This window comes from Streptomyces sp. ADMS, assembly GCF_033441795.1.
Lineage (GTDB): Bacteria > Actinomycetota > Actinomycetes > Streptomycetales > Streptomycetaceae > Streptomyces.
This window is the reverse complement of the sequence record NZ_JAVFVX010000010.1, coordinates 1-56,820: the sequence shown is the minus strand read 5'-3', so window position 1 is coordinate 56,820 and position 56,820 is coordinate 1. Positions and strand designations below refer to the sequence as shown.

Sequence of the window (56,820 nt, the reverse complement as noted above, 5' to 3'; positions counted from 1 at the left end):
CGCCCGTCTCAGCGAGGATCGCGGCAACCTCGCTCTTGACGGCTGCGTCGTCCCACTCCGGGTGCAGGATCTTGACCTTCGTCGAGGCGCTCACGGCCTGGGCACGGTTGAGCAGGTCGAGCGTGGTTGCGGTGGCCTGCTCCGACTCGGCGACTCCGTCACCGAACGCCACCTTCGGGCGCTCGGGCGTGATGCGCTGCCCGAAGTGCACGGCGTCGAGCTGCAACTGAACGTGCAGGGTGTGCGCGAGGGGGTTGCGCCAATACCCGGTCTTCTTCTTCCGGGTCACCATGGATCGGGCGTCGCGGCTGTCGACCTCGGTCGCGGTGATCGGCTCGCCTCCGCCGTCGAGGCCGAACGACTGCGCGCTGTACCCGGCGGACTGGGCGGCCTGCCGCATGAGCGCTTCCGTGCTGCGCTGGTGCTCGTCGACCCTGATCTCGAACTGGTTCAACGTGATCCCGTTGCCCTCGGTGGGCGGCATCCGCAGCGAGTGCCAGACCTCGCGGTCGTCGTCGAAGCCTGAGCCCATGCCTGGCCCGTAGTCGCGGAGGTAGCCGTCAGGGACGATCAGCCGTGCGCGGGCGAGGCGGATATCGCGCATCCAAGACGTCCACACATCGTCAAGCGAGGCGAACAGGTCGCGGATGCCCTGGAAGTCGCTACGCCCGATGGGGCTCGACCGGTGCAGCCGGTTGGGCCCGATGTTGGGCACGTAGCCGATCGTCAGGTCGCGGATGCCCGTTGCGACGCTGACCCCGTCCTCGCCGAGACTGGCGACCAGGTCGGCCGTCTCGGGGTGCTCGGACAGGGGGACGGCCCGCCCCAGGTTGTCGGGGGTGCCCACGTACAGGCCGTGCAGGATGCGCCCGACCTCGTGCCGCTCGACGTGCCGAAGGATCGTCGACGCGGTCGAGCCGGGAAGATCACGCCACAGGGTGGCAGCGCGCAGCATGCCCCAACGGAACTCGGGGGCGACATTGTCGGGCTGCACGACGGACAGGATCGGCCGGTCGACTAGGTCGCGGTCCCACGTGGAACGCAGGTAGACCCCGGACAGGGCCGAACCCTGCTCGGCTCCGCCGTGCAAGATCTGCTGCAACTGGCCTTCGTCGACCAGGGTGTCGAGGCGTTCCTGTGTGGCCTTGTCCTCGACCTTGATCGCCGGCATGTCGCCGAACAACAGGTCGGCGGACGTCGAGGCGATATCGGACGGCAACGGCACGTGCAGCCGGTTGCGCGGCCGGCGCGGCTGCTCGCGGCGCCGGTTCCACGGGCCCCGGCGGTGCGGCGCGGTGGCCTGCTCCTCGCCGCACACGCGGGCGATCCGGCGACGGTCCCCGGAGTACCAGGCGTCATCCGTGCGCATCTCGGCGTAGTACGGGGCCCACTGCGGCGGCGGCCACGCTGCGCCGTTGTCGGGCAGTGCCATCGGGGCTCACCTCCTGGTGGTGGACGTGGTCAACAGGTGCCGCCACTCGTGGGCGGTCGAGTGGATCGCGTAGCGCAGTGCGTCGACTGAGTGGTCGTCGACCTTCAACGGGGCGTCCTCGCCGCGCTCGCTCGCCTTGGGGTCCCATGAGTAACCGGGCAACTCGCCGAGCAGGCCGTCGCACGACCGGTGCACGAACAACAGGCCAGCGGCGAACAGGGCGGCCACGGACCGGATGCCGTCGGCGACGGTGTTGTCGGCGCGCGCTACGCCCTGGTGGTCGTCGTGCCAAAGCTGGGTTGAGAACGACTTCGCGCTCGGGTCAACAAACGTCCACTCGGGCATCACGCCTTTGGTGGCCCCGGGGCCCGCGTCGGGTGGCCGGTAGTCGGCGAGCCACTTCCGGACGGCGGCGCTGTACTGGGCGTCGGTCATGGACCGGTGCGCGGCGCGGGAGTCGAATCGCCACTCGGCGACGGCGTACAGGCGGTCGTCGTCGCCCATGCCGAGCAGGACGGCCGAGAACGGGTTCGTCGTGCCGTAGTCGATACCGAGCCAGTGCCGGCGCATCGTGGGCAGGCTGTCGACGACGTGCCGGTCTTCGTCCCACTCGCTGTAGATGGCGCCCTCGGCGACGACCCACGCGCCCTCGATCATGCGCTTCCGCCACAGACCGGTGTACTCCGCGGCGAGCGACGCGACGTACTCGGCGGACAGGGACGGATTGTCGGCGAGCTTGAAATGCCACGCCCGCATGTCCAACTCGCTGATGCGGTCGAGGTATCCGACCTTCAACCAATGGCGCGGCGAGTCGGGGTTCGTCGTCGCGTACAGGCGGGCGCCGGGCACGGACAGGCGGGCGAGTAGCTGCGTCCAAAACGCCTCGGGCAACAGGGTTGCCTCGTCGACGTAGGCAAGCTGCGCGGTAAGGCCACGCAACCGGCCCTCGGCGCGGGCGTCCGCGGCGCCGATCAGGTGGACGGTGCGCCCCAGGATCGTTGCCGTGGTCGCCCCGCGGGTGTGCACGACGTGCCGGGCGAGGGGCCCGAACAACACGCGATCCTGTAGGGGCTCCAACACATTGCGCTCGATCGTCTGCAACGACCGACCAACCACGATGATCAGGCCCGAAGGGCCCGCGGTGGCGACGGCGATCACGAACGCCAGTAGCGAGGCGATCGTCTTCCCGGACCGTACGGAGCCGTGCCACAGGTTGATACGGGCGGTCGCCTGCCCGATGCTCCGGAGCTGCTTGCGCGACAGGGGCAACCGGTCGAGGTCGAGCACTGCGGCTCACCCCCCGGCGGCGCCCCCGTCGTCGTGGGCCTGGTCGTCGTTGGCGGCCTGCGTCAGTGCCTCGCCGAGCGCGCCCAACATGCTGCGCACCTGCCCGGCGTCCTCTCCGCCCTCGGCCGGGGCGAGGCGCAGCGAGGTACCGACGGCGGTCTGTACCGACGCGATGATCTGGCGTTGGTCGACGAACCGCGGCTGTTCGAGGTTGACGTGTTGCCAGTGCCCCTCTTTGCCGGCGAACTCGCCGTAGATGGTCGGCGACCAGAGCTGTCCGCGTAGGCGCTCGGCGTCGTCCTGTAGGGCGGACGCGAGGGCGGCGCGGCGCGCGGCGAGGTCGGCGGTACGGACACGGGTCGCGGCCTCGACCTGCGGGGCGCGGTCGAACGACAGGGGCGGGTCGAACTGTCCGGCGATCTTCGACACGGTCGAGGGTGAGCGGCCGAGCGCGCGGGCGATCTCGTTCCGGCTCTTGTCCTGCGCGTGCAGCTCGCGCACGCGCCGGCGGTCCTCGTCGGTGATGGGGCGGGCCATGGCTCACCCCCTGCGCGGTCTACGCGTTCAGCTCGACGCGATGCCGTACGGCCTCGGCGGCGAGCTTCCACGCGTTCTGTACGGAGCGCGACGGCTCGGCCCACGGGGGCAGGTTGTCGCCGCTCACGGACTTGTTCTCTACGGCCGTCGCGTACGCCTCGTACGCGTCCTGCGCGAGGCGGTCAGTGTCGGGGCGAACCTTGAAGATCACGGAGCCTCCCGGATGCGGGCACGAAAAAACGCCCCGCGGCGGTGGGCCTGCGGGGCGTCGTGGTCTGTCTCCGGGCACGCCGAAGACGCGGCCAACAATAGGTCACGGAAAGGTCACGGCGCAACTCGCGCGCGTGGGCGGGCCCGCGACCGGTCGGCGCGGCTGCCGACGGCGGCGCCCCACCTGCCGACGATCGGGCGGGCGGGGCGCGCTGCTGCTGCCGGTGCGTCGGCTACGGGCGGACGGGCGGTCGGCTGGCCTGCTGCCGGTGCGGCGGCTGGGTCGGCTGCTGCCGACGGGCGTCATCAGCGCTGGCCTGCCTGCTGCTGGGCGTCCACATGGGGCCGTCGTGCGTGACCCACGGGAGGGACGGCGGGCCGGGAACGGGCGGGGCCTCGACGAACTTGTATGCCTTCAATGTCGGCGCGGTGCCGACGGGTACCGACTGGTGGTGCCACGCGGTCCGGTACATGTCGGCAACGATGCCGACGGCCGTCCGCATGGCGGCGGTGAGGTCGTCGCCGGTCTGCATGATGACGGCGAGGTCTCGGGCGAACTGCTCGTCGAGGCGGACGGTCGGTCGGGTGCCGGCAATCGGCTGGGCTCGGCGCTGGGTACGCTGCGGGGTAGCCATCGGGGTTGGGTCGCTCCTTCTCTGTGTGGTGAGGGCCCGCCCATACGGTTTGTGAGGAACCGGGCGGGCCCGCTTCATGTGTGGGCCTACTGGGCGTCGTTGCTGCGGCGCTTCTTCTCCTCGCGGAGGAACTGAGCGATCCGGCTCGACGTGTATCCGGATTCGGCGGCGATCTCGTCGGGACGCATGCCCTCTTCGCGGGCCTTGTGGGCGATCCGTGGCATGGCGTCGGCGAGGGCGGCGGCCACGCCCCGGATGATCCGGACGTCGTCGAGGGTGAAGTCGTCGGCAACGACGTCGAGCAGCCGGTCGAGGTCGGTGGGGCCCTTTCCGCGGGTGGCCATGCGGTGGGTCCGGGCGACAGCACGCATGTTCAAGCGGCTGAACGGGTCGAGCTGCCTCTCGGCCCGCGAGGTGGCCGCGTGGTCGGCCGCGTAGTCGTCGGCCAGGCCGATACAGATCCGCAGAACGAAATCCCGAACGTGGGGCCCGACCACCCGCATGATGCGGCCTTCGGTGTCCTGGGCCGGGGTCGCCTGCTCTGCGAAGTCGACCAAGTATTCGCGGAACTCGGCAAGGGTCGGCCCCGTGCGGCGGGCGCCGGCCCGGACGCGGGGCGGCTGCTCGTTGCTCATCTGCGGTGCTCCTGTTGGTGCGGTGGGGGCCCGCCCTCGGTTGAGGGCGGGCCGGTTGGTGATCAGTCCGCCGGGCGGTGGGCAAAGACGCACTGCGAGGACTTGAGCATCTTCTCGACCGTCCAGCCGCGGCGGGTGAGGGTGTGGGCGAGGCAGTCGAGAGCGGCCCCATCGATGGGGGTGTCTCGGCGGATCATGCGCCCGCTCTCAAGCCAGTACACGGCGACGCGGGCGCCTCCGCGGGGGGTGACCAGATACCCCCGTACGTCATGCTCGGCCTCGGTGGGCTCGCTCACGTCGTGGTGGTCGGTCATGAGGGCCGCGGCGAGGCCGTCGAGGGCGGCGCGGGCAGCAATCACGTTCGGGTGTCCGGCGTCCGCGGGCGTGCTGCCCTCGGCGGTGCCGGCGTGCCCAACGATCACGCCCTCGATCACGCGGCGGGTTGGCAGGGTCTCGGCCTGCTCGGCGGCGCGGCGCGCGTCGATACGGGCCTGTACGGCGGCCGGCACGGGGGCGCCGTGCGCGATGTGCTCGGCGGCCTGCCGCTCGTCCATGTGGGCGCGGTATGCCTCGCGGTCGGCGGCGGCCTTGGCACGGATGCGGGCGAGGCTGTCGGGGGCGGGCGTCATGCGGACGACGACCGGCTCGCGGACGGGACGGCAGTTCTCGGCGATCCACTCGGCGCCCCCCTCGATGACGACGCGGGCCGGCTCGCCGGTGCGCTCGACCGTGCCCTCGACGGTGCGCTCGCGGCCGTCGGCGCACACGACGCGGGAACCGGAGGCGAACAACGCGCCCTGTTCGACGGCCGACTCGATGGCGAACAGGGCATCGTCGGCCGGCTGCTCGCCGATCCACGCGCCCCGCCACGTGCCCTCGCTCGCTTCGGCCTCGGTGACCAGGGCGGCGGCCTGCTGTGCCTCGACGTCGGCGACGGCCTCGACGATCTCGGGGAGGCCGACCGCAGCGGCGAGGGAACGGGCGTAAGCGCGCTTCTCGGCGGCGCGGTCACACGGGGCGCAGAGCTGGTGACCCTTGTCGAGCAGGGCGAGCAGGTCGGAGCCGTCGACGTACTCGGAGATCTCGCGGCCACAGAGGGTGTCGTCGTTGCTCGGCGAGTAGTGGACGCGGCGGCCGGTGCCGACGGTGGCGTAACGAACGCCCGCGCGCTCGGCGAGGGTCGGGCCGTCGACGGCGCGGTCGGCGGCGACCTGCTCGGCCTCGACGCGGTCGCGCTTCTCGGCCTTGGCGCAGGTCTGGCAGATCCGCGTGCAGATGCCCGTGTTGGGCTCGGGCAGCAGGTCACGCCCGCAGTAGCTCGTCTGGGTGCCGGGGCGGCGGTAGTGGCCGGTGTTGCCGTAGGCGTGAGAGTACGTGTCCATGGGGTCGCTCCCTGGTCGTTGTGGGTGCCGGGTGAGGGCCGGCGGTTCCTGTCGGGGTGAGGGCCCGCCAGGAACCCCAACGGTAACCGTTGTAGGAATCATTGCAGCAATAATTACAGTAGACGTTACGGAATCGTGATCGAGCATGGCTACGCCCTCGGGGCCGAGCGCTCCCCGGGGGGCGTATACGGCCGTGTTTCGGCCTCAAGTGGCCACGGTGCGACCGGAGTTGATCGCAACCCACAACGCGACCAGGTCGGCGCCCCGCCACGCCCTACGGCCCCGTTCGGTGTCCACGGGTGCCGGGCACACGGGGCCCGCCGAGCAGGTCGCCACGGCGGCCCGCGGGTCCCCTCCGCCGTTGTGCACGACGATCCGTCCGCCCTTGCAGAACGGGCACGGGTCGTCGAGCGTGAGCGTCCGCCCCTCGCGGCCGAGCGCGGCCTCGACGCTGCGGCGCGCGCTGCGGGCCATGGCGACGATCTGGTCGAGCAGGGGCGCGGGCGTGATCCGGAACAGTTCGCCGTCGGGCTCGGACAGGGCGCGGCCGGCGAGGTAGACGCATGCCCAATGCAGCCCGTGCGCGCGGGAACCGATGCGGTCGACGATCCGGTCGGCGTCGTGCCTCCACTCTGCGGCCCGCACGGTGGGCAGGGTCCACAGTCGGGCGTCGTCGCGGTCGACGGTGCGCTGTACGCGCTCGGCGACGGCGTCGCACGTGTCGAACACGTCGCGCTCGACGGCGAGGGCGGCGTCGAGGGCGCGCAAGTTCGCCGGCGCCGGGTGCTCGCGCACGACCAGGGGGAGACGGCCGACGGTCGGCTCGTCGCCGGCGCGGTCCTCCGCGGCGACCTGGTCGAGGAATCCGCGGCGCTCGTACGGCATCCATGCCGCCGGGCGCGGCGGCTCGGATATCGAGGCGAGCAGGTCGCCCCACTGCTCGCGGACGGCGGCGAGGTCGTCGGCGGCCTGCTGGCCCCGGTCGGTCTGGGTGTTCATCGGGGCTGCTCCGTGGTGGTGGTGAACAGGGCGTCGGCCAACTCGTCGGCGACGGTGGCGCGGGTGGTCGCCTCGCGGTGGAGTGCGGCGAGGATGCGGCGGCCGGCGTCGCGCTCGGTCGGGGTGCGGCCGGCGACGAACAGCTCGTCGGCGACGGCGAGGGCGCGCTGTCCGGCCTGTACGGCGGGGAGTTCGGCGGCCATGGCGGCGCGGTCGGCGCGGCGGTCGCGGCGGGCGGCGGTCCATGCGGTCCGGTACCGGTTGGCCTTGTGGTCGGCGGCGAGGGCGTGCCGCTGCCATCCGTCGCCGCGGCGGCGCTCGGTGGCGAGGGCTATGTCGTGCTCGCGCTGCTGCTCGGCGAGGCGGGCGTCGGTCGAGTCGGCGCGGTCGAGGATGCGGGCGTGTATGCGGGCGGTGGTCGGGGACAGGCCGTCGTGTTCGGCAACGGCGGCGAGGGCGTCGCCGAGAGACTGGGCGTTGCGGACGCGGGCGACGATGGCGAGCAACTGGTCGACGCGCTGGCACGCTCCGCGGTGCCGGCGTCGGGTCTCGGCGAGGGCGGCCCGGACGGGGGCGAGCTGCTGCTCGGTGACGGCGGCGCGCTCCTCGGCCTCGACGATCGCGGCGTCGGCGGCCTCGCGGTGGCGTTCGAGGGCCTGTGTTGTGCCGGCCATGGCGCGGCGGTTCTCGTCGGCGACGCGCTGTTCCTCGCGCACGTGCTCGGCGAGTAGGGCGCCCTCCGCCGCGGAGAGTACGCCTCGCCGCGCGCGGGCGAGCAGGACGTCGAGGACGGCCCGCCGGTCGTCGCGGTCGCGGCTGCGGCTCTTGGGGGCGCGCTGCTGGGGGCGGGGGCTCATGGGTGCTGCTGCTCCTGTGCGTCGTCGAGGGTGGGCTGTTCGATCGGGGTGCGGCGCGGTCGCCGTGGTCGGCGGGCCCGGACGGCGGGCGGCTGGTGCTTGCGCCGGCACTTCGGGCCGTAGCCGTCGGGCGAGGGCGCGGCGAGGGGGCGCCGGCACGCCCCGCACGTCCGGGCCGGGGTCATCGCGTGTGCCAAAGGCGGCGGTTCTTGCGGCTGCCGTGGTGCGTCGAGTGGCCGAACGGTCGGCCGCATCGGGCACAGCGTGCGGGCCGGCGCGGACTTGGCCGGAACCAGTGGCGAGGGTCCATCCATTCGCCGCCGGACTCGACGTGTTCGGCCTGCGGCCGGCCGCAACCGGAGTAGCGGCACGGCTCGTCGGCGTGGTCGGCGCGGAACCAGTGGCCCCGGATCATGCCGCGTCCTCGCCGAACGTGAACGCTTCCTGCGGGCCGTGCTGGTCGCCGTCGGGCTGAGCGTGGGCGAGGCGGTCAAGGGCGGCCTCGTAGTGCGTCGGGTTGAGTTCGCATCCGATGGCGCGGCGGTTCTCAAGGTGAGCAGCGAGCAGGGTCGTACCCGCGCCGACGAACGGGTCGAGCAGTAGGCCACCCTCGGGCACGATGCGCACGATGCTGCGCATGACGTCGAGGGGCTTCTGTGTGAGATGCCGCCGCTGGTGGGCTCCTGGATCGGTTGCGCGGGGTGAGCGGGCGAGGTAGTACCCGGGCAGGGTGTCGCCCTCGATGGGCCGGGGCCCGTTGCTGCCCCACACAAGGAATTCGGCGTTCTGCGCGAACCGGCCTTGCTGGTGTCGGGCGTCCGGTTTGATCCACGGCACTATGCCGCGCTCAACCCATCCCCCGGCCTGAAGCGTGTCTGAAGCGGCCGGCAATTGCCGCCAGTCGGTGAACATGGCGCAGACTCCGCCCGGCTTGACGACGCGTGCGGCCTCGCTGAGCCAAAGCGTCATCCAGTACGCCCATGAGCGTGCGTCGCGGTTGTCGCCTGCGAAGTCGGCGGCGGCGGAACGGCTGTCGCTCCGGGCGTACTTCGTGCGCGTTGTAGCGCTGCGGTCGGACCGGAGCATGCCGCCGCTGCTGTATGGCGGGTCGGTGATGACGGCGTCGGCGCTGCCTGTGTCCAAGGTGGTGAGCCACGCGAGGGCTTCGCCAAGGTGCAGTGTCGGCCGCTCGGCGACGGCGTCGGGAATGCGGGTCATGGCGTGGGCCCTCCGGGGTGTCAGTGGTGGGGTGTATTCGCGTGCGGGCGCGCGCGTGGGCGGCCCGCGTCCGGTCGCGGCGAGGACGTCAGAACGGGGGCTCTTTCACTGCGCTGCCCCACTGGCCTGCGGCTGACTGGCCGTTGGCCCACGGGTCGCCCTGCGGTGCTCCGTACGCCTGCTGTCCGGCCTGCTGGCCGTATCCCTGGCTCTGCGGCTGCTGGCGGTACTGCTGGCCGTTCTGGGCGCCGTTTTGGCTGTTCTTGGTCACGGCGGCGGTGGCGCTGCGCAGCGAGGGGGCGACCTCGTCGGCCTGAATCTCGTACGACGAACGGCGCTCGCCGTCCTTTTCGTACTGGCGTTGCGTGAGGCGGCCCACGATGATCACGCGGTCGCCGCGCTTGATGGACTCGGCGACGTTCTCGGCCTGTTGGCGCCACACGGACACGCTGAGGAATACGGGGTCGCCGTCCTTCCACTCGTTGGTGTCGCGCTGGAAGGTGCGGGGGGTGTTGGCGACGCGGAAGTTCGCGACGGGCGCCCCGGACGGGGTGAACCTGAGTTCGGGGTCGGCAACCACGTTGCCGGTGAAGGTGATGACGGTTTCGCCTGCCATTACGCGGCGGTCCTCTCGGGCTGGGTGACGGTGGGGAGTTGGGCGACGGGGGCGAGCTGCTGCTCGCGGGGGCGACGGGCGCGGTCGCGGGCACAGGCTCGGCACTTGCGCATGCCGTTGGGGTGCGACGGGGGGTAGCTCACGTGGACGACCGCGGGGTCGGTGAGGTCGTGGCCGTTCACGCACCGTTTGCGGCGGGCGTTGACGGCCGACGGGCCGGTCGAGCGCAGGACGTTGGTCCGGTGGTCGACGGGTTCGAGGTGGTCGTCGGCGACGCATCGGCGGACGGTGCACAGGTGGTCGAGTTCGAGGCCGGCGGGTATGGGCCCGCGGGCCTGCTCGTAGCCGTAGCGGTGGGCGGGGACGTACCGGCCGTCGATCCAGAAGCGGCCGTATCCGTCGCGGTCGAGGGACGTCTCGGGCCACAGGCGACATGGGGTGTTGGGTGTGTCGGGGCCGGCGGGGATGGGTCCGGGGGTCGTCTTGGCGGCGAACCGTTCAGCCGGTGTCGAGGTGGTGCGAGCCATGGGGACGTACCTCCGGACGGGATGTAGGTAGAGGTTCGCGCGTGAGTGAGTAGAGATCACTCGTGCGTGAAATATAACAGGGAGGGGGCGCCGTCGGTTTTCTCCGTGTGGCGCCCCCTGCCTGGGTTAGGCGGCCGGTTGCTCGACCTGGTTGAGCGGGGCGAGCGTCCACCCTTCGGCGCGTAGGTCGGCCACGATGCGGACGACGGCGGCCTCGGGGTCGTCGTGCTCGCGCTGGGCGTCCTCGACGGCGGCCCGGACGACGGCGAGGGCGGCGCCCGGGATCATCGCTGCGCTCCGGTGATGTGCCGGGCGCGCTGCCGGTTCTCGGGCCGGACGATCGTGGGCGGGCTCATCAGGGCGCGAGCGTCGCGGGCGGCCTCGGCGGCGAGGCGCCGGCGGCGGGCGCCCTGCTCGGCCTGCTCGCGCGCGGCCTGCTCGGCGGCGCGGCGGTCGGCCTCGGCGCGGGCGTCCATCCGTGCCAGCCACGTCCGGTGACGGTCCTCGGCGTCCGGCCGGTATGCGGGCGGGGTCGGCGGGTGGCCGGCGGCGGCGAGTTGCTGCTCGGCGGCGCGCTCGGCGAGCAGGGCGGCGCCGTCGACCTCGCGGACGGTGCGCCACCGGTCCCAACCCTCGTGTTCCTGGAAGATCACGTATGCGCCCTTGTCGGCAAGCTCGGTCACCTTGCGGCGGGCCCGCTTGCGGTCCGATGTGCGGATCACGACCGGGGCGTCGGGGCGGTGGTCCCAACTGGCCTCGACGCGCCACGACGTGACGTTCTTCGTCCGGTCCGTGGGCACGGCCCTGCGGCGGTGCTGGCGGGCCTGCTTGGGTGTCGGGCTCATGCGTGTGCCTCCTGGCAGTTGTGACGGGCGAGGTGCGCGGCGGTCGCGTCCTCGATGCGGCAGGGGTGCGGCTTGCTCCGCGGCCGGTAACGGGTCTGCTGGTTACGGGGGTTGACGGCGCGGCCACGGCACGGCTCGCCCTCGGGGGCGCTGCACCACGTGCACGGCACGGTGAGCGGGTCGGGGGCGTCGGCGCGGGCGAGGCGTTCGCGCTCGGCGCGCTGCGGCCGGTACCGGGCGAGGGCCTGGGCGACGGTGGGCGGCATGTACTCGCCGAGTGCGGCGAGGCGGCGCTCGACCTCGGCGGCGGCCGGGCCGGCGGTGAGGGCGCGGTGCGTGGTCGGTGCCTGCTGCCCGGACGCGATGGCGAGGCGTTCGGAGCGCAATGCGGCGACGTAGGCGTTCCCGAACTGGTCATCGGGGTCGACCTCGGGGTGTGCGGTCGGCTCGAACGTGCCCACGTGCCGGGACATGGTGTCGGCCTTGTGGGTGTGCCACGGCCGGGACACGTCGGACGGCTGAATGCGGTACGGGCTGCGTGCGATGTGGTCGCGGGCGACGCGGGCGGCGTCCCACCCGTGGGCGGTCGCCGGCACGTCGCTGAGCAGGTCGCACCACTGGGCGAGTCGGTCGGTCGCGGCCGTGGCGTCGTCGAGGGCGAGGCGCGGGTCGAGCTTTACGACGTAGGCGAGCAGGGCGGCGACTTCGCGGGGGGTCACTGCTGGGCCTCCATGGCGGCGAGGGCTTGGGCGAGGTAGTCGGCGGACTGGGCGACGCGGCCGACTCCGCCGGCGCCGGGGAACGGGACGACGTTCGAGCCGCGCGCGGGTCCGGTGGGGGCGGCGGCCGGGACGGTGCCGGGCGCGGGGGCCGGCGGTAGGGCCTGCCACGCCCGCAGGAAGTACCGGGCGTGCGCAACGCCGTTACGGGCCCGCTGGGCGGCCTGCACGGCGGCGGCGGCGAGCATGCCGGCACCGGATCGCTTGATCAGGCTGTCGACGATGAACCACTCGGCCGGGGCGAGGGTCCACGCGGGGTAGATCTCGGCGGCGGTGATCTGGTCGACCAGGGGGCGGGCGAACTCCGGGATCACTGCGACCTCGCGCCCGCGCTCCCTCACTCCTTCACTCACTCCCTCTATGGGTGAGTGAAGGGGGCCGAAATCCGGTCCCATAGGGGGCCGAATCTCGGTCCCAAAGAGGGTGTCGGGCATCTCCTCGGCGGGACCGGATTCCGGTCCGGTAGAGGGGCCGGAATCCGGCCCGGTAGCCGGTAGGGGGCCGGAATTCGGCCCGGTCGCCTGTGGGGCTATGGGGCCGGATTCCGGTCCCCTACCGCGGACGTACCCGACGGCTCCGGGAATGACGTACTTCGTCGCGCGGCTGCCCTTGGCCGGCTCCTCCTCGACTAGTTCCTTACTGGCGAGGGCGGCGTCGACGGCGGCCCGCGCGGTCGAGCGGGAGACGTTCAACCGGCGCATGAACTCGGCCGTTCCCATGCGCACGGTGGCGTCCGGGCCGGTCGTGGCGTCGGCGACGGCGAGCAGGACTAGGCGGGCGTTCCCGCGCGACTTCGCACGGGTCCACACCCAATCCATGGCGTCGAGGGTCACGGGGTGTCGCTCCTGTCGGGGGTGGGCGCCCGGGGCGAGGGCGCGGTCGGTCTCCGCGCCCCGGGGCCGATCACGGGGTCGTGCGGCGGCTGGTGCGGGCCGGCTGGTGCTCGTCGCACTTCCAGCCGCACGGGTAGAAACGGGCCGGGCGGGCGCCGCACTGCGGGTTGCCGTACTCGCAGCGCGGCGGGCCGTCCTCGCGGGGCGGGGTACTCACACGGCCACTCGGGCGCGGTAGTCCTCGACGATCAGGCGGCCGATGTGTTCGGCCGCGGCGGGGATGACGGCGTTACCGTGGGCGGCAAGCTGGTCCACCTGGTCGGGAACCCCATCAACCAAGCGGTCCACTCGGGGTTCGGCTTCAAGCCACTCACGCGCGGCCTGCCCGCGCGCAACCACCGAAAGGCCAAATAGTCCTCTAGTTGCCAACGGTGCTTCCCGGACTCCGCTCGGGCCCACGCCACCCCGTGGGGGCCCATTGAGGCCCTGGGAGTGGGCCACGAGGTAGACCCGTTCACGCGCTGCCTGGGGGGCGCCGAACTCGGGCGCTGATAGGACCGCCCATTCCGCATCGAACCCCTCTGAGGCCAGGTCACCGAGGACTCGCCCGAACGCGTCGGCATCTCGAACAAGGTTTCCGACGTTTTCCACGAGCACGTACTCGGGTCGAACGTGGCGCACAACGTCTGCCATCGCGGGCCACATCCATCGGTCGTCGGCGATGCCGAGTTGGTTGCCGGCGACGCTGAACGGCTGGCAGGGGAATCCGCCGGCGACGACGTGGACGCGAGGGCGAGGGCGGGACCGCCACCACTCGGGGACAGTGCGGACGTCGTCATGGCGGGGAACCTCCGGCCAGTGATGGGCCAGCACGCGCCGGCAGAACGGATTGAGTTCGACCTGTCCGACCACAGTCATCCCGGCACGTTCGAGACCAAGCTCGATGCCGCCGATACCGGCGAACAGGGACAGGACAGAAAGTCGATCGGTGCCGTCGACCGCGAGCTGTCCGGGCACGCTCTCGGCCGGCGGCTCGTCGAGGCGGCGGCGCATGGCGGCGAGGGTCGCCGCGGTCGCGCGGGTCACTGCTCGGCCTCTGCGGCTGGCGCGGCCTCGATGGCGAGGGGCGCGTCGAGGTCGAGGGCGCCGGCTTTGACGGCGTTGGCGACCAGGGCGCGGCCGTCGAGCGGTTGACGCTTCGACTCGCGGGTGAATGTCCATCGGTAGTAGCGGCTGCGGGTCGGCTTGATCATCACGCCCGGCACTTCGTACAGCTCGCCCGACTCGGGGTCGGCCCACTGGGGCACGCCGGCGGCGTCGACGGCGGCGAGGACGGTCGCGGCGAACGTCTCGTCGACGACGGTTTCGGTCCGGGCCGGGATGATCCGGAAATCCCAGTGTTCGGGGTACTGGTCGCGCACCCATGCGGCGAACGCCTCGCGGTCGGTCACCTGCGCCTCGGCCTCGCCCCCGACGCGGGTCACGCTGGCGAACTTCGTGTCGTCGTCGAGGGTCACGTCGGCTTTGACGCTGCGGGTCGCCTTGTACTGCTGGTCGAGCAACTTCGCGGCCTCGCGGTTCACGTCCTCGTACAGTTCTTCGGCCTGGTCGAGGCGGGCCCGCATCGCCTGACGGCGGCGCAGAACGGCGGCGAGGTACGCAGGGTCGGGCGCCTTGGTCTTCTTCTCGACGTCGGTCACTGGGTACCCCCGGCGGCCTCGATCTTGGCGCGGAACTGGTCGAGCTGGGCGGCGGTCGCCTGCTCGATGGGCAGGCCGTAGACGCGCTCGAAATCGGTGTCGAGGGTGGCGAGGTGGGCGCGGCTCGCGGCGAGCCTGAGCAGGTTCTCGGCCTCGGCGGCGGCCTGCTCGGCGGTGGCCACGCTGGCGGGTATGGCGCCCTCGGCGGCGACCGCGTCAGAAACGGAGTGCGGGGCGGGCCCGGTCGGCGCGGTGCTGCCCTGCTGCTGCGGGCCGGGCCGGTCGCGGCGCTCCTGACGCGGCGTCGTCTGTCGGCACTGGTCGCACACCTCGCGGGGCCCGCATCCGCACGGGGAACCGCTGGCCTTGTTCGCGGCGATCGCGTCGAGCTGGGCGAGGTAGTCGGCGGGGGCGCCGGCGGCGACGGCGGCGGCCCGGATCTTGGCGAACTGCTCGCGGCTGTCCGCCTTACGGGCGGCGGCGACGTAGTCGGGGCGCTGTTGGCGGGCCTGCTGCTGCGGCTGCTCCCACGGTCCGGGCTCGGCGCGGTTGCTGCGGCGCGGCTGCTGCCCGCGCTGCTGGCGCTGTTGGCGGCGCTGCTGGTTGCGCTGGTGCTCGGCGCGGTGCTCGGCCGGCGGCTCCGGGGCGTCGCGGTCGCTGTCGTCGATCGACCGGGCGTCCACGGGGATCATGAACACCTGAAACAACATGTACTTGAGCGCGGCGCTCATGGCCTTGTTGGTGCTCTTGTCGGCCGTGTCCATGGCCTCACCCGGGACGGTGACGAGTAGGCAGTCACCCGCGGGCCCGTAGATGCGGTAACGCATCTTCAGCACGGTGTGCGTGCCCTTGTCGCCGCGGGGGCGCTGGTGGTGCTCGGTGAGTTCGGGCGCGATGAAACAGCCGTGGTTGCGCATGGGTCCGGCCATGGCCGACATGGCGTCGTCGACGCCCCGGAACTTGTAGTTCTGCTGCGTGTTCTGCTGCCCCTTGGCAACGGGCATCACGTCGCTCATGACGCCGTGGATCACCTGGAAGACGCGCGGGAGATCGGCCGGGGCGCCCGCGGGGGCGGGCTCGTACGCCGTCTTGACGACCGGGGCGTCGTCCTCGGCCACGGTGGCGGACTGGGCCGGGTGCAGGGCGGTGACGGTCACGGGCGGGCGTTCCTGTTCTGTGCGGTGCGGTGGCGGATGTGGGCGGCGGCCCGGGTGATGCGTCCGGCGAGGCTGATCGCGTCGTCGGGGGCGAGCAGGGGGTCGAGGGTGACGGCGGCCGGGCAGTCGTCGAGCAGGGCCTCGCGGGTGGCGTCGGCCTCGGCGGCGCGCATGGCGCGGCCGTAGTCGGTGGCGTCGTCGCTGCACATCGCGTAGTCGAGGCGGACGACGCTCGCGGCGTGGGCGGCGAGCAGGCGACCGACGACGTCGGGGTCCTGGGCGTACGCGAGGGCGAGTTCGTCGAGCAGGGGGTCGACGTGCTCGGCGAGCGGGAGGCGGACGGCGAGGCCGTCAGCGCTGAGCTGGGGGCGGATCACTGGCGGGCCTCCGGCGCGGTGTCGAGGGCGGCTGGCGCGGTCGGCTCGTCGGCGACCAGGACGCCGGTCCGGGCGTCGTACGTGCGGGCCCGGGTCCAATCGGCCTCGGGAAACGCTCGGCTGAGCAGGCCGTAAGCGGCGCGGCGCTGCTCGGCCGTCGTGTCGAGGGCGCTGGCCTCGGCGTACAGGACGACGGCCCGGGTCTCGCGCCCGTGGTGCGTCGTCGGCACGGTGTGCACGCGGAGCGTGCCCGGGGCGATCTGGTTGAGCTGGCGGGCGACGACGCGGACGAACGTCGTGCGGGCGCGGGCGGCGCGGGCGCCCTTGATGGCGAGGACGGCGCGGGGCCGGCGGCGCTGGGTAGGCTGGGGAGTGTTCACGATTCGGACCTCTCGGGTTCGGTCGGGGAGGGCCGTCCGGGTCGCATCCGGGCGGCCTTTTCCGTTGTCAGGCGGCGGCGCGGTGACTGCGGGTACGGGCGGCGCGGTCGGCGCAGATGCGCCGTTCCAGCTCGGCGAGGGACGGGCCCCCCGGCTGGTAGCAGGCACGCGCGGCGGCGGCTGGGCTCATGCGGTCCATGGCGTCGAGGCCGTGTCGCCAGACGCGGGCGGCGGCCGTGAAGGCAGCGGCACGGGCGCGGGCGGCGTCGAGGGTCGGCGCGCTCATGCGTCGGCCGGAAAGAGGGCGGCTGCGGTCACGCCGTAGGTGCGCTCGATGCTGGCGAGAGCGGGGCCGGCCGGGACGCTGCGCCCGCTCGTCCAACGGATCACCGTCGCGTACGGGGTGTTCAGCTTCCGGGCGATCGCGGCGCTGCTGTTGTCGCCCACGGATGCGGCGGCGGAGCGCAGGGGCTTGGGGTCAAAACGCATCGGGGATGTACCTCGTTCGATCACTCGTGAGCGCTTTTCGCTCACGAGTGGAACGTAGCATGTTTCACTCACGCGTGAAACAAATGAGGGGGAGGAGTGCGCGTGAGGCGCCAGGGAGGCGTGGGAGACCAGGGGAAACGCGTGCTATGGGTGCTACCGTTTGTGAATGAGCAGTGGAGAACCGCTCACGCGTTCGATAGTGTGCGGAGTCGGGTGTTCGAACCGGCCGACGGGGGCGACTCATCACATGCCGAAAAGTTGTGCACGGCGCACCATGAATCTCGCGTGCGCGATACATTGCGCCTATGAATCACGGCTCGCAACCGGAACCACCACTCGACACGCCCTTCGGCGACTGGCTCAGGTGGGCCCTTGTCCGCAACGGCTACGACCCCGAAGAACGCGGCGTACAGCGACGCTTCGCTGACGCATCAGGTATCCCTGTCGCCACCGTCTCGCGGCTCCTACGCGACAAGGGGCAACCCGACGTCGGCACGTGCTACGCGCTCGGCGTCACCCTCGGCATCCCCGTGATGCCGCTCCTTGTCCGGGCCGGCCACCTCCCACCCGAGGCACTTGAGAAAGAGCCTCAACCCACTGAGCGGCCCCGCACCCCAACAACCGAAGAGGAAGCGCTTACCGCGCTCGGCGTGATCGACGAAACCGACCGCGCCGCAGTCAAAAGCGTGATTAACGCGCTCACTGCCAAACACAGGCAGGAGGGCACCAGCTAGGAAAGGGTTGCAAGTGACCAGCCGCACCGATGCCTACCTCACCGCCGCCGCCGCCGTGTTAGTTCTCGTGATCGGACTCACCATCCTGATCACGGAAGTGCTCACGACGGCCGAGGTAGGGCCGGCCATCATCACCGGAACTATCACCACCACAACGGGCGCACTGGCGACCCTGGTCACTGGCTACCGCGCCGTACGGCACTACATCACCGAACACACCAACCGCGCCGCCGCCGCCCTCGTACGCAACATCGTTGCCCACGATGCGCGACTCGCGACCGAACCGCCGGGCGCGAAAGTCGTTCCGCTCGATGAAGCACAAGCGCGGCGCCTTAATCGGGAGTCCACTACGTGACGCAGACGCTCGACCGCCCGAAGGGCTTACGCACCAGCACCAAGCGTGAGCCCTTCGTGGGTTACATCCGAGTATCCACCTACTACGAGGAGAAGATCAGCCCCGAGATTCAGCGCTCATCCATCAGCGCATGGGCCGAGCGCAACAACGCCGAAATCATCGACTGGGTTGAAGACCTCGACGTGTCCGGCCGGAAGATGAAGCGCAAGATCAGTACCGCGATCAAGGACGTCGAGGACCGAGTCGCCCGCGGCATCGCCGTCTGGCGGTACTCACGGTTCGGCCGCTCACGTCACGCCAATGCGGTGTATCTGGCCAAACTCGAAGCCGTCGGCGGCCGGCTCGTCTCGGCCACTGAGGCAGCCGACACCCGAACTGCGTTCGGCCGACTGCAAATGGGCATGGCCTTCAAGTTCGCCGAGTACGAATCGGATCGGATCGGCGAGCAGTGGGCAGAGACCCGCGAGCACCGTCGCGCCGCCGGCCTGCCTGCCACGGGCGGGAAGCGGTGGGGGTACGTCTGGCATCGGCGCCAACTCGACGAAGACGCCGGCGTGATTCACCGAGAGTGGTACGAGCCCGACGATATCGGCCTGATCGTCACCAAGCTGTACGAGCGTGTTGCCGAGGGCGAGTCGATGGGGTCGGTTACGCAATGGCTCGGCCGCAACGGCTACCAGGGCACCCGCGGTAAGCCGTGGCTGCAATCCGGCCTTACCCGCTACATGGACAGTGGCTTTGCGGCCGGATGGATTCGGTACCACCCTGACGGTTGCGACTGTCCGCCCAAAGACCCGGACAGTAACCGCTCACGCGGCATGAACTGTCCGAACCGCATTTGGGTGCCAGGGGCCCATGAGTTGATCGTCCCGGAAGACGTGTGGGAGGCGTACAAGGAGAAGCGCGAGAAAGCACGCAACGCCCCCAGCGGGAACCGGAAGCCGGCCTACGTCACGTCTGGCATTACGCGCTGCGGACGCTGCGGCGGCACTGCATCAGCCGCCGGCGGCGCCACCTACGGCGCCGGAAAGGTACTGATCAAGAAACCGGGTTACCTGTTCCGGTGCTCGGCCATGAAAGACAACGGCACATGCGACGGGGTGTACATCCTCCGCAGCGTCGTCGAAAAGGCCGTGCGGACCAATTTGCGCAAATGGGCCGACAAGATCGAGGCCGAGGCGGCAAAGATCCCGCAGCAACGCGGCGACCAGGTCGCCAGCCCCCGTGAGCGGCTGAGCACCGCCCGCCAACGGCTGAATGACCGACTCGGGGAGATTCAGCGAGAGATTGACCGACAGACCAGCTTGGTCAGCCGCAACATCATCCCGGAGGACTCATACATCCGCGAGCGAGATCGACTCGGGAAGGAGCAGGAGGGAGTAACAGCCGAACTCGCGGAGCTTGACCAGCGCACCGAGCAGGACGAGGCCAAGCCGGTCGACTACCTGCCAGTTGTGCGCGGCCTGGTCGACCGGTGGGACATCACTCCCGTTGAAACGCGCCGGTCCATGCTGCGGACCGTATTGCGCGGCGTGTGGGCATACCCGAAGTCGACCGCGCCGGACGGGACGGAAAACCCCGCATACGCGGTGCCGGTAACCGTCTGGGAAGACGAGCCGAACCTAATCGGACTGCGCGCCAACGCGTAACCGCACGTCAGAGGCATGCAAGCAACGAGCGTCCGTCCCTCTCCACGTTGAGCAGGTTGGCCAGGCTTTCGTTGCTCACGACATCTCCCTTTCCCAGGGTGTCCGTTGTGTCCCAGGCCACAGCTCATCAGACCGGGGGGCCCGATGACAAGGGCCGACGGAACATTGGTTTAGACCTTTAGCTTTCAGGTCCGTCCCGCTCGGCGCACCTCTTCTTGAGGGGGACAACCAGGGTCACGTACGCGATGGTCGCCCGGTTCACCCGTCACGCGCACGCCGCCGCGCGGTCCCGCACATCCGGGACCGCGCGGCGCCATCGAACCCCTGCCCCCGTCAGGCGGACACCCCGGCCGCCCGCACATGATCGAACACCTCGTCCCCGCCCACCGCCCCGGTGAGCAGGTACGCCTGCGCCTCACCCACATGGAAATACATCCCATGCAGCTCAAGCTCGCCCTCCCGCAGCGCCCGCGCCACCGACTCGTGCGTCCGCAGGTGCTCCAACTGCTGGACCACGTTGGTCAGGCAGAGCTGCTCGACCGCGTCGGCGGGCGCCCGCCCGGCGAGCCGTGCCCAGGGCCGGTCCGTCGCGGTCATCCGCTCCAGGCTCGGCAGTCCGTGCCGCAGCCACCGTCTGAGCGGCGTCCGGGCCCTGCCGGGCTCCATGTTCAGCAGCGCCTGCATGGCCCCGCACCCGGAGTGCCCGCACACCGTGATGGACCGCACCTTGAGCACGTCCACCGCGTACTCGATCGCGGCCGCCACCGAGTCGTCCCCGCTCTCCTCGCCGGGCAGCGGCACCAGGTTGCCGACGTTCCGCACGACGAACAGATCGCCGGGACCGCTGGAGGTGATCATCGACGTGACCAGGCGCGAGTCGGCACAGGTCAGGAACAGCTGTGCGGGCCGCTGTCCTTCGCGCGCGAGCCTGGCCAGCTCACCGCGCACCAGCGGTGCCGTGTTCCGCTGGAACGCACTGATACCGCGCGCCAGTTGGTGCCCGCTCGGTTCGGCGGCTCCGGACGGGCCGGCCGGGTCGGACGAGCCGGGGGTACCGGTTGCACCGCTCGCCGGCTCCCCGAGCTGCTGTCCGGACTCCGGGCCCTCGCACTGGTGGTTGCGCCAGGGCGTCCAGGGTCGGCACCGGCAGCCGGGGGCGCTCGCGGGCGCGCCGATACGTGTCCCCGTCCGGCCGGTCACCTCGACGGTGCCGCCCTGTGCGGTGTGCGTGTTCTGCCAGTGCTGCAGCGATTCGTACGCCGCGTGGTCCATGAACGAGCCGTCCAGCTCCACGACGGCGTCGGCCCCTCGGGGCACGAGGTGCAGCGTCCGGCTGAGCCGGGGCACCGCGAGGAACGTCAACTGGCCTCGTACGTGGACGTAATGAACCCCCTCTCTCTCGTCGTGTCTCTCTTCGTAGGTGATCCGGGTGCGGGCGAGGCGGTGCAGGGCGACGGCGACGGCGACCGCGACGCCCAGCGTCACTCCTTCGAGGACGCCGAGGACGACGACGCCCAGAGTCGTCACCGCGTAGACCAGGACCTCGCGGTGGCGGGTCACCGTGCGAATGTGGTGCAGGGACACCATCTGGATGCCGACGGCCATCACCAGGGCGGCGAGTGAGGCGAGCGGGATCAGCTCCAGGAGCGGAACCATCAGTAGTGCGGCGACCACTACGAAAACGCCGTGCAGCATCGTGGAGTTCCGGCTCACGGCACCGGCGTGCACATTCGCCGAACTCCGCACGGCGACGCCCGCGACCGGCAGTCCGCCGAGCACCCCGGACACGACGTTGGCGGCGCCCTGGCCGAGCAGTTCGCGGTCCATATCGGCGCGGCCGACACGGGCCGCGCCACCCGGCTGCCCGGCCTTTCCGGCCAGCAGTTCGGGCCGGGAGGCCACCAGCTTGTCCACGGCGACCGCGCCGAGCAGGGACTGCACACTGCACACCAGCGTGGTGGTGAGGACGGCGGCGACAACGCCGAGCACGGGCCCGTCGGGCAGTCCGGCCAGCGCGTGGCTGCGCCAGGACGGCAGGTCGACCTTGGGCAGGCTCAGCCCGGCGAGCACGGCGGTGAGCGTGGCGCCGCTGACGGCGACGAGGGCGGCCGGCACCCTGCGCAGAACGCACCCTGACCGGCCGGGAAGGCGCGGCCAGACCAGCAGCAGCGTCAGTGTCAGCACGCTCATCGACATGGCGGCGGGGTGCAGGCCGGCCAGTTGTGCGGGCAGTGCGCGGAGGTTGTCGAGGACCGAGCTCTCCGGCGTACCCCCGAGGACGATGTGCAGCTGGGCCACCGCGATGGTCACGCCGATTCCGGCGAGCATGCCGTGGACGACGGCGGGGCTGACGGCGAGTGCGGTGCGGGCCACCCGCAGGCAGCCGAGACCCAGTTGGACCAGTCCGGCGAGGACGGTGATGGCGCAGGTCGTGCGCCATCCGTACCGCTGGATGAGTTCGGCGGTGACGACGGTGAGCCCGGCGGCGGGGCCGCTCACCTGGAGCGGGGACCCGCCGAGCCGTCCGGCGACGAGCCCGCCGACGGCGGCGGCGACCAGGCCGGCCTGGAGGGGCGCGCCGGTGGCGAGGGCGATGCCCAGGGACAGGGGCAGGGCGATCAGGAAGACCGCGATCGAGGCCGACACATCGGCGCCCGCGACGCGGAAGCGGCGGGGCGGTCTCGGTGGCAGGGGCGGTGGGGTGGGGGGCTGGTGCATGCGCTTCGTCCGAGTCGGGTCGGGGGCGCGAGTGGGGACGCAGGCAGACATGTTTCCCGTCTCCTCCGGGGCAGCGCGGTCGCGGAACAGGTGGTCCCCCGTCGATGGCGGGGGGTCGGGTCGCGGCCGTGGGTCACGGCGTGCAAGCGGCGGGATATTTCAACGCTCGGTAAATGGATCGTAATGCACAGTAAAGGACGTGTATGTATTTTCAAGGCAAATGGGTTAATAGGTCACTCGGGGGAGTGGTGTGAACTTTTGATCGGCTTGTCGTACTAGTTCCTTCTTCGTTCCGTGCGACCTTGACGCCGCCGCGCCCGAAAGCGTCGGCCCGAACGAAGGAAGAAGAGGTGGGCGGACATGGCCGTCACCAAGAGGATCGCCGCGGGCCTCGTGGCCGTCGCGGCCTTTGCCGCGCCACTCGCCGGCTGCGGGACGGGAGCCACCGGCTCCTCCGGCGCGCAGGAGGGCGCGCCCGGAGCGAAGAAGGCGGCGCCGGCCCCGGCGCCCAGGAGCCCGGTCCGGCTGATCGGCGACGGGTCCACCGCGTACACGGGAGCCCAGCCCTACCAGCCCCGGCCCGAGCGTCTCAAGCCCGGCCAGAAGCCGCCGCAGTTCGTCGTCTTCTCCTGGGACGGCGCGGGCGAGGACAGCCAGCGCCTGTTCTCCCACTTCCGCAACGTGGCCAAGGCCAACAGGGCGACGATGACGTACTTCCTGAGCGGTGTGTACCTGCTCCCGGAGCACAAGCGCGACCTGTACCGGCCTCCGCAGCACTCGCCGGGCCGCTCCGACATCGGCTTCAACGACGAGCAGGGCATCGCCGACACCGTGAAGCAGCTGCGGCTCGCCTGGCTGGAGGGCAGCGAGATCGGCACCCACTTCAACGGTCACTTCTGCGGCAGCGGGGGCGGTGTCGGCGAGTGGTCGGTGGAGGACTGGAAGGACGAGATCGCCCAGGCGAAACAATTCGTGAAGTCCTGGAAGACCACCACGGGCATGAAGAAGGCGGCCCCGCTGCCCTTCGATTACGAGAAGGAGCTCGTCGGCGCCCGCACGCCCTGCTTGGAAGGGCAGAAGAACTTCATGAGCGCGGCCCGCGAACTGGGCTTCCGCTACGACACGAGCGGCGTCAACGACCAGCTCTGGCCCGCGAAGAAGCAGGGACTGTGGGACCTCTCCCTGCAACTCGTCCCGGTCCCCGGCCGCAGCTTCGAGACGCTGACCATGGACTACAACTTCTACATGAACCAGTCCGGGGCGCGTACGGGTGCCGCGAACCGGCACGAGTACTGGGGCGACCAGTTCCGCGACGGCCTCCTCAAGGGCTTCGAGCGGGCCCACGACGGCAACCGCGCGCCCCTGATCATCGGCAACCACTTCGAGTCCTGGAACGGCGGCGTCTACATGCGCGCCGTTGAGGAGGTCATCGAACGCGTCTGTACGAAGGCCGACGTGCGCTGTGTCTCCTTCCGGCAGCTCGCCGACTGGCTGGACGCGCAGGATCCGCAGACCCTGGACAAGTTGCGCACGCTCAAGGTTGGCGAAGCGCCGGAGCAAGGGTGGGCGACGTTCCTGGCGGGGCGGCCGGCCCCGGCCCCCAAGGGGGTGCCCGGGGCACCACCGGTCAAGCGGTAGCGGTCTGTCGGGGGCGGATTGCCGCGTGAGGACCGGTGGGGGCTTGTCGCGCCCACGCGGCGGAGCCGCAGATCGATACAGCCCCGCTCATCTGAAGGGGCGCGAGGCGCACCCGGATCAAACGGTGGTTGCCGTCAATTTCTCGGCCAGTACGAAGCCGGGGTCGACCTGTGCCGCCAGGTCCACCCCGGTGCGGGCGTTGGCCCAGGAGTGGGCGTTCTTCAGGTGGAAGTGGACCATCTGGTGCGTGTAGCGCTCCCAGTCGCGCAACTCGTACGTGGCGTCGACGGCTGTCCGCAACCGGTGCAGGGAACGCTGGTTGGCGTCCTCCAGAAGCTCGTACCGGGTCGGCCGACCCTTTTCCATGGAGCGCACCCAGTCCGAGTGGCCGACCGTTTCCAGAAGGTCGTCCCCGGCTTCGGCGCGGAGGAAGTCGAGATCGTCCTGACCCTGCACCTTGTTGCCGACGACCTTCAGGGCGACCCCGAAGTCCTGGGCGTACTCCTTGTACTGGCGATAGACGGAGACTCCCCTCCGGGTCGGTTCGGCGACGAGGAACGTGATGTCGAAGCGGGTGAACAGGCCGGATGCGAAGGAGTCCGAGCCTGCGGTCATGTCGACGACGACATACTCGCCCGCACCGTCGACGAGGTGGTTCAGGCACAGCTCCACCGCGCCCGTCTTGGAGTGGTAGCAGGCCACTCCGAGATCGGCTTCGGCGAACGGGCCGGTGACCATCAAACGGACGGCGCCGCCGTCGAGTTCCACCGGCCGAGCGCAGGCGTCGTACACCGGATTGGTCTCCTGGACCCGCAGCAGCCGTGAACCCTCACCGGGCGGGGTCGTCTTGATCATCGCGTCGGCGCAGGCGATGCGCGGATTCGTGCCGCGCAGGTACTCCTTGATCAGTTCCATCCGCTCGCCCATCGCGGGCATCGCGGCGGCCTCGGCGTCATGGAGACCGAGAGCGGTGCCCAGGTGCTGGTTGATGTCGGCATCGATGGCGAGGACCGGCGCCCCGGAGGCCACAAGGTGGCGGACGAACAGGGAGGACAGCGTGGTCTTGCCGCTGCCGCCCTTTCCGACGAAAGCAATTTTCATGTTCACTAACGGTAGTGGAGTGACCGCCAAGCGTGTCCAGGGGGCGTGAAGAAGTCCACTCCTTCGTGGGTTGGCTCCCCGGAGTGCGTAGGGTCGTACTCATGAGTACGACAGGCGCGACAGCAGATCCTCTCGCGGCCCTGGGATCGCTGCCCGGGGTGGCCGACTCCGTGGAGTCCGTGCGCAAGGCGGTGGACCGGGTCTACGGGCATCGCATCATGCGGCGGCGCGGCAACGAGATCACCGGCGAGGCGGCACTGCGCGGTGCGCGCGGTTCCGCGGCCCTCTCCGGCGCCGACTGGGCCCTCGAAGAGGTGCGCCGGCGCACCGACTTCAGCGGTGACGACGAGGCCCGGGTCGTCGGCGCGTCCCTCCGGCTGACCGCGGAGGCGGGGCAACTCCTGTCCATCTGGCGCCAGTCGCCGCTGCGGGTGCTGGCCCGGCTGCATCTGGTGGCCGCCGCGGGCACGGGCGACGAGGTGGGGCGCCCGCGCCAGGACGGTGAGCCGGTCGACGAGCCGTTTGTCGAACTTCCGCTGCCGGGCGCGGCCGAGGTGTCCGGACGGCTGGAGGGACTCGCGGAGCTGATCATCGTGGGAGGCTCGGCCCCCGCCCTGGTCACGGCTGCCGTCGTGCATGGAGAACTCCTCGCGCTGCGCCCCTTCGGCTCGCACAACGGCCTCGTCGCGCGCGCGGCCGAGCGAATCGTCCTGATCGGCAGCGGCCTCGACCCGAAGTCCGTGTGCCCGGCCGAGGTCGGCCATGCCGAGCCGGGCCGCGCGGTCTATCTGGCAGCGCTCGACGGCTATGCCTCAGGCACCCCGGAGGGCATGGCGGCGTGGATCGCCCACTGCGGCCGGGCGGTCGAACTCGGTGCGCGCGAATCGACGGCCGTGTGCGAGGCGCTGCAGCGCGGGGCGGCGTAGGAAATGACGGCACGAGGGAAGCGAAAAGGCCCTCCGCGGAGGGCCTTCAAAGGGTTGCGGCGGTACGAGGATTCGTACCGCCGCTGGCATGTTCACCCGGTTACCAAGCGTCCTCGATATATTGCCCATCAGGTCGGGAACTTGGCCCGTCACCTGGTGCGGCTGGCCCGTAATCGACGGGTCGACGTCGCGTGGGTGCCCAGTGTTCATGCTCGGTCCGTGGGCCAATTGCGTTGTTAAGGTGATCCTTTCGGATGTCCTTGGTCTCGCGGGCCGTTGAGTCCTTTCTACTCCTGGACCGGAGCAAGCGGAAGTCCTGGCTGCACTTCTTTACTTTTATCCTCAAACAGCAATGAATCGGGCGCCGGTGTGCCGAACGGCCCCGACGGGACGGGAGGGGCGGATCAGGCGACCGTCGGGCGGCGCCTGCTGGCGTACCAGACCAGACCTGCCGTGGCGGCCGCCGCACCTATCGCGGCAGCGGCGACCAGGGCCGGACGCGCCGGTACGGAGAGCGCGGGCAGACGCTGCTTCAGCCGGACCGGGCGGTGGAAGTCCAGAATCGTCCACCCGCGGGCGACCGCTTCCCGGCGCAGAGCGCGGTCCGGGTTCACGGCGTGCGGATGGCCGACGGACGCCAGCATGGGGACGTCGGTGGCGCTGTCGCTGTAGGCGTAGCAGCGCGCAAGGTCGTACCCCTCGGACTCGGCCAGCGCCTTGATCGCCTCGGCCTTGATGGGCCCGTACGCGTAGTACTCCACCTCGCCCGTGAAACAGCCGTCGTCGCCGACGACCATGCGCGTGGCCACCACGCGGTCCGCGCCGAGGAGTTCGCCGATCGGCTCGACGACCTCCGCACCCGACGTGGACACGATCACCACGTCACGGCCGGCGATGTGGTGCTCCTCGATGAGGGAGGCCGCCTCGTCGTAGATGATCGGGTCGATCAGGTCGTGCAGCGTCTCGGCGACGATCTCCTTGACCAGTTGGACGTTCCAGCCGCGGCACAGCGCGGACAGGTACTCGCGCATGCGCTCCATCTGGTCATGGTCAGCGCCGCCCGCCAGGAAGACGAACTGGGCATATGCGGTACGCAAGACGGCCCTGCGGTTGATCAGACCGCCTTGGTAGAACGACTTGCTGAACGTGAGCGTGCTCGACTTCGCAATGACCGTCTTGTCCAGGTCGAAGAAGGCGGCCGCGCGGGGCAGGGAGTGGTTTTCCACGAGCCTGAGCATAGGCGCCCACCATTCGGCGTAAGGTGTGGCGGGTGGGTTTGCCTGAGAAGGCTCTCGGGTACACCATGGAAGTCACGGATCGTTCGCGACCGTGCTAACCCGGTCCGGCTCCTCCCCCCCCCGAGTCGAACCGTGGGGACGACCCCCGCTCTCCCCCCCGGCGGGGGTCGTCGCATGTCCGGGTGGGTTTTCTTTCTCCCTGCGCGCACTCTTGGCGGCTGTCGTGCCGTACGAGGCGGCTCTGGCCGCCTCTTTCGCATGCCCACGATCCGTCACTGTACGTAGTCGATGCGCTGCTCTGGGGAAAGTTGTGCACCGGCCACCTGTTTGGGTGACGGCGATATCCACAACCACCGAGTTGTCCACAGATTTCGATCAAGATCCACACGATTTCCGGGTTCGCTGCACCGTGATTCCCACGCGTCCCGCTCGTGGCGAGTTCATGGCCGGTTCCGTTTGTCGGGCGCGTTCGGCCGGTTTCTGCCGGCCGTTCATAAGCAGCAGCGAAGGGGGCCGGAAACCATGGCAGGAGCCATCACTCACGACAACGATCAGCCCGCGGCCGAGGGACGGCAGAGCGGACCGCTGATCGTCACCGAGGACGCCGAGCTGTTGGACGATCTGCTGCGCCTGTGCGCGGCGGCCGGTGCCACACCCGAAGTGCATCACGGGGTGCCCGAGCGAGGCGGTGGCTGGGAGGCCGCGCCGCTCGTCCTGGTCGGCGACGACGCCGTACGAAGGGTGCGCGGGGCAGCGCGCCGACGGGGAGTGGTGCTCGTCGGGCGGGACCAGGACGACTCCGGGGTCTGGCGACGGGCCGTCGAGATCGGCGCCGATCACGTCCTGATGCTGCCCGACGGAGAACAGTGGCTCGTCGACCGGATCGCGGACGTCGCCGAGGGCGTCGGAAGGCCCGCGCTCACCGTCGGCGTCATCGGCGGGCGGGGCGGGGCCGGAGCGTCCACGCTGGCCTGCGCACTCGCCGTCACCTCCGCGCGCGAGGGACTGCGCACCCTGCTCGTGGACGCGGATCCGCTGGGCGGCGGACTCGACGTACTCCTCGGTGGCGAGACGGCCGACGGACTGCGCTGGCCCGCCTTCGCCGCCTCGCGAGGCCGGGTCGGCGGCGGCGCCCTGGAGGAGTCGCTGCCGAAACTGCACTCCCTGAGGGTGCTGAGCTGGGACCGCGGAGACTGCGTGGCCATCCCGCCCCAGGCCGTGCGGGCGGTGCTCGCCGCGGCCAGACGGCGCGGCGGCGCGGTCGTCGTCGACCTCCCACGGCGTGTCGACGAAGGCGTCGCCGAGGTTCTCGCCCAGCTGGACGTCGGCATCCTGGTGGTCCCTGGTGAACTGCGCGCCGTCGCGGCCGCCGGCCGGGTGGCGTCTGCCGTCGGCATGGTCCTGCGTGACCTGCGCGTGGCGGTTCGGGGGCCGTACACACCGGGACTGGACGACCACGAGGTGGCCCGGCTGCTCGACCTGCCCCTGGCGGGCGAGGTCCCCGTCGAATCGGCGCTGGCGCGCCCGCACGAGGGCAAGGCACCGCCGGGAGCCGCCGCACGCGGACCGCTGGCCCGGTTCTGCACGGTGTTCTGGGAGCGGGCGCTGGCCGAGGCGGGCGGGGTATGAGCGGCGGACGCTGGGACGCGGGGCCGGGGGCGCCCGCCGGGCTGCTGGACGGCGTACGGCAGTGGCTGGCCGAGAGCGGGGCGGAGGCGACACCCGCGCGCGTGGCGCAGGCCCTGCGGGAGCAGGGGCGGGTGCTCGGGGACGCCGAAGTGCTGGGCGCCGCGGAGCGATTGAGGTCCGAGCTGGTCGGCACCGGCCCGCTGGAGCCACTGCTCGCCGATCCGTCGGTCACCGACGTCCTGGTGGCGGCCCCGGACCGGGTGTGGGTGGACCGGGGCGGCGGCCTGGAACTGACCGCAGTCTCCTTTCCGGACGCCGGCGCCGTACGACGGCTCGCGCAGCGCCTCGCCGCGGTGGCCGGACGGCGCCTCGACGACGCCCGGCCGTGGGTCGACGCCAGGCTGCCCGACGGGACCCGTCTGCACGCGGTACTGCCCCCGGTGGCCGTCGGCTGCACCTGCCTGTCGCTTCGCGTGGTACGGCCACGCGCGTTCACCCTGGACGAGCTGATGGTCGCGGGGACGGTTCCGGCGGGCGGCGACCGGGTGCTGCGGGCGCTGCTGGACGCCCGGTTGTCCTTCCTGATCAGCGGTGGCACGGGGTGCGGCAAGACCACGCTTCTGAGCGCGTTGCTGGGGCTGGTCGGCCCGGGTGAGCGGATCGTGCTCGCCGAGGACTCGGCGGAGCTGCGGCCCGACCATCCGCATGTCGTACGCCTGGAGACCAGACCCGCCAACCAGGAGGGCGCCGGCCTGGTCACGCTCCAGGACCTGGTGCGGCAGGCGCTGCGGATGCGGCCGGACCGGTTGGCGGTCGGGGAGGTCCGAGGCGCCGAGGTCGTGCACCTGCTCGCCGCGCTGAACACGGGTCACAGCGGCTGCGGGACGGTCCACGCGAACGCGGCGGCGGACGTACCGGCGCGGCTGGAGGCGCTGGGTACGGCCGCGGGGCTCGACCGGGCCGCGCTGCACAGCCAGTTGGCGGCCGCGCTGTCGGTGGTCCTGCATCTCGTCCGCGACCGGGCCGGGCGGCGCCGGATCGCGGAGGTGCATGTGCTGGAACGGGACCCGTCGGGGCTGGTGGTGACGGTGCCGGCGCTGCGGTGGGGCGAGGAGGCGTTCGCGTACGAGCGGGGGTGGGAGCGGCTGCGGAAGCTGCTCCGCGCCGGCGGTGACAAGGACCAGGGGAGTGAGGGCCCATGACGGGGACGGGAGAACTGGCGATGGGTGCGGTCGGGGTGTGTGTCGGGGCGGTCTGCTGGCTGCTGGGCGGGCGGTACCCGGGGGCGCGGAGGGCGGAGTTGCTGCTTGCCGGGGGCGGGGCCGTGGGGACCGGGCCGTCTCCGTGGGAACGCGCTGCCGGTGAACTGCGTCGGCTGAGGGGGCGGTTGCGGGCCGAGTGGTGGTCGGCGGCCGTCGGGCTGGTGGTGGCGCTGCTGGGTGCCTCCGTGGTGCCGGCGCTGGTGGGCGCGGCCGGGGTGCCGCTGCTGCGCCGGGTGCGGCGGGCCGGTGAGGTGCGGCGGGCGCGGGAGCGGCGGGGCGACGAGGTGATCGCGCTGTGCGGGACGCTCGCCGGTGAGGTGCGCGCCGGGTGGCAGCCGGGGGAGGCGCTGCTGCGGGCGGCCCGCGACTCCGGCGGGCTCGGTGAGGCCCAGGCGTCGGTGCTGGCGGCCGCGCGGTTCGGCGGGGATGTCCCCGGGGCGCTCGCCGGGGCGGCGCGACAACCGGGCGCGGAGGGGCTGCTGGGCCTCGCGGCGTGCTGGCGGGTGGCTGTGGACCAGGGCGCGGGACTGGCGGCCGGACTGGACCGCCTTGAAGGGGCCCTGCGCGCCGAGCGGGACCAATGCGCCGACCTGCGCGCTCAGTTGTCGGGTGCCCGGTCCACGGCGGTGATGCTCGCGGGCCTGCCGGTGCTGGGCCTGTTCCTGGGCACGGCACTGGGCGCCGACCCCCTGCGCGTGCTGCTGCACACCGGCGCCGGACTGGGCTGCCTGCTGGTGGGCGGGTTGCTGGAGGGCGTGGGCCTGTGGTGGGCGCTGCGGATCGTGCGGGGAGCGGAGGCGGCATGAGGGACGGAGGAGAGAGCCACGAGAGCCGTCCAGGTGCGGCTGCCGACCGTGGCCGGAGAGGGGCGTCGGTATGAGCGCGGAGGTTTTCCACAGGCTGGGGGTGGTGCTGGGGGTCGCGCTGGCCCTGGGCTGGCTGCTGCGGTGGATCGAGACGGTGCGGAGTGAACGGAGGGTGCGCCGGAGGCTGGCCCGGCTGCTCGCGCTGCAACTGGAGCGGGAACACGCCTCGGTGGGACGGCGGTTCGGGGCGCGGGGTGCCGTTCGGCGGTGGCTGCCCGTGGTGGGTGTGGTGAGCGCCGGGTGGGTGCTGGTCGGCGGCGGGGCCGGAGCCGCGGTGGGGCTGGTCGCCGGTTTCGGTCTGTGGCGGTGGCGACTGCGGCGGGCGGCCGTCGACGCGGCGGCGGAGGAGGTCGACGTGGCCGAGGCGGCCCGGCAACTCCCGCTCGCCGCGGATCTGCTGGCTGCCTGTATCGCCGCCGGCGCCGGTCCGGTGATCGCGGCCCAGGCGGTGGGCGAGGCGCTGGCGGGACCGGTCGGGGAGCGGCTGGCGCGGGGAGCTGCGGAGGTCCGGCTCGGCGGCGAACCGGCCGAGGCCTGGCGGAGGCTGGCGTCGATACCGGGAGCCGGTCCCCTGGCGACGCTGCTGGAGCGGGCCGACGAGTCGGGAGTACCCGCGGCCGGGCCCGTCGCGCGCCTCGCCGCCGACACCCGCGCCGACTGGGGGCGTTCGGCGACGGAACGGGCCCGGCGGGCGGCCGTCATGGTCACCGCGCCGGTGGGGCTGTGCTTCCTCCCCGCATTCATTGCCGTCGGTGTACTGCCTGTGGTGATGGGGCTGGCGGACGGGCTGCTGGGCGGGGGTGGCGGATGACGCGAGCGGTGTGAGTGCACGAGGGGGACGTCAACGGAAGTTCAACCACAGCAAGCCATCAACAGAGTTGAAAATCAAAGGAGTTGAGATGTTCGTAGTGGTGCGGGAGCGGATGTGGGCCCTGGCGCGTAGGACGCGTGCGGTCCTGGTGGCGCGGCGGGATGCCGGAATGGTCACGTCAGAATATGCCGTTGGCATCATCGCCGCGGTGGCCTTCGCGGCGGTGCTCTACAAGGTGGTGACGAGCGGCCAGGTCAGCTCGGAATTGCAGGCCATCGTGAAGAAGGCCCTCGATGCCAAGATGTGAACGCCAGGGCCGGGAACGGGATGTGGGGCGGTGGCGGGACCGGGGGTTCGTGACCGCCGAGGCAGCCGTGGTGCTGCCCGCGCTGGTGCTGTTCTCGATGGCGCTGGTCTGGGCGCTGCTCGTCGCCGCCGCGCAGATCCAGTGCGTGGACGCGGCCCGGGCCGGTGCCCGGGCCGCCGCCCGGCAGGACCCGCCCGGCGCGGTCGCCGAGGTGGCCCGCGGCGCCGCCCCGCGCGGAGCGGAGGTCACCGTCACCAGAGAGGGCGACCTCGTGCGCGTGGAGGTGGTGGCGCAGCCGCCGGGCCTCGGTGGGTTCACCGTCGATGTCGCGCACGAGGCGGTGGCGTTGGCCGAGGAGACGGTGGGGGTGGGCACATGAGACGCCCGGGACGCGGGCGGCTCGCCAGGGCCGTCTCCGCGCGCCCGATCCACTCCGACCGTGGCTCCGCGACCGTCTGGAGCGTGGGTGCCATCGCCGTCCTGTGCGTGGTGTTCGGCGTGGTGCTCACTATGGGGCAGGCGGCTGTGGCCCGGCACCGGGCTGCCGCCGGTGCGGACATGGCCGCGCTCGCGGCGGCGGACCACTGGACGGAGGGCGCCTCGGCGGCCTGTGCACGGGCGGAGCGGGTGGCGGCGGCCCAGGGCACCCGGCTTGTCCGGTGCGCGCTGGTGGGCGGGACATCGGACCTGACGGTGATATCGGGACAGGGCCTGTTCGCGGCGGAGGTCAGGTCGAGGGCGGGGCCGCCGGGACACCCGGGCGTCCTTGGGCCAGCCTGAGGAAACCCGTACGGGCAAACCCTAACCCTGCTCGTCCGGGGCCTTCTCCTCCGGCGCTCCCTTCAGCAGAACCGTCAGCAACCGCACCGCCCCCCGTTTGTGCAAGGGCTCGTTGCCGTTGCCGCACTTGGGGGACTGGATGCAGGACGGGCAGCCGGCGTCGCACTCGCAGGAGGCGATGGCCTGGCGGGTGGCCGTCAGCCAGGAGCGGGCGGTGTGGAAGGCGCGCTCCGCGAATCCCGCGCCGCCCGGGTGGCCGTCGTACACGAAGACCGTGGGGAGGAGGGTGTCCGGGTGGAGCGGGACGGAGACGCCGCCGATGTCCCAGCGGTCGCAGGTCGCGAAGAGGGGCAGCATGCCGATCGACGCGTGTTCGGCGGCGTGCAGGGTGCCGCCGAGGATCTCGGGGTTGATGCGGGCAGCGTCGAGCTGGCCCTCGGTGACCGTCCACCACACGGCACGGGTGCGCAGTGTCCGCGGAGGGAGATCGAGTTTTGTCTCGCCCAGGACCTCACCGGTGATGACACGTCGGCGCAGGAAGGAGACCACCTGGTTGGTGACCTCGACGGAGCCGTAGCAGAGGCGTCCGTCGCCCCACGGGATCTCGACGTCGGTCTCCAGGACCGCGATGGACGTCGTGTCGCGGGCGACCGTCGAATACGGCGGGTTCGCCTCCTCGACCAGGGCGACCGAGTCCGCCAGGTCGAGGGAGCGGACGAGATACGTGCGGCCCTGGTGGAGGTGGACCGCGCCCTCGTGCACGCTCGTGTGCGCGGCGCCCGCGTCGACCGTGCCGAGCAGCCGTCCCGTGCCCTCCTCGACGATCTGGACCGGGGTGCCGCCACCTCCCCGGATGTCAGCCAGGTCGGCGGCCCGTTCACGGCGGGTCCAGTGCCAGGCCCGTGTGCGCCGGCGGAGCAGCTTCGCGGCCTCCAACTGCGGAAGCAGAGCCGCGGTCTCGGGGCCGAACAGCTCCAAGTCCTCCTCGACCAGTGGGGATTCGGCCGCGGCGGCGCACAAGTGGGGGGCCAGCACGTACGGGTTGTCCGGGTCGAGGACCGTCGACTCGACCGGCTGGTCGAACAGGGCCTCCGGATGGTGGACGAGGAACGTGTCCAGCGGGTCGTCGCGGGCGACCAGGATCGCCAGCGCACCCTGCCCGGCACGTCCGGCGCGGCCCGCCTGCTGCCACAGGGAGGCGCGGGTGCCCGGGTATCCGCAGATGATGACGGCGTCCAACCCCGAGACGTCGATACCGAGTTCGAGTGCGGTGGTGGCGGCGAGACCGAGCAGCTCACCGGAGTGGAGGGCCTGTTCGAGGGCGCGGCGCTCCTCGGGGAGATAACCGCCGCGGTATGCGGCCACGCGCCGGGCCAGCGAGCGGTCGACCTCGGCCAGCCGTTCCTGGGCGATCACCGAGATCAGCTCGGCGCCGCGCCGGGAGCGTACGAAGGCCACCGAGCGCACGCCCTGGACGGTGAGGTCGGTCAGCAGGTCGGCGGTCTCGGCGGTTGCCGTACGGCGGACGGGCGCGCCCTTCTCGCCGTGCAGCTCGGTGAGCGGGGGTTCCCAGAGGGCGAACACCAGTTCACCGCGCGGTGACGCGTCGTCGGCGACCTCGACCACCGGAAGGCCCGTCAGACGGCGGGCGGCGACGGACGGTTCGGCGGCCGTGGCGGAGGCGAGCAGGAAGACGGGGGAGGCACCGTAGCGGGCGCACAGGCGGCGCAGCCGGCGCAGGACCTGGGCGACGTGGGAGCCGAAGACACCGCGGTAGGTGTGGCACTCGTCGATGACGACGTACTTCAGCGCCTTCAGGAAGGAGGACCAGCGGGGGTGGGACGGGAGTATCCCCTGGTGCAGCATGTCCGGGTTGGTGAGGACGTAGTTCGCGTACTGGCGGACCCACTCACGTTCCTCGACGGGGGTGTCGCCGTCGTACACGGCTGGTCGTACCGCGTTTCCCAAAGGTTGTGAAAGTTCCTTCACGGAACGCCGCTGGTCGGCCGCGAGGGCTTTGGTGGGCGCGAGGTACAGGGCGGTGGCCCCGCGGCCGTTGGGGGCCTCGGAGCCGTCCAGGAGGCGGGAGAGCACCGGGACGAGGTACGCGAGGGACTTGCCCGAGGCGGTGCCTGTGGCGACGATCACGCTGTCGCCGTCCAGGGCGTGCTCGGCGGCCTGTGCCTGGTGGGCCCAGGGATGTTCGATTCCGGCGGCCTGGACGGCCGCGATGACCTCGGGCCGAATCCGGTCGGGCCAGACGGCATGGCGGCCCGCACGCGGGGGCAAGTGCTCCGTATGAGTGATGCGCGAAGCCCGGCTCGGCCCCGAGGCGAGCCGGTCCAGGATCGTGCCCGGATCGGGCCGTGGGGCGGCGAAAGCCGAGGGTCGTTCGGATCGGTGATTCTTGGCCATCGGCATCGAGTGTGTCACCGGCGTGACGGACAATGGGCCCAAGGCGTCGTGCACGCCCTGCGGTAAGTGATTGAATGCCATCGCGGCTGGCGAACCGTCCTGGGGACTCTGCCGAGGTGTCCCTCGGGATGACCGCTCGATTAGCAAGGTGCTGGAGGATCCGTGGACCTGTCCCTGTCGACCCGTACCGTCGGCGATCGTACGGTCGTCGAGGTCGGTGGCGAAATCGACGTTTATACCGCGCCCAAGCTGCGTGAGCAGCTGGTCGAGCTGGTCAACGACGGGAGTTTCCACCTCGTCGTCGACATGGAGGGTGTCGACTTCCTCGACTCCACCGGGCTCGGCGTGCTGGTCGGCGGCCTGAAGCGCGTGCGTGCCCACGAGGGCTCGCTGCGCCTGGTCTGCAACCAGGAGCGCATTCTGAAGATCTTCCGCATCACCGGTCTCACCAAGGTGTTCCCGATCCACACCTCGGTCGACGAAGCGGTGGCGGCCACCGACTGACGGCCGTTTACCGGATGCACACGTGGTCACTCGTATGTGTGCTCGTGACGGAAGAAGTTAACGAGGAGGGTCCGGGTCTCGGCGACCCGGCCCTCTGACCGCCCGCCCGTATTCCGAGGGGGATGCATGGCCACCGTTGAACTCCGCTTCAGCGCGCTGCCCGAGCACGTCAGGACCGCCCGACTGGTGGCGGCAGCGGTGGCGCGCAGGGCCGGAGTGGACGAGGCCGTACTCGACGAGGTGCGACTCGCCGTCGGCGAGGCCTGTTCCCGTGCCGTCGGACTGCACCAGAGCGGCGGCATCTCGGAACCGGTGTGGGTGACGCTGACCGAGGAGGAGAAGCTCTTCTCCATCGAGGTCGGCGACGAAGCGCCCCGATCGGCTCCCGGCGGCAACGCTCCGGGTGCCGGCGGCGACGCGGACGTCGATGCCGAGGAGGACGAGATGGGCCTCGCGGTCATCAGTGGCCTCGTCGACGACGTCGAGGTCACCGCGGGGGAGAACGGCGGATCGATCCGCATGAGCTGGCCAACCACGCCGCCGGTCACGCTCCTCCCCTGAGGTCCCCTGTCACTCTTTGCCCGAAGGGCCCTACTCGGTAGGGCCCTTCGGCATGTCCGGGCGCAGGCGGCCGGCCTTACGGTGATCGTGCACGGCGTTTCGTGAATTGCTTCACGATCAATGGAGCGGTAATTTGATCAAGCATCAATGCCTTTGAAACGTTACCGTTTTTGGAGTTCCGCACCTCCGTCGATGATTTTCGATCATTCACGGAAGGGCATGTGAAGGCCAATTCCGTTTGCCGCGTACTGTTTTGATCAGCTTCCGGTACCTACAATCCCGTCCACATCTTGAGCTCAGCCCAAGCGTCAAGGAGGACGAATGGCGGGGCCTTCTACCCCTCATCGGTTCGACCAACCCACAACCATCGCAGCCGCGGTACTGACCGACGACAACCGGATGATCGTGATGGTCATCGGCGTCGTCGCCCTGGCGGCGCTCGTGGTCGCCGGGGTGCTGGTGCGCCAGGTGCTCGCGGCGGGCGAGGGCACCGACAGCATGAAGGAGATCGCGACGGCGATCCAGGAAGGCGCGAACGCCTATCTGGCACGCCAGTTGCGCACGCTCGGCGTATTCGCCGTGATCGTCTTCTTCCTGCTGATGCTGCTGCCCGCGGACGACTGGAATCAGCGCGCCGGACGGTCGGTGTTCTTCTTGATCGGCGCCGCGTTCTCGGCGGCCACCGGCTATATCGGCATGTGGCTCGCCGTGCGCAGCAATGTGCGCGTCGCGGCCGCGGCGCGGGAAGCGACACCGGCAGAAGGCCAGCCGGAAAAGGATCTCACCGACGTCTCCCACAAAGCGATGAAGATCGCTTTCCGTACAGGTGGCGTCGTCGGCATGTTCACGGTGGGCCTCGGTCTGCTCGGCGCCTCCTGCGTGGTGCTGGTGTACGCGGCCGACGCGCCGAAGGTGCTCGAAGGCTTCGGCCTCGGCGCCGCCCTCATCGCCATGTTCATGCGTGTCGGCGGCGGCATCTTCACCAAGGCCGCCGATGTCGGCGCCGACCTGGTCGGCAAGGTCGAGCAGGGCATCCCGGAGGACGATCCGCGCAACGCCGCGACCATCGCCGACAACGTGGGCGACAACGTCGGCGACTGCGCGGGCATGGCGGCCGACCTGTTCGAGTCGTACGCCGTGACGCTCGTCGCCGCGCTGATCCTGGGCAAGGCCGCCTTCGGCGACGCCGGGCTCGCCTTCCCGCTCCTGGTGCCCGCGATCGGCGTGCTCACGGCGATGATCGGCATCTTCGCGGTGGCGCCGAGGCGTTCCGACCGCAGCGGCATGAGCGCGATCAACCGCGGCTTCTTCATCTCCGCGGGGATCTCGCTCGTACTCGTCGCGATCGCCGTCTTCGTCTACCTGCCGTCGTCGTACGCCGATCTCGACGGCGTCACCGACGCCGCGATCTCCGAGAAGGGCGGCGATCCGCGGATCCTCGCGCTTCTCGCGGTGGCCATCGGCATCGCTCTGGCGGCCCTGATTCAGCAACTGACCGGCTACTTCACCGAGACCACCCGCCGACCCGTACAGGACATCGGCAAGAGCTCGCTCACCGGCGCGGCCACCGTAGTCCTCGCCGGTATCTCCATCGGGCTCGAATCGGCCGTCTACACCGCCCTGCTGATCGGCCTCGGCGTGTACGGGGCGTTCCTGCTGGGCGGTACGTCCATCATGCTGGCGCTGTTCGCGGTGGCACTGGCCGGCACCGGCCTGCTCACCACGGTCGGAGTGATCGTGGCGATGGACACCTTCGGGCCGGTCTCCGACAACGCGCAGGGCATCGCCGAGATGTCCGGCGACGTCGAGGGCGCGGGCGCACAGGTGCTCACCGACCTGGACGCCGTCGGCAACACCACCAAGGCCATCACCAAGGGCATCGCCATCGCCACCGCGGTCCTGGCCGCGGCGGCGCTCTTCGGGTCGTACCGCGACGCGATCACGACCGCTGCGCGCGAGGTGGGCGAGAAGGTCGGCGAGGGCGGACCGATGAACCTGGTGATGGACATCTCGCAGCCCAACAACCTGGTCGGTCTGATCGCCGGCGCGGCGGTCGTCTTCCTGTTCTCCGGGCTGGCGATCAACGCGGTCTCGCGGTCGGCGGGTGCCGTCGTCTACGAGGTGCGGCGGCAGTTCCGCGAGCACCCCGGGATCATGAACTACACCGAGAAACCCGAGTACGGGCGCGTCGTCGACATCTGCACGAAGGACGCGCTCAGGGAACTCGCCACGCCCGGGCTGCTGGCCGTCCTGGCGCCCATCGCCATCGGGTTCACGCTCGGCGTCGGCGCGCTCGGCGCGTTTCTCGCGGGCGCGATCGGAACCGGCACTCTCATGGCGGTGTTCCTCGCCAACTCCGGTGGCGCGTGGGACAACGCGAAGAAACTGGTGGAGGACGGCCACTACGGCGGCAAGGGCAGCGAGGCGCACGCGGCGACGGTCATCGGAGACACGGTGGGCGACCCGTTCAAGGACACCGCGGGCCCGGCCATCAACCCGCTGCTGAAGGTGATGAACCTGGTCGCCCTTCTCATCGCGCCCGCGATCGTCAAGTTCAGCTACGGCGACGACGAGAACCTCGCACTGCGCATCGTCATCGCGGTCCTGTCGATCGCGGTGATCGTAGGCGCGGTGTACGTGTCCAAGCGGCGCGGGGTCGCGGGGGACGACGAGAGGGAGGATGCGGAGCGGATGGCCAAGTCGGCTGATCCCGCGGTGGTTTCGTAGCCGGAGCGCGGTCCGCGGACCACGGGTTGGTGCCGGGGATGTCCTCCTGCTGGTCAGGAGCCGGCCAACGAGCGGGCGGGCGGCGCGTTCTGACGCGTCGTCCGCCCGCTCGGCGTGGGTCGCCCGCCCGTTTCCGTGAGCCTTCTCTCTCTTGGTGCAAATGGCTGCAATAACACATCAAGCGGATGTCCGTCACGCCGATGTCGCCCAGTTGGCGTGTATGTTCCGGGGCCGAGAGCCATGGAAGGGACCAATCCGGTGAACAAGAAGCTCGCGGTCGCACTGTCCGGCGGTGCGGTACTGGTACTGGCGCTGTCGGGATGCAGCAGCGACGACGGCAACGAGAAGCTGGATGCCTGGGCGAAGCAGGTGTGCGACGCGGTGAAACCGCAGGCGCGGAAGATCGAGGCAGCCAATGCCGCGATCCAGAAGGAGACCTCCGACAACAGCACGCCGGAGGCCGTCCAAAAGACCGACGCACAGGCATTCCAGGACATGGCGGACGCCTACAAGGCGATCGGTACGGCCGTGAACACCGCGGGCGCGCCGAACGTCGACGACGGCGAGACGAAGAAGACGAACGCAGTCAAGGAACTCAACGACATCTCGGCCTCCTACGCGGGCCTGAAGAAGCAGGTGGACGATCTCGACATCAAGAACCAGGCGAAGTTCGCCGACGGTCTCAAGGGTGTCGCCACCCAGCTGGACAAGCTCAGCCAGAGCGGGAACGACGCCCTGAAGGCCCTGGAGGAGGGCGACGTCGGCAAGGCGATGGCCAAGCAGGAGAGCTGCAAGTCGTCGTCCGCGTCCCCCGCGGCCTCCTCGGCGGCCAGCTGACCGTCCGGGAGTTGTCCACAGGCGTACGGGGTGTCCGCGCGCGTCTGTCCACAGGCGGGCGCGGCGGAGCGGCAGGGCGGACACAATGGGGGCGTGAGTAACGCCAGCCTGCACGACCTGCCGTCCGCCGACCGCCCCGACATCGCCACGCGCCTCAGAGACGCCCTGCTGGCCGCAGACTTCACCGCCGACGGGCTGCTCGACCTGCTCGGCGCGCCCGCGTACGCCGCGTTGGCGCGCAGCGAGACCGTGCCCGCGCTCCGGGCCACCCGGGGTGACACGCCGCTGGAACTGCTCGTAAGGCTGTTCCTGTTGCAGCAGCCCGTGCTCCATGCGCGCGTGGTGGGCGTGCTGCCCGTCGACGACTGTGTGGCGAGCGGCTGGCTGGTCTCTGACAGAGACGGCCAGGTGACCGCCGCCGTCGACGTACGGCCGTACGGGGGGCCGGGCGGCGAGGACTGGTTCATCGTGTCCGACCTGGGGTGCGCGGTCGGTGGCGCGGGTGGCATCGGCAGTCCTGACGAGGGCGTCGTACTCGGTGTGGGCGGAGCCTCCACGACCCTCGCCGGCATCACCGTTCGTATGCCGGTCGCCTCCGCGCTGGACCTCGGCACCGGCTCCGGGATCCAGGCACTGCACGCCGCCCAGCACGCCACGCGCGTGACGGCTACCGACCTCAACCCCCGCGCCCTGCACATCACCGCGCTGACGCTCGCCCTGTCCGGCGCCCCGGCGGCCGATCTGCGCGAGGGTTCCCTCTTCGAGCCGGTCCGGGAGGACGAGACGTACGACCTGATCGTCTCCAACCCGCCGTTCGTGATCTCCCCGGGTGCGCGGCTCACGTACCGGGACGGCGGGATGGGCGGGGACGATCTGTGCCGCACGCTCGTTCAGGAGGCGGGGGAGCGGCTGCGCGAGGGCGGGTTCGCACAGTTCCTCGCCAACTGGCAGCACGTGGAAGGGGAGGACTGGCAGGACAGACTGAGGTCCTGGGTGCCGCGCGGGTGCGATGCGTGGATCGTGCAGCGCGAGGTGCAGGACGTCACGCAGTACGCCGAGCTGTGGCTGCGCGACGCCGGTGACCACCGCTCCGACCCGGCGGAGTACCGGGCGCGGTACTCCGCGTGGCTGGACGAGTTCGAGGCGCGCAAGGTGAGGTCGGTCGGGTTCGGCTGGATCACGCTGCGGAAGACCGGTGCGGCGGAGCCTTCGGTCACCGTGGAGGAGTGGCCGCATCCTGTCGAACAGCCGCTCGGGGACACGGTTCGGGCGCACTTCGAGCGCGTGGACTATCTGCGCGCGCACGACGACGCGGCCCTTCTCGCCGCGCACTTCAGACTGGCGGGCGAGGTGGTGCAGGAGCAGGTCGGGCTGCCCGGCGCCGAGGATCCGGAGCACGTGGTGCTGCGCCAGCACCGCGGGATGCGCCGGGCCACCAAGGTGGACACGGTCGGCGCGGGCTTCGCAGGTGTGTGCGACGGCACGCTGAGCGCGGGGCGGATTCTGGACGCCATCGCCCAACTGGTCGGCGAGGACCCGGTGTCGTTGCGGGACCGCACGCCCGCACAGATCCGGCTGCTGGTGGAGCAGGGGTTCCTGGAGCCGTCGGGTGGGTGAGCGTGTTCCGGGGCGGGCTCTCGTGGGGCGCCGCAGTGCCGGTTCCGCTGGTGCGGGGCTGTCGTCTACGCCGTGACGCCCATGGCGGAGGGAGGTGCCGCGGCCGATACGGGTACGGCAGGTCGCGTAGCCGTTCGCCGTACAGGGGACGGAGGTACAGGGGTGGCGCGCGAGGCGCGGGGAAGCGTCCGGGTGGCGCGGGCGGTGCGGGCCGACCGTTCGCGGCGCCAGGGCCGTCGTGCCGAGTGCGTAGCCGGCGAGGTCTCAGCGGCATATTCACGCCGAGTTGGCGCGGCCGGGCGGTGGTGGTCCCCGCGTACCGGCTGTGAGATTCCCGGGCGCCGGCCGCGACGGACCGTGGTCGGCCGGACCTTTCGCGCGGGTGCCCCGAGGCCGCGCTCGACAGGTCTCACGGGGGTCGCCCGGCCACGTCCCCTCAGCGTTCACCTCGGGTTCGCGCGGACGCTTCCCGGCCGTGCCAGCCTCCCGGGGCCGGGGGCTCCCGGGCGGGAGGAGAGGGGCGCGCAGGGTTATGGAGAGCGGACCGGCGATCTTTGTGGGAGTGGTGTTCGCCCTGTTCGGGAGCGGGCTGCTGGTGTGGACCGTGACCCGGGTGCGGCACCGGGCTCCCGTCGCCCACGGTGTGAACCCCGTCGCATCGGCGACCTTCGCGAGCGTCGCCGCGCTGGTCGCCCTCGGGGTCGCCGCATGGCGCCTCACCCGGGTGTGAGGTGCGGAAGAGGCGTACGAGTGGGGCGTAAGGCGGAGGGTCGGCGGTAACTGGTAGGTCACCCTCCGGATAGGCCCGAAGAGGCAGGTCGATACTCCGGGCGGCAGGAATGGCGGTAGTCGGGTTACCGTTCGAGTGGCCGTTGCGGGCTTTTCCCGTTTGACAGGGGGGCGGGATGTACCGTCACACTCCGCAGCGTCAGCATGACCCGACCCCGGGAGCAAGGCCGGGGGAGACCCCCAGTGTCAACCGGAGAGAAGAGCGAAGTTGTCCCCGACCAGCGAGACCGCACAGGGCGGCCGCCGACTCGTCATCGTCGAGTCGCCTGCCAAGGCGAAGACGATCAAGGGCTATCTCGGCCCCGGATACGTCGTCGAGGCGAGCGTCGGGCACATCCGCGACCTCCCCAACGGCGCCGCCGAGGTGCCCGAGCAGTACACCGGTGAGGTGCGCCGCCTCGGCGTGGACGTCGAACACGACTTCCAGCCGATCTACGTGGTCAACGCGGACAAGAAGGCCCAGGTCAAGAAGCTCAAGGACCTGCTGAAGGACTCCGACGAACTCTTCCTCGCCACCGATGAGGACCGCGAGGGTGAGGCCATCGCGTGGCACCTCCAGGAAGTCCTGAAGCCCAAGGTTCCGGTCAAGCGGATGGTCTTCCACGAGATCACCAAGGCCGCGATCCAGGCCGCCGTGGCCAACCCGCGCGAGCTGAACCAGAAGCTGGTCGACGCCCAGGAGACCCGCCGCATCCTCGACCGTCTCTACGGCTACGAGGTCTCGCCGGTCCTGTGGAAGAAGGTCATGCCGCGGTTGTCGGCCGGCCGTGTCCAGTCGGTCGCGACCCGACTCGTGGTGGAGCGGGAACGCGAGCGCATCGCTTTCCGTTCTGCTGAGTACTGGGACCTCACGGGGACCTTCGCGACCGGCCGCGCGGGGGACTCCTCGGACCCGTCGTCACTGGTCGCCCGCCTTTCGAGCGTCGACGGCAGGCGAGTCGCGCAGGGCCGCGACTTCGACTCCCTGGGACAACTGAAGAGCGCGAACACCCTCCATCTGGACGAGGCGAACGCCCGCGCCCTGGCCGCCGCCCTGGAGAACACCCGCTTCGCCGTCCGCTCGGTCGAGTCGAAGCCGTACCGCCGTTCGCCGTACGCCCCGTTCCGTACGACGACGCTCCAGCAGGAGGCCAGCCGCAAGCTCGGCTTCGGTGCGAAGGCGACCATGCAGGTGGCGCAGAAGCTGTACGAGAACGGCTTCATCACCTATATGCGTACGGACTCCACGACCCTGTCGGACACGGCGATCACCGCCGCCCGGGCCCAGGTCACCCAGCTGTACGGCGCCGACTACCTGCCCTCGTCCCCGAGGACGTACGCCGGGAAGGTCAAGAACGCGCAGGAGGCGCACGAGGCGATCCGCCCGTCGGGCGATCGTTTCCGCACCCCTGCGGAGACGGGCCTGACCGGCGACCAGTTCAGGCTCTACGAGCTGATCTGGAAGCGCACGGTCGCCTCCCAGATGAAGGACGCGGTCGGCAACTCGGTCACCGTGAAGATCGCGGGCACCTCTTCCGACGGCCGGGACACCGAGTTCAGCGCCTCCGGCAAGACGATCACCTTCCACGGCTTCCTGAAGGCGTACGTCGAGGGCGCCGACGACCCGAACGCCGAACTGGACGACCGCGAGCGCCGCCTGCCCCAGGTCGGCGAGGGCGACGCCCTGTCCGCCGAGGAGATCACGGTCGACGGGCACGCCACCAAGCCCCCGGCCCGCTACACCGAGGCATCGCTGGTCAAGGAGCTCGAAGAGCGCGAGATCGGCCGCCCGTCGACGTACGCGTCGATCATCGGGACCATCCTCGACCGCGGTTACGTCTTCAAGAAGGGCACGGCCCTCGTGCCGTCCTTCCTGTCCTTCGCCGTGGTCAACCTTCTGGAGAAGCACTTCGGGCGGCTCGTCGACTACGACTTCACCGCCCGGATGGAGGACGACCTCGACCGCATCGCCCGCGGCGAGGCCCAGTCCGTGCCGTGGCTGAAGCGCTTCTACTTCGGCGAGGGTGCCAATGGTGCTCCCGCCGTCGGCGGCGCGGCCGAGGCCGGCAACGGCGACGGGGACCACCTCGGCGGTCTCAAGGAACTGGTGACCGACCTGGGCGCGATCGACGCGCGCGAGGTGTCGTCGTTCCCGGTGGGCAACGACATCGTGCTGCGCGTCGGGCGCTACGGCCCGTACATCGAGCGCGGCGAGAAGGACTCCGAGAACCACCAGCGCGCGGACGTGCAGGAGGACCTCGCGCCCGACGAGCTGTCCGTCGAACTGGCGGAGGAACTGCTCGCCAAGCCGAGCGGCGACTTCGAGCTGGGCGCCGACGCCGAGTCCGGCAACCAGATCATCGCCAGGGACGGCCGCTACGGCCCGTACGTCACCGAAGTGCTCCCCGAGGGCACCCCGAAGACCGGCAAGAACGCCGTCAAGCCGCGTACGGCCTCGCTGTTCAAGTCGATGTCCCTGGACACGGTGACGCTGGCGGACGCGCTCAAGCTGATGTCCCTGCCCAGGGTCGTCGGCAAGGACGCGGAGGGCGTGGAGATCACCGCGCAGAACGGGCGCTACGGGCCCTACCTCAAGAAGGGCACGGACTCGCGGTCCCTGCAGACCGAGGACCAGCTCTTCACGATCACCCTCGAAGAGGCGCTGGAGATCTATTCCCAGCCCAAGCAGCGTGGCCGGGCCGCCGCCAAGCCGCCGCTGAAGGAGCTGGGCACGGACCCGGTCAGCGGAAAGCCGGTGGTCGTCAAGGACGGTCGCTTCGGGCCGTACGTGACCGACGGCGAGAGCAACGCGACCCTGCGCTCCGGCGACAGCGTCGAGGAGATCACCCCGGAGCGCGGCTACGAGCTGCTCGCCGAGAAGCGCGCCAAGACGCCCGCCAAGAAGACGGCGAAGAAGGCGCCGGCGAAGAAGGCCCCCGCCAAGAAGGCGGCCGCGACCAAGACCGCCGCCAAGAAGACGACGGCCGCCAAGACTGCGGCCGCCAAGACGACGGCCGCGAAGAAGGCTCCGGCCAAGAAGGCGACCACGGCGAGGGCCACGGTCGAGGAGTGAGCCCGTCGGTCGCGACGACATCGGCGAGGGTCGCGACCGATTACGGTGAGTGGTCTTCACTTCACCTTCGCGCGAGCTTCGCGAAACGACCGCCCCGGCACCATGAGGTGTCGGGGCGGTCGTACGTCCGGACGGCCACTTCGGGCTGTCGGTGGCTGCCGATAGGCTGAAAGCATGACGCCAGCCGAGCAGCCAACGGCCATCCACCAGGCCCCCGACGACGCCTTGGTCGCGGACTCCCGCGAACGCGCCGTCCGCGCCCTGCTGCGCCAGCCCCAGCTGAAGAGGCTGTGGAGTGCGCAGCTGGTGGGCGGGGTCGGTGACGCCCTCGCGCTACTCGTCCTCGTGGTGCTCGTCCTCCAGGCGGCCATCGCCGAGGGCTCGTTCGGCGGCGGCTCCCGGGGAGTGGCACTCGCCGTGACCGCCGTCTTCGGGGCACGCGTTCTGGCCACCCTGCTCTTCGGCGCCGTCCTGCTCGGCCCGCTCACGTCGCTCACCTCGCGGGAGGGCCCGCTCGACCGCCGCTGGACCATGGCCGGCGCGGACGGACTGCGCGCCGTACTCATGATCATCGCGCCCCTGTGGATCGACTGGATGCCGGAGAACGCCCTGGCCGTCCTCCTGGTCATCGCCTTCGTGACCGGAGTCGCGGAGCGCTTCTGGACGGTGTGCCGGGAGAGCGCGGCGCCCGCGCTGCTGCCCGCGCCGCCCCCGGAGGGAGCGACGGTCCGCCCGCTGCCGGACCACATGGAAGCCCTACGGCGCCTTTCCCTGCGTACGACCTTCGTCGCGCTGCCGCTCGCGGGCGCCGCGCTCGTCGGCGCCGGGTTGTTCAACAACCTGCTGGGCACCGGGATCGACTGGTTCGGCCGGCATCAGGCGGCCTTCGGGTCGTACGTCGCGGCCGGACTGTTCGCCGCCTCGCTGTCCGTGCTCACCTCCCTCGAACTGCCCGACGCCCGCACCCCGCGCGCGCGGTCACCGCTCGAAGGCCTGCGCCGCCCCAAGTCCGGCACCGCCGCCGACACGGGCCGTACAGGCGCGATCCCGCTGCTCGTCCTGGCCTGCGCGGCCGTCTCCGGCGCGGTCGCGGCGGCCGTCTCCGTGGCCGTACTGCACGCCGAGGACCTGGGCGGCGGGCCGGTGATGTACGGGCTGCTGGTCCTGGCGTCGACCGGCGGCACGGTCGTCGGCATCCGTACGGCACCGAAGGTGCTGGTGTCGCTGTCGCGGCGCCGGCTGCTCGCGCTCGCCGTCGCCTTCACAGGGATCGCGCTGCTCGCCGCCGGGCTGGTCCCGGACGTGACGACGGTGCTGATGGTCGTCGCTCTCGCGGGCCTTGGCGCGGGTATCGCCGCCAACACCGGGCACACGCTGCTCGACCAGGAGACCGAGGACCAGCGGCGGACGCGGCTGACGGAGCATCTGCACGCGGTCGTACGGGTGTCCGTGGCGCTGGCCGTGCTGATCGCCCCCCTGGTGGCGGCCCTCATCGGCCCGCACCGCCTGGAGAGCGGCAAGTTCGTGTTCGCGCACGGTGGCGCGGCGTTCACGCTGATGCTGGTCGGCGCGCTGCTGCTGCCGGTGGCCGCCCTGGTCCTCGCCAAGGCCGACGACCGCTCCGGCGTACCCCTGCGGCACGATCTGCGGGACGCGGTGCGCGGTGGCGACGACCCCGTACAGGCAACCGCTGCGAACGGCTTCTTCATCGCCCTGGAGGGCGGCGACGGGGCCGGCAAGTCCACACAGGCGAAGGCGCTCGCCGAGTGGATAAGGGCCAAGGGCCACGAAGTCGTGGTCACACGTGAGCCGGGGGCGACTCCGGTGGGCAAGCGGCTGCGGTCGATCCTGCTGGATGTGTCCAGCGCCGGTCTGTCGCACCGCGCGGAGGCGCTCCTGTACGCGGCGGACCGCGCGGAGCACGTCGACACGGTCGTACGGCCCGCTCTGGAACGGGGCGCGGTCGTCATCTCCGACCGGTACATCGATTCGTCGGTGGCCTATCAGGGCGCGGGCCGGGACCTCTCCCCGACGGAGATCGCGCGGATCTCGCGCTGGGCGACCGACGGCCTGGTGCCGCATCTGACCGTCCTGCTGGATGTCTCCCCGGAGGCCGCGCGCGAGCGGTTCACGGAGGCGCCGGACCGGCTGGAGTCGGAGCCGGCCGAGTTCCACGAGCGCGTGCGGTCCGGTTTCCTCACGCTGGCCGCCGCCGACCCGGGCCGCTATCTGGTCGTCGACGGGGGCCAGCAGCCCGAGGCCGTCACGACGGTCGTCCGTCACCGGCTCGACCTGATGCTGCCCCTGTCCGAGGCCGAGGTGAAGGCCCAGGAAGAGGCCCGCAGGGCGGCCCAGGAGGAGGCCAGGCGCAAGGCGGAGGAAGAGGCCGCGCGCAAGGCCGAGGAGGAGCGCCTCGAGCGTGAGCGCCAGGAGACGCTGGCCCGGCTGCGCGCCGAGGAGGAGGAGCGCAAGCGCCGCGAGCTGGAGGAGGCGCAGCGCCGCGAGGCCGAACGCCAGGCGGAGGAGGCCCGGCAGCGGGCCGAGGACGCGCGCCGCCGCGCCGAGGAGGAGCGGGTACGGCTTATCGCGGAGGAGAAGGCCCGCGCCGAGGCCGAGGCCCGCCGCAAGGCCGATGAGGACCGCCGGCGCAAGCAGGCCGAGGAAGAGGCGCGGCTGCACGCGGAGGCGGAGGAACGGCGGCTGGAGAAGCAGCGGAAGGCCGAGGAGGCGCTCGTAAGGGCGGAGGCGGAGCGGCGGCGCGTCGCGGAGGCGGAGCGGCGGCGCGTTGCTGAGGCGGCGGCTACGGCTTCCGCGACGGCTGCCGCGGCTTCCGCGGCAGCCGAGGCGGCGGCCTCGGCGGCTGATGCCGGGGGAGCGGCTTCGGGTACGGGCGGGGCTTCGGGTTCGGGTACGGGTTCGGGTACAGGCGGGGCTTCGGGCACGGGTGCGCGTGCAGGTGCGGCTGGGGCTGCGGGGTCCGGTGGGGCGAGTGGCGGTCGGTCCGGCGGTTCCGATTCCGAGGTGACGGCGAAGCTGCAGAAGCCGCCGGTGCCTTCGGGGGCCGCGGAGGAGACGGCTGTGCTGCCGCCGGTTCCCTCGGGTGCGGCTGACGAGACGGCTGTGCTGCGTCCTGTGGTGCCGGGTGCGGCTGACGAGACGGCTGTGCTGCCGCCGGTGCCTCCGGGGGCCGCCGACGAGACAGCTGTGCTGCCGCCCGTGGTGCCGGGTGCGGCCGATGAGACCGCGGTGCTGCCTCCCGTACGGGAGGACAGGGCGGGTCGGCGGGACGGCGCGCCTGCGGACCGGGTGCCGCCCGGGTTCTTCCGGGACGAGCGTGCGGACGGACAGTCCGGGGCCGGCGAGGACCGCACGCGGGAGCTGCCCCAGCTCGACGCCGACGGCGCCCCGCGCCGCCGTCCGCGCTCCGACTGGGCGGAGGAAACTCCGCTGGACGACCTGCCGACACTGGCCGACGAGCTGTTCGGGCCGCACGCGGACGACGACCGGGACGAGGGGCGCGGGCGGGGTGGGCGGCGCCCCTGAGGCGCGGGCGTCGTCAGGCCCGACTCAGGGGAGCCCGTCGTCGGTGGGGACCGGTTTTCGGTGAGGCCCATTGTCGGTGGGGACCTGTTGTCGGTGGGAACTCGTTGTCAGTGGGGACCCTCACAATGGATTTCGTGGGCAAGCCGTGACGAATCGGCCTGACGCAATGGTGTGAAGAACGGCGTGAAGAAACGGCGTGACGAAAGGGCGGTGCTCCCATGCCGGTGTGGGACGACCTGGTGGGCCAGGAGAAGGTGAGCGCGCAGCTGGAGGCCGCCGCGCGGGATGCCGACGCCCTGGTCACCGCCGTCGCCGCGAGCGAACCCCAGCCCGAGGCGTCGAAGATGACGCACGCCTGGCTCTTCACCGGGCCGCCCGGCTCCGGCCGGTCCACGGCGGCCCGTGCCTTCGCCGCCGCCCTCCAGTGCGTGAGCCCCGACCGTGCCCTCGGCGGAGTTCCCGGCTGCGGGTTCTGCGACGGCTGCCACACGAGCCTGACCGGCACGCACGCCGACGTGGACGTCGTCCGCACCGACCTCCTCTCCATCGGCGTCAAGGAGACCCGCGCCCTGGTCCGGCGGGCCCAGCTGTCTCCGGCCGTCGGACGCTGGCAGGTTATCGTCCTGGAGGACGCGGACCGTCTCACGGAGGGCGCGGGCAACGTCCTGCTCAAGGCCGTCGAGGAGCCCGCGCCGCGCACGGTGTGGCTGCTGTGCGCCCCGTCCATCGAGGACGTGCTGCCCACGATCCGCTCCCGCTGCCGTCTCCTCACCCTGCGTACACCGCCGGTGGAGGCGGTGGCGGACATCCTCATCCGCCGGGACGGTATCGAGCCGGACGTCGCGCACACCGTGGCCAGGGCCACCCAGGGCCACATCGGCCGCGCCCGCCGTCTGGCCACGGACGCGCGGGCCCGCGAGCGCCGGGCCGCCGTACTCAGGCTGCCGCTCCGCGTCGAGGACGTCGGCGGCTGTCTGAAGGCCGCCCAGGAGCTGATCGACTCGGCGTCGGAGGACGCCAAACAGCTCGCCGAGGACGTCGACGTCAAGGAGACGGAGGAGCTGAAGACGGCGCTCGGGGCAGCCCAGGGCGGCCGGATGCCGCGCGGCACGGCCGGCGTGATGAAGGAGCTGGAGGACCGCCAGAAGCGCCGGAGAACGCGTACGCAGCGCGACACCCTCGACCTCGCCCTGATCGATCTCACCGGCTTCTACCGCGACGTTCTCGCCCTCCAGCTGGGCTCGCGCCTGGCGATCGCCAACGCGGAGGCCGAGGACACCCTGGAGCGCCTGGCCCGCGCCGGCTCACCCGAGTCGACGCTCCGCCGCATCGACGCGATCGCCGCGTGCCGCGAGGCCCTGGACCGCAACGTGGCACCGCTGCTGGCGGTGGAGGCGATGACGCTGGCGCTGAGAGCGGGCTGACAGCCGCCCGGGCCACTGGTCACGAGTGAAGAACGACGCGTCACTCGGTACACGCCGTTCGTCGTTTCATCGTTCGGCGTTCGTAACTCGTACGAGTCATGTTGTGGACGCAGAGTATTCATGCGATTCCTCAGGGTTACGCTCGCTGAATGGACAGGATGCGCACACCTCGTCAGACCTGGACGTTGCTCGCTGTTGCCGCGCTGCTCGTCTCCGCCTGTTCCACGGGGAGTTCGACGAGCGCGGCGAGTTCGTCGGCCAAGTCGGCGACGCAGGCCGGACTCGCGCCGTACTACGCGCAGAAGCTGAGCTGGCGGTCGTGCGGTGTACCCGGTTTCCAGTGCGCCACGATGAAGGCACCCCTCGACTACGCGGCCCCGTCCGAGGGCGACGTCAGACTCGCCGTCTCCCGGAAGAAGGCCACGGGCACGGGCAAGCCGCTCGGCTCGCTGCTGGTGAACCCGGGCGGGCCCGGCGGTTCGGCGGTCGGATACCTGCAGTCGTACGCCGCGATCGGCTACCCGGCCGAGGTCCGCGCGCGCTACGACATGGTCGCGGTCGACCCGCGCGGGGTGGCCCGCAGCGAGCCGGTCGAGTGCCTGGACGGCCGCGAGATGGACACGTACACGCAGACGGACACGACTCCCGACAACGAACGGGAGACGGACGAACTGGTCGGCGCGTACAAGGAGTTCGCTGAGGGGTGCGGCAGTGGTTCGCCCGATCTGCTGCGGCACATGTCCACGGTGGAGGCCGCCCGCGACATGGACATCCTGCGGGGAGTGCTGGGCGACCGGCGGCTGACGTACGTGGGGGCGTCGTACGGAACGCTCCTCGGGGCGACGTATGCGGGACTCTTCCCGGACCGCGTGGGACGACTGGTCCTGGACGGCGCGATGGACCCCTCCCTGCCCGCGCGTCGGCTGAACCTCGACCAGACGGCGGGCTTCGAGACGGCGTTCGACGCGTTCGCGAAGGACTGCGTACGACAGACGGACTGCCCTCTGGGCGCGGAGGAGGGCGAGGTCGGCACCAACCTGAAGTCGTTCTTCGACCGCCTCGACGAGTCGCCGATCCCGACGGGCGACGCGGACGGCCGCAGGCTGGGCGAGGCACTCGCCACGACCGGCGTGATCGCCGCGATGTACGACGAGAGCACCTGGCCGCAACTGCGCGAGTCGCTGACCTTGGCGATGCGGGACAAGGACGGCGCGGGTCTGCTGTTCCTCGCCGACAGCTACTACGAGCGCGACGCCGACGGCCAGTACTCGAACCTGATGTTCGCCAACGCGGCCGTGAACTGCCTCGACCTCCCGGCGGCGTACGCCACCCCCGACCAGGTACGCGAGGCGCTGCCGTCCTTCGAGAAGGCGTCCCCGGTCTTCGGCGAGGCCATGGCCTGGGCCTCCCTGAGCTGCGCGTACTGGCCGGTTCGGCCGACCGGCGAACCGCGTCGCATCGAGGCGAAGGGCGCGGCTCCGATCGTGGTGGTCGGGACGACCCGCGACCCGGCGACCCCGTACCGCTGGGCTCAGTCCCTCTCCCGCCAACTCTCCTCGGCCCGCCTCCTCACCTACGAGGGCGACGGCCACACTGCGTACGGACGGGGCAGCGACTGTATCGACGACGCGATCAACGCGTATCTGCTCCGGGGGACCACTCCGGCACAGGGGGAACGCTGTTCGTAGCGGCGCGGCGGGCGCCTGTACGGAGGGCGTCGGGGGGTGTGCGGGGCACCTTCCGAAACTGTGTAGACTTACCGACGTTGCTGACCGCACCATGGTGCGAACAGTGCGCCGCCTTAGCTCAGATGGCCAGAGCAACGCACTCGTAATGCGTAGGTCTCGGGTTCGAATCCCGAAGGCGGCTCCGAGAAACCCCAGGACTCACTCGCCGTGACCTGGGGTTTTTCCTATCTCTTTGCCTTCTGGCGGGTGGCGGATCTCCGCACCCGGGCCACTTGAAAGAGTAGGTGAGGCCGAAGTGCGGCCATCGCTGCAGTTCGGCTGTTGGCGGGGTGGCCGACTCGGTGCGTGACATCGGCGTGGTCTGCACGACGGCGTTGTTGAAGTTCTACAAAGCCGCCGGGCGTGAGCTCGACAAATGCCATCGCGCTGCGGCACTACTTGCGCTGCGCATTCGGCCAAGTGGCCGAAGTGTGGGCGTTGGGCCAGCCTAGAAGGGGTAGCAACCTGCTCGCCTAGGTTCAGGTGGTGGTGGCCGTGCACATTCTGCTTCAGCTCCGGCCTGCTCAAGACATCACTGCCGCAGTCATCGACTCGCCAGGCAAGCAGACCGTGCAGGATGTAGTCGGTGACCTTCCCGGTATTGAGCTGGACTTCTCCTACGCCCCGGTGGCCATGCCGAAGCCGCTTCCTAGAGCGACCGACGGTGATCCTCTGTCATTGCGGCAGCCTCTGACCTTCTCGTTGGAGCCAATGACGGCGAGTGTTCTGGTCCGGGGTGAGATCGCGGACGATGACCTGGCGTCTCGCCTGGCTCAGCTCGTCGCAAGCCAGCACGACATCGTAGGCGTTTTTGCTGACCCGATGATCGAGACCATGCCGCTCTGCGCTGACGATGGCCCTCTCGGCACGTGGGAGGACGTAGCGGAGAGTCTGCACGTGCCGGAGCTGCGATCGCTCGGCATGGACGGCAACGCTGTCGCGGTTGCAGTCGTAGACGAGGGCATCAACGCTGAGCATCTAGCCTCCGCTGGCGCAGGAGTCTCGGTCGATCATGCGCGGAGCTGGAGCCCGTCGAGCATTAACCACACACCAGGGGCGTTCGACGTCGACCATGGCACGATGTGTGCGTTCGACGTCGGGATTGCCGCTCCGAGCGCAGAACTGCTCGACGTCGCGCTACTGCTAACCAAGCGCAGAGGGCGCACAGTCATGGAGGCATACACATCCGACGGTATCGCGGCGTATGCCCACCTCCGTACCGTCTTGGACGCGATGCCGGAGGAGAGTCGTGCGCTGGTCGTGACTAACAGCTGGGGATGCTTCTCGCCCCAGTGGGACTTTGCGCCTGGAAGCCCTGGGAACTATTCCGACAACCTTGGGCATCCGTTCAGCCTCACGGTGGCCGCACTGGAGAGTGCCGGCGCGGACATCCTGTTCGCGGCCGGGAACTGCGGTCGAGAGTGCCCAGACCGGAGGTGCGGCTACCTGAGCCGGTCTATCGTGGGTGCTAACTCGCATCCGAAAGTGCTGTCGGTCGGCGGGGTGGATATAACAGACAAATGGGTAGGCTACTCTTCCCAAGGGCCGGGGCGACTTGACCAGCGGAAACCTGATGTATGCGCATACACACACTTCCTGGGCTCGCAGCGGCTGGGTCCTGGCACAGCGGACGACGGGACATCGGCCGCGTGTCCGGTTGCAGCTGGCGTGCTGGCCGCGCTGCGAACCCGAGTCCCGTCTGCGCAGGTCACGCCCCAACAGATGCGGCAGATGTTTCAGCGCGCGGCATACGACCCGACAGGATTGGGCTTCACAGACGATTACGGCTATGGGATTGTTAGCGTCCCCGGCCTCATAGAGATGCTCAAGACACAGGGGTCCATCTAGCTGGCGGTGCAAGATGCTGAAGGAACACACACTCCTCGTAACTGTGACCCTCCCCCGCGGGGCGGCGATGCAGGACGCCTTGGAGGAACTGGGCCTGTCAGCACAGGAGGTCGACGAAGAGTACGGCCTAGTTCCCATCGATCCTGACAAGGGCCTGTACGCCCTTCTGGTGGTCGAGTCGGCTGCAGCCCGCCTGGATGACCAAGGGAACACGGCCGCATATGGGGGGCCGTTCGCCAACCCCAAGATCGAGCCGTTCGACCTGCGCTGAACGTATGGCCAGCGTCGGTGTCGATTCCGGCCGTGAGTAGCAGCCACTTTTCAAGCGCGTGTCGAAGGGTTCGAGGCGTCCGCCTCCGCCGAGCACGGCTGTGTGGGTCCACGCTGTGCAGATCATTCCCAGTCGTACATGGCTCGACGTAGATCGTCGGCCGCGTCGGTGACAGAGCGCGGTCCCGCGACGCTCACGACGGCGGCTGCGAAGTGTGTCCAGTCGTAGCGGGCCTGTCAGGTGGAGGCCGTAGCGCCTGCTTCGTCGAGTTGGTCGGCGGCCTTCCATAAGGCGTTGGACGACTGCTTGGTGGCGGCGAGCAGGAGGTACTGGCCGGGTGGTAGCCGAGAGCTCAGTGTGATCCGGGAGGATCGACGGCCAACGAGCGAAAGCGCCATCCGACGCGCGAGCGGGCTCCGGTCAGGCACCCACTGACCGGGGCTGTCCACTACGCCATTCTCAGGCGGTGTGCTCCTCTTCCTCGGCTGAGGGGCGCTTGGGGGGCTGCATCCTCGGCAGGGTGCGGGAGGGCTCGGGGGTCTGTTTGTTCGGGACCGCGCTGAGGTGGGGGCGTGAGCGCGGGACGAGTTGGACAACCTTTTCGGCGGCGTCGCGTGCGAGGCCGTCCAGGACCGCCTGGTAGATGTCGCGGGTGATGCGGGTGTCCGAGTGGCCGAGCGTTTCGCTGACGACCTTGATGTCCACCCCGGCCGCGAGCATGAGCGTGGCGGCGACGTGGCGAAGGTCGTGGAGCCGGATCGGAGGCAGGCCGGCGGCGGTGACCAGTCGCTCGAAGAGGTCGCTCACCTTGCCCGGGTGGAGCAGGGAGCCGTCCTCCTGGGTGAATATTCGTCCGGTGTCTTTCCAGCCCTCGCCCCACTGCTCGCGCTCGCGCTCCTGACGAAGTTTGTGGGCCTGGAGGACGTCGAAGGTCTCGTCGTCCAGGGCGATGAGACGGATGCCCGAGTCGGTCTTCGGGGCGCCCTCGTGAATCTCCCAGCCGTCCTGGACGAGCTGCGTGGCGATGGCCAGTGACCGCTCAGCGGCCGACAGGTCCTCCCACCGGGCACCGCACGACTCGCCGCGCCGGGTTCCTCGGAAGGAGATCAGCCGCCACAGCGGGTAGAGCCGGTCACCAGCGACGAAGTCGAGGAACTTCCCCGTCTGCTCCGGGGTCCAGACCATGACGGGCGAAGGCTTGACTCCAGCCGCCTGCCAGCGAGCAATTCGCTCGTCGGTCCAGATCAGGGCCTTCGGCTTCGTGCCAGGGAGGAGCTCGACGTGCTCGGCCGGATTGAAGGGGGACATCACCTGCTGGGCGATGGCCACGTTCAGGGCGGCCCTTAGCGTGGCTTTGATGTGCGGCTGGGTATTGAGGCTGGTGATACGGCGGAACGGCGGCATCGCGTCGAGCTGGGCCCTGAACCACCCCCGACGGGCGCGGTTCTCAGCACCCTTGTTCGGGGTCGCCTTGAGTTCGGCCTGAACTGCCTTCCTCTGGGCGTTCTGCTCCTGGATCTCGATGTTGCGCTCGTTGATCGAGTCGAACATCGTATTCAGGTGGTGGACCCTGAGCTTGTCCAGCCGGATGTTGCCCAGGTGCGGCTTGAGGTGGACGCGGACGTCGCACTCGTAACGCTTGTAGCCGGTCACGCGAAGGCGCTTGCGGCCCGCCAGCCAAGTGTCGAGCCACTCGCCAACGGTGATCTTCGAGTTGAGTGCCTGGCCGGTCTTGAAGCGTCGCAGGGTCTCGTCGTAGTCCGGCAGCGGCTCCTTCGCCGCCGCGCAGGCTTCGAGGAGATCGCTGATGGCGAGCTGACCGGCCGGGTCGTCCTCGTCCGGTATCGCCATGAGCGCCGCGACCTTGGAGAGCTCCGTCTTCGCGGCGGTGGCGGTTTCGAATCCGCCCCGACGGAACCGGCGGCGGGTGCCGTCCTGGCGGGGGACAAGTTCCTGGATGGCGTACCAGAGGCCATGCCGAGTGTTGGATGCCTTGGGGCATGCCGCCCCGTACGGCTTGCCTGTGGTCGGGTTCCGGCAGGCGCACCGACGGGAGGTCGTACCGTTCTTCACTCGCCGTCCTCGGGGTTGTTCTCGGGGTGGTCGACATGGGCCAGTTCTGAGGGGAGCGAGGGCGGCACCAGATCCCGATCGCGCATGCGCCCCCGGAAAGCCCGTAGCTCGGCACAGTCCTCGAAGGCGTGCTCCTCGTAGCTGCTGGCCCGCTCCAGGAGCGCGGTCCGGCGTGCCCGGTCCAAAGCGGTGCTGGCCTGGCGGCGTCTCTCCGTGGCCAGCGCGGTGGACATCAACGCGGCGGCCACCAGGTCGCCGTGGTTACGGAAGACGTCGAGTACGTCCCGGGCGGTGCCCTCGGGCGCCGGTTGGTCCATGGGAGTCTCGCCCGTGAACCACGCGAGAGCATCCCAGGTGGACACCTCTTTGCCGGGGAGGACCTCCACGGTGGCGGAGGTACCGAGTGGGAAGAGGAGAGCCACGGGCGGGATGCCTAGGACATCGGCCAGGACGACGAAGTCGGCGACCGTGATGCTCGTCTTGCGCCCGGACTCCAGGTTCTTCATGGAGTGCTCGGTGAACT

General features: G+C 70.8%; 54 protein-coding genes and 1 tRNA gene (1 of these 55 only partly in view). 25 read left to right on the top strand and 30 right to left on the bottom strand.

Features of this window, described 5'->3' with window-relative positions:
* The 24 genes from RB628_RS06915 to RB628_RS06800 form a co-directional block, all read right to left on the bottom strand.
* A protein-coding gene (locus RB628_RS06915) for a phage portal protein (RefSeq protein WP_318319400.1) crosses the window boundary here: on the bottom strand, window positions 1-1,432 show its 5' portion. The gene continues 38 nt to the left of window position 1, outside the view; only the first 1,432 of its 1,470 coding nucleotides appear in the window; its start codon is at window positions 1,430-1,432; its stop codon lies off the left edge, out of view.
* A gap of 6 nt (window positions 1,433-1,438) precedes the next feature.
* A complete protein-coding gene (locus RB628_RS06910; protein WP_318319399.1) occupies window positions 1,439-2,719 on the bottom strand; it encodes a PBSX family phage terminase large subunit in 1,281 nt (426 codons plus the stop codon).
* 6 nt (window positions 2,720-2,725) lie between these two features.
* Window positions 2,726-3,256 carry a helix-turn-helix domain-containing protein gene (locus RB628_RS06905; RefSeq protein WP_318319398.1) on the bottom strand — a complete coding sequence of 177 codons (531 nt, stop codon included), beginning with the start codon at window positions 3,254-3,256 and terminating at the stop codon, window positions 2,726-2,728.
* A gap of 19 nt (window positions 3,257-3,275) precedes the next feature.
* The gene (locus tag RB628_RS06900) at window positions 3,276-3,467 is read right to left on the bottom strand and encodes a hypothetical protein (RefSeq protein WP_318319397.1); all 192 of its coding nucleotides are present in this window, start codon (window positions 3,465-3,467) and stop codon (window positions 3,276-3,278) included.
* Between the two features lie 232 nt (window positions 3,468-3,699).
* Window positions 3,700-4,101: a hypothetical protein gene (locus RB628_RS06895; protein WP_318319396.1), complete on the bottom strand. Its 402-nt coding sequence runs from the start codon at window positions 4,099-4,101 to the stop codon at window positions 3,700-3,702.
* An 86-nt stretch (window positions 4,102-4,187) separates the two neighbouring features.
* Window positions 4,188-4,736: a hypothetical protein gene (locus RB628_RS06890; protein ID WP_318319395.1), complete on the bottom strand. Its 549-nt coding sequence runs from the start codon at window positions 4,734-4,736 to the stop codon at window positions 4,188-4,190.
* Between the two features lie 62 nt (window positions 4,737-4,798).
* On the bottom strand, window positions 4,799-6,118 hold the full coding sequence (locus RB628_RS06885) for a hypothetical protein (RefSeq protein WP_318319394.1): 1,320 nt from the start codon (window positions 6,116-6,118) through the stop codon (window positions 4,799-4,801).
* A gap of 204 nt (window positions 6,119-6,322) precedes the next feature.
* A complete protein-coding gene (locus RB628_RS06880) occupies window positions 6,323-7,117 on the bottom strand; it encodes a hypothetical protein (RefSeq protein ID WP_318319393.1) in 795 nt (264 codons plus the stop codon).
* Entirely contained in the window at window positions 7,114-7,974 is an 861-nt protein-coding gene (locus tag RB628_RS06875) for a hypothetical protein (protein WP_318319392.1), read from the bottom strand. Before RB628_RS06875 ends, RB628_RS06880 begins: the two co-directional genes overlap by 4 nt.
* A 411-nt stretch (window positions 7,975-8,385) precedes the next feature.
* The gene (locus RB628_RS06870; RefSeq protein WP_318319391.1) at window positions 8,386-9,192 is read right to left on the bottom strand and encodes a site-specific DNA-methyltransferase; all 807 of its coding nucleotides are present in this window, start codon (window positions 9,190-9,192) and stop codon (window positions 8,386-8,388) included.
* 88 nt (window positions 9,193-9,280) lie between these two features.
* Window positions 9,281-9,808: a single-stranded DNA-binding protein gene (locus RB628_RS06865; protein ID WP_318319390.1), complete on the bottom strand. Its 528-nt coding sequence runs from the start codon at window positions 9,806-9,808 to the stop codon at window positions 9,281-9,283.
* Window positions 9,808-10,335: an HNH endonuclease signature motif containing protein gene (locus tag RB628_RS06860; RefSeq protein WP_318319389.1), complete on the bottom strand. Its 528-nt coding sequence runs from the start codon at window positions 10,333-10,335 to the stop codon at window positions 9,808-9,810. The genes RB628_RS06865 and RB628_RS06860 overlap by 1 nt, the downstream gene beginning before the upstream one ends.
* A gap of 126 nt (window positions 10,336-10,461) precedes the next feature.
* Window positions 10,462-10,623 carry a hypothetical protein gene (locus RB628_RS06855; RefSeq protein WP_318319388.1) on the bottom strand — a complete coding sequence of 54 codons (162 nt, stop codon included), beginning with the start codon at window positions 10,621-10,623 and terminating at the stop codon, window positions 10,462-10,464.
* Window positions 10,620-11,180: a hypothetical protein gene (locus RB628_RS06850; protein WP_318319387.1), complete on the bottom strand. Its 561-nt coding sequence runs from the start codon at window positions 11,178-11,180 to the stop codon at window positions 10,620-10,622. Before RB628_RS06850 ends, RB628_RS06855 begins: the two co-directional genes overlap by 4 nt.
* A complete protein-coding gene (locus RB628_RS06845; RefSeq protein WP_318319386.1) occupies window positions 11,177-11,899 on the bottom strand; it encodes a cell surface glycoprotein in 723 nt (240 codons plus the stop codon). The genes RB628_RS06850 and RB628_RS06845 overlap by 4 nt, the downstream gene beginning before the upstream one ends.
* A complete protein-coding gene (locus RB628_RS06840; RefSeq protein ID WP_318319385.1) occupies window positions 11,896-12,792 on the bottom strand; it encodes a hypothetical protein in 897 nt (298 codons plus the stop codon). Before RB628_RS06840 ends, RB628_RS06845 begins: the two co-directional genes overlap by 4 nt.
* A gap of 70 nt (window positions 12,793-12,862) precedes the next feature.
* Window positions 12,863-13,009: a hypothetical protein gene (locus tag RB628_RS06835; protein ID WP_318319384.1), complete on the bottom strand. Its 147-nt coding sequence runs from the start codon at window positions 13,007-13,009 to the stop codon at window positions 12,863-12,865.
* Window positions 13,006-13,878, bottom strand: a complete 873-nt coding sequence (locus tag RB628_RS06830; protein ID WP_318319383.1) for a DNA (cytosine-5-)-methyltransferase — start codon at window positions 13,876-13,878, stop codon at window positions 13,006-13,008. Before RB628_RS06830 ends, RB628_RS06835 begins: the two co-directional genes overlap by 4 nt.
* Window positions 13,875-14,492 carry a hypothetical protein gene (locus RB628_RS06825; RefSeq protein WP_318319382.1) on the bottom strand — a complete coding sequence of 206 codons (618 nt, stop codon included), beginning with the start codon at window positions 14,490-14,492 and terminating at the stop codon, window positions 13,875-13,877. The genes RB628_RS06830 and RB628_RS06825 overlap by 4 nt, the downstream gene beginning before the upstream one ends.
* Entirely contained in the window at window positions 14,489-15,649 is a 1,161-nt protein-coding gene (locus RB628_RS06820; RefSeq protein WP_318319381.1) for an ERF family protein, read from the bottom strand. Before RB628_RS06820 ends, RB628_RS06825 begins: the two co-directional genes overlap by 4 nt.
* The gene (locus RB628_RS06815) at window positions 15,646-16,026 is read right to left on the bottom strand and encodes a hypothetical protein (protein ID WP_318319380.1); all 381 of its coding nucleotides are present in this window, start codon (window positions 16,024-16,026) and stop codon (window positions 15,646-15,648) included. The genes RB628_RS06820 and RB628_RS06815 overlap by 4 nt, the downstream gene beginning before the upstream one ends.
* On the bottom strand, window positions 16,023-16,406 hold the full coding sequence (locus RB628_RS06810; protein WP_318319379.1) for a hypothetical protein: 384 nt from the start codon (window positions 16,404-16,406) through the stop codon (window positions 16,023-16,025). The genes RB628_RS06815 and RB628_RS06810 overlap by 4 nt, the downstream gene beginning before the upstream one ends.
* Window positions 16,407-16,473: 67 nt before the next feature.
* Window positions 16,474-16,692 (bottom strand): hypothetical protein, encoded by a 219-nt coding sequence (locus RB628_RS06805; RefSeq protein WP_318319378.1) that lies wholly within the window; start codon window positions 16,690-16,692, stop codon window positions 16,474-16,476.
* Complete coding sequence (locus RB628_RS06800; RefSeq protein WP_318319377.1) at window positions 16,689-16,895, bottom strand: hypothetical protein; 207 nt, start codon at window positions 16,893-16,895, stop codon at window positions 16,689-16,691. Before RB628_RS06800 ends, RB628_RS06805 begins: the two co-directional genes overlap by 4 nt.
* Window positions 16,896-17,200: 305 nt before the next feature.
* Between RB628_RS06800 and RB628_RS06795 the strand changes: the two genes are divergently transcribed.
* The 3 genes from RB628_RS06795 to RB628_RS06785 are packed head-to-tail and all read left to right on the top strand — an operon-like array spanning window position 17,201 to window position 19,633.
* A complete protein-coding gene (locus RB628_RS06795; protein ID WP_318319376.1) occupies window positions 17,201-17,629 on the top strand; it encodes a helix-turn-helix transcriptional regulator in 429 nt (142 codons plus the stop codon).
* Window positions 17,630-17,642: 13 nt separating this feature from the next.
* Complete coding sequence (locus tag RB628_RS06790) at window positions 17,643-17,984, top strand: hypothetical protein (RefSeq protein ID WP_318319375.1); 342 nt, start codon at window positions 17,643-17,645, stop codon at window positions 17,982-17,984.
* Window positions 17,981-19,633, top strand: a complete 1,653-nt coding sequence (locus RB628_RS06785; protein WP_318319374.1) for a recombinase family protein — start codon at window positions 17,981-17,983, stop codon at window positions 19,631-19,633. The genes RB628_RS06790 and RB628_RS06785 overlap by 4 nt, the downstream gene beginning before the upstream one ends.
* Window positions 19,634-19,966: 333 nt before the next feature.
* On the opposite strand, the gene RB628_RS06780 is transcribed toward RB628_RS06785, so the two are convergent.
* The gene (locus RB628_RS06780; RefSeq protein ID WP_318319373.1) at window positions 19,967-22,402 is read right to left on the bottom strand and encodes a bifunctional SulP family inorganic anion transporter/carbonic anhydrase; all 2,436 of its coding nucleotides are present in this window, start codon (window positions 22,400-22,402) and stop codon (window positions 19,967-19,969) included.
* Between the two features lie 309 nt (window positions 22,403-22,711).
* Here RB628_RS06780 and RB628_RS06775 point away from each other — a divergent pair, with 309 nt between their 5' ends.
* Window positions 22,712-23,989, top strand: a complete 1,278-nt coding sequence (locus RB628_RS06775) for a hypothetical protein (RefSeq protein WP_318319372.1) — start codon at window positions 22,712-22,714, stop codon at window positions 23,987-23,989.
* A gap of 117 nt (window positions 23,990-24,106) precedes the next feature.
* Here RB628_RS06775 and RB628_RS06770 read toward each other — a convergent pair whose 3' ends face one another.
* Window positions 24,107-25,090, bottom strand: coding sequence for an ATP-binding protein (locus RB628_RS06770; RefSeq protein WP_318319371.1), 984 nt, complete (start codon window positions 25,088-25,090; stop codon window positions 24,107-24,109).
* 101 nt (window positions 25,091-25,191) lie between these two features.
* Here RB628_RS06770 and RB628_RS06765 point away from each other — a divergent pair, with 101 nt between their 5' ends.
* Complete coding sequence (locus RB628_RS06765) at window positions 25,192-26,016, top strand: oxidoreductase (protein WP_318319370.1); 825 nt, start codon at window positions 25,192-25,194, stop codon at window positions 26,014-26,016.
* A gap of 404 nt (window positions 26,017-26,420) precedes the next feature.
* On the opposite strand, the gene RB628_RS06760 is transcribed toward RB628_RS06765, so the two are convergent.
* Window positions 26,421-27,254, bottom strand: a complete 834-nt coding sequence (locus RB628_RS06760) for an HAD-IB family hydrolase (protein ID WP_318319369.1) — start codon at window positions 27,252-27,254, stop codon at window positions 26,421-26,423.
* Between the two features lie 522 nt (window positions 27,255-27,776).
* On the opposite strand from RB628_RS06760, the gene ssd reads away from it, so the two are divergent.
* The 7 genes from ssd (at window position 27,777) to RB628_RS06725 (ending at window position 32,909) form a co-directional block, all read left to right on the top strand.
* Window positions 27,777-28,883 carry a septum site-determining protein Ssd gene (ssd, locus tag RB628_RS06755; RefSeq protein WP_318319368.1) on the top strand — a complete coding sequence of 369 codons (1,107 nt, stop codon included), beginning with the start codon at window positions 27,777-27,779 and terminating at the stop codon, window positions 28,881-28,883.
* Entirely contained in the window at window positions 28,880-30,085 is a 1,206-nt protein-coding gene (locus RB628_RS06750; RefSeq protein ID WP_318319367.1) for a TadA family conjugal transfer-associated ATPase, read from the top strand. The genes ssd and RB628_RS06750 overlap by 4 nt, the downstream gene beginning before the upstream one ends.
* A complete protein-coding gene (locus tag RB628_RS06745) occupies window positions 30,082-30,951 on the top strand; it encodes a type II secretion system F family protein (RefSeq protein ID WP_318319366.1) in 870 nt (289 codons plus the stop codon). Before RB628_RS06750 ends, RB628_RS06745 begins: the two co-directional genes overlap by 4 nt.
* A gap of 70 nt (window positions 30,952-31,021) precedes the next feature.
* Entirely contained in the window at window positions 31,022-31,822 is an 801-nt protein-coding gene (locus RB628_RS06740; RefSeq protein ID WP_318319365.1) for a type II secretion system F family protein, read from the top strand.
* Between the two features lie 88 nt (window positions 31,823-31,910).
* A complete protein-coding gene (locus RB628_RS06735) occupies window positions 31,911-32,129 on the top strand; it encodes a DUF4244 domain-containing protein (RefSeq protein WP_318319364.1) in 219 nt (72 codons plus the stop codon).
* Entirely contained in the window at window positions 32,116-32,508 is a 393-nt protein-coding gene (locus RB628_RS06730) for a TadE family type IV pilus minor pilin (RefSeq protein ID WP_318319363.1), read from the top strand. The genes RB628_RS06735 and RB628_RS06730 overlap by 14 nt, the downstream gene beginning before the upstream one ends.
* Window positions 32,505-32,909, top strand: a complete 405-nt coding sequence (locus RB628_RS06725; RefSeq protein WP_318319362.1) for an Rv3654c family TadE-like protein — start codon at window positions 32,505-32,507, stop codon at window positions 32,907-32,909. The genes RB628_RS06730 and RB628_RS06725 overlap by 4 nt, the downstream gene beginning before the upstream one ends.
* A 21-nt stretch (window positions 32,910-32,930) precedes the next feature.
* On the opposite strand, the gene RB628_RS06720 is transcribed toward RB628_RS06725, so the two are convergent.
* The gene (locus RB628_RS06720; RefSeq protein WP_318319361.1) at window positions 32,931-35,405 is read right to left on the bottom strand and encodes a DEAD/DEAH box helicase; all 2,475 of its coding nucleotides are present in this window, start codon (window positions 35,403-35,405) and stop codon (window positions 32,931-32,933) included.
* An 81-nt stretch (window positions 35,406-35,486) separates the two neighbouring features.
* Here RB628_RS06720 and bldG point away from each other — a divergent pair, with 81 nt between their 5' ends.
* From bldG to RB628_RS06655, 13 genes are all read left to right on the top strand, one after another.
* Complete coding sequence (bldG, locus tag RB628_RS06715) at window positions 35,487-35,828, top strand: anti-sigma factor antagonist BldG (RefSeq protein WP_005475923.1); 342 nt, start codon at window positions 35,487-35,489, stop codon at window positions 35,826-35,828.
* Window positions 35,829-35,954: 126 nt separating this feature from the next.
* Window positions 35,955-36,389, top strand: coding sequence for an ATP-binding protein (locus RB628_RS06710; RefSeq protein WP_318319360.1), 435 nt, complete (start codon window positions 35,955-35,957; stop codon window positions 36,387-36,389).
* A gap of 321 nt (window positions 36,390-36,710) precedes the next feature.
* Window positions 36,711-39,116, top strand: coding sequence for a sodium-translocating pyrophosphatase (locus tag RB628_RS06705; RefSeq protein WP_318319359.1), 2,406 nt, complete (start codon window positions 36,711-36,713; stop codon window positions 39,114-39,116).
* 240 nt (window positions 39,117-39,356) lie between these two features.
* Window positions 39,357-39,953, top strand: coding sequence for a small secreted protein (locus RB628_RS06700; RefSeq protein ID WP_318319358.1), 597 nt, complete (start codon window positions 39,357-39,359; stop codon window positions 39,951-39,953).
* A gap of 93 nt (window positions 39,954-40,046) precedes the next feature.
* Window positions 40,047-41,570 (top strand): class I SAM-dependent methyltransferase, encoded by a 1,524-nt coding sequence (locus RB628_RS06695; RefSeq protein ID WP_318319357.1) that lies wholly within the window; start codon window positions 40,047-40,049, stop codon window positions 41,568-41,570.
* 532 nt (window positions 41,571-42,102) lie between these two features.
* Entirely contained in the window at window positions 42,103-42,300 is a 198-nt protein-coding gene (locus tag RB628_RS06690; protein WP_318319356.1) for a hypothetical protein, read from the top strand.
* Window positions 42,301-42,567: 267 nt separating this feature from the next.
* Window positions 42,568-45,411 (top strand): type I DNA topoisomerase, encoded by a 2,844-nt coding sequence (gene topA / locus RB628_RS06685; RefSeq protein ID WP_318319355.1) that lies wholly within the window; start codon window positions 42,568-42,570, stop codon window positions 45,409-45,411.
* Window positions 45,412-45,585: 174 nt separating this feature from the next.
* A complete protein-coding gene (gene tmk / locus RB628_RS06680) occupies window positions 45,586-48,954 on the top strand; it encodes a dTMP kinase (RefSeq protein WP_318319354.1) in 3,369 nt (1,122 codons plus the stop codon).
* A gap of 218 nt (window positions 48,955-49,172) precedes the next feature.
* Window positions 49,173-50,378, top strand: a complete 1,206-nt coding sequence (locus RB628_RS06675; protein ID WP_318319353.1) for a DNA polymerase III subunit delta' — start codon at window positions 49,173-49,175, stop codon at window positions 50,376-50,378.
* Between the two features lie 149 nt (window positions 50,379-50,527).
* Window positions 50,528-52,066 carry an alpha/beta hydrolase gene (locus RB628_RS06670; protein ID WP_318319352.1) on the top strand — a complete coding sequence of 513 codons (1,539 nt, stop codon included), beginning with the start codon at window positions 50,528-50,530 and terminating at the stop codon, window positions 52,064-52,066.
* A gap of 107 nt (window positions 52,067-52,173) precedes the next feature.
* Window positions 52,174-52,247, top strand: a tRNA-Thr gene (locus RB628_RS06665).
* Window positions 52,248-52,600: 353 nt separating this feature from the next.
* Complete coding sequence (locus tag RB628_RS06660) at window positions 52,601-53,953, top strand: S8 family peptidase (protein ID WP_318319351.1); 1,353 nt, start codon at window positions 52,601-52,603, stop codon at window positions 53,951-53,953.
* Window positions 53,954-53,966: 13 nt separating this feature from the next.
* Complete coding sequence (locus RB628_RS06655; RefSeq protein WP_318319350.1) at window positions 53,967-54,224, top strand: hypothetical protein; 258 nt, start codon at window positions 53,967-53,969, stop codon at window positions 54,222-54,224.
* Between the two features lie 459 nt (window positions 54,225-54,683).
* Here the strand turns inward: RB628_RS06655 and RB628_RS06650 are convergent, their stop codons facing one another.
* Both RB628_RS06650 and RB628_RS06645 read right to left on the bottom strand, forming a co-directional pair.
* Window positions 54,684-56,297: a tyrosine-type recombinase/integrase gene (locus RB628_RS06650; protein WP_318319349.1), complete on the bottom strand. Its 1,614-nt coding sequence runs from the start codon at window positions 56,295-56,297 to the stop codon at window positions 54,684-54,686.
* On the bottom strand, window positions 56,294-56,820 hold a 527-nt coding region (locus tag RB628_RS06645), incomplete at its 5' end, for an XRE family transcriptional regulator (protein ID WP_318319348.1). The genes RB628_RS06650 and RB628_RS06645, both read right to left, overlap by 4 nt.

Excerpts from the sequence above, each read along its gene's own strand:
- RB628_RS06780 (WP_318319373.1), bottom strand. The coding sequence starts at position 22,402 with ATGTCTGCCTGCGTCCCCACTCGCGCCCCCGACCCGACTCGGACGAAG.
- RB628_RS06795 (WP_318319376.1), top strand. The coding sequence starts at position 17,201 with ATGAATCACGGCTCGCAACCGGAACCACCACTCGACACGCCCTTCGGC.
- RB628_RS06725 (WP_318319362.1), top strand. The coding sequence starts at position 32,505 with ATGAGACGCCCGGGACGCGGGCGGCTCGCCAGGGCCGTCTCCGCGCGC.
- ssd (WP_318319368.1), top strand. The coding sequence starts at position 27,777 with ATGGCAGGAGCCATCACTCACGACAACGATCAGCCCGCGGCCGAGGGA.
- RB628_RS06895 (WP_318319396.1), bottom strand. The coding sequence starts at position 4,101 with ATGGCTACCCCGCAGCGTACCCAGCGCCGAGCCCAGCCGATTGCCGGC.
- RB628_RS06800 (WP_318319377.1), bottom strand. The coding sequence starts at position 16,895 with ATGCGTTTTGACCCCAAGCCCCTGCGCTCCGCCGCCGCATCCGTGGGC.
- RB628_RS06670 (WP_318319352.1), top strand. The coding sequence starts at position 50,528 with ATGGACAGGATGCGCACACCTCGTCAGACCTGGACGTTGCTCGCTGTT.
- RB628_RS06710 (WP_318319360.1), top strand. The coding sequence starts at position 35,955 with ATGGCCACCGTTGAACTCCGCTTCAGCGCGCTGCCCGAGCACGTCAGG.
- RB628_RS06770 (WP_318319371.1), bottom strand. The coding sequence starts at position 25,090 with ATGAAAATTGCTTTCGTCGGAAAGGGCGGCAGCGGCAAGACCACGCTG.
- RB628_RS06880 (WP_318319393.1), bottom strand. The coding sequence starts at position 7,117 with ATGAACACCCAGACCGACCGGGGCCAGCAGGCCGCCGACGACCTCGCC.
- RB628_RS06905 (WP_318319398.1), bottom strand. The coding sequence starts at position 3,256 with ATGGCCCGCCCCATCACCGACGAGGACCGCCGGCGCGTGCGCGAGCTG.
- RB628_RS06885 (WP_318319394.1), bottom strand. The coding sequence starts at position 6,118 with ATGGACACGTACTCTCACGCCTACGGCAACACCGGCCACTACCGCCGC.
- RB628_RS06775 (WP_318319372.1), top strand. The coding sequence starts at position 22,712 with ATGGCCGTCACCAAGAGGATCGCCGCGGGCCTCGTGGCCGTCGCGGCC.
- RB628_RS06870 (WP_318319391.1), bottom strand. The coding sequence starts at position 9,192 with ATGACCCGCATTCCCGACGCCGTCGCCGAGCGGCCGACACTGCACCTT.
- RB628_RS06690 (WP_318319356.1), top strand. The coding sequence starts at position 42,103 with ATGGAGAGCGGACCGGCGATCTTTGTGGGAGTGGTGTTCGCCCTGTTC.
- RB628_RS06745 (WP_318319366.1), top strand. The coding sequence starts at position 30,082 with ATGACGGGGACGGGAGAACTGGCGATGGGTGCGGTCGGGGTGTGTGTC.
- RB628_RS06730 (WP_318319363.1), top strand. The coding sequence starts at position 32,116 with ATGCCAAGATGTGAACGCCAGGGCCGGGAACGGGATGTGGGGCGGTGG.
- RB628_RS06750 (WP_318319367.1), top strand. The coding sequence starts at position 28,880 with ATGAGCGGCGGACGCTGGGACGCGGGGCCGGGGGCGCCCGCCGGGCTG.
- RB628_RS06865 (WP_318319390.1), bottom strand. The coding sequence starts at position 9,808 with ATGGCAGGCGAAACCGTCATCACCTTCACCGGCAACGTGGTTGCCGAC.
- RB628_RS06855 (WP_318319388.1), bottom strand. The coding sequence starts at position 10,623 with ATGATCCCGGGCGCCGCCCTCGCCGTCGTCCGGGCCGCCGTCGAGGAC.
- RB628_RS06675 (WP_318319353.1), top strand. The coding sequence starts at position 49,173 with ATGCCGGTGTGGGACGACCTGGTGGGCCAGGAGAAGGTGAGCGCGCAG.
- RB628_RS06860 (WP_318319389.1), bottom strand. The coding sequence starts at position 10,335 with ATGGCTCGCACCACCTCGACACCGGCTGAACGGTTCGCCGCCAAGACG.
- RB628_RS06890 (WP_318319395.1), bottom strand. The coding sequence starts at position 4,736 with ATGAGCAACGAGCAGCCGCCCCGCGTCCGGGCCGGCGCCCGCCGCACG.
- RB628_RS06875 (WP_318319392.1), bottom strand. The coding sequence starts at position 7,974 with ATGAGCCCCCGCCCCCAGCAGCGCGCCCCCAAGAGCCGCAGCCGCGAC.
- RB628_RS06760 (WP_318319369.1), bottom strand. The coding sequence starts at position 27,254 with ATGCTCAGGCTCGTGGAAAACCACTCCCTGCCCCGCGCGGCCGCCTTC.
- RB628_RS06850 (WP_318319387.1), bottom strand. The coding sequence starts at position 11,180 with ATGAGCCCGACACCCAAGCAGGCCCGCCAGCACCGCCGCAGGGCCGTG.
- RB628_RS06740 (WP_318319365.1), top strand. The coding sequence starts at position 31,022 with ATGAGCGCGGAGGTTTTCCACAGGCTGGGGGTGGTGCTGGGGGTCGCG.
- tmk (WP_318319354.1), top strand. The coding sequence starts at position 45,586 with ATGACGCCAGCCGAGCAGCCAACGGCCATCCACCAGGCCCCCGACGAC.
- RB628_RS06700 (WP_318319358.1), top strand. The coding sequence starts at position 39,357 with ATGGAAGGGACCAATCCGGTGAACAAGAAGCTCGCGGTCGCACTGTCC.
- RB628_RS06705 (WP_318319359.1), top strand. The coding sequence starts at position 36,711 with ATGGCGGGGCCTTCTACCCCTCATCGGTTCGACCAACCCACAACCATC.
- RB628_RS06805 (WP_318319378.1), bottom strand. The coding sequence starts at position 16,692 with ATGAGCGCGCCGACCCTCGACGCCGCCCGCGCCCGTGCCGCTGCCTTC.
- RB628_RS06735 (WP_318319364.1), top strand. The coding sequence starts at position 31,911 with ATGTTCGTAGTGGTGCGGGAGCGGATGTGGGCCCTGGCGCGTAGGACG.
- RB628_RS06720 (WP_318319361.1), bottom strand. The coding sequence starts at position 35,405 with ATGGCATTCAATCACTTACCGCAGGGCGTGCACGACGCCTTGGGCCCA.
- RB628_RS06765 (WP_318319370.1), top strand. The coding sequence starts at position 25,192 with ATGAGTACGACAGGCGCGACAGCAGATCCTCTCGCGGCCCTGGGATCG.
- RB628_RS06655 (WP_318319350.1), top strand. The coding sequence starts at position 53,967 with ATGCTGAAGGAACACACACTCCTCGTAACTGTGACCCTCCCCCGCGGG.